Here is a 57,671-nt window from a genome sequence, read left to right as displayed (position 1 = left end):
GAGACGGTGAACTGGCCGAAGGTTCTGTATGGGAGGGAGCTATGGCGGCCAGACAGTATCATCTGGACAATCTCTGTGCAGTGGTGGACAGAAACAGACTGCAGATTTCCGGTTGTACGGAAAATGTGATGGGACATGATGATCTGGCAGAGAGATTTTCCTCCTTCGGATGGCATGTGATCTGTGTGTGCGGAAACGATTTGGATGAACTTTTGCAGGCATTTTCCCAGGCTTCACAGACAAAGGGAAAGCCGAGCGTCATCATAGCGAACACCATAAAAGGCTTCGGTTCTCCTGTTATGGAAAACAAGGCAGACTGGCATCACAAGGTACCCACCCGGGAGGAATATGACCGGATTGTCAGTGATTTCGCCGCAGGAAAGGAGGCAGCTCTTCATGAATAAGACAGCAAATAAGCAGGTAATATGCCAGGTATTAATGGAGAAAGCTAAGACAGACAAGGACATTGTGGTGCTTTGCAGTGACTCCCGCGGGTCCGCATCCATGACACCGTTTGCAGACGGGTTTCCGGAGCAGTTTGTGGAGGTGGGCATTGCGGAACAAAATCTGGTGAGCATTTCCGCTGGCCTGGCAAAGTGCGGAAAGAAGGCTTATGCAGTATCCCCTGCCTGCTTCCTGTCCACCAGAAGCTACGAGCAGGCCAAGGTGGATGTGGCATATTCCAATACGAATGTAAAACTGATCGGCATCAGCGGCGGCATCAGTTACGGCGCTCTTGGCATGAGCCATCATTCTGCCCAGGACATCGCCGCCATGTCCGCGGTCCCCAATATGAGAGTGTACATACCAAGCGACAGAAATCAGACCAAATGCCTGACAGAAGCCCTGCTAAAGGATGAAAAACCGGCCTATATCCGGGTGGGAAGAAATGCGGTGGAGGATGTCTATGAAGAGGGAAACTGTCCTTTTGAAATGGATAAGGCCACTGTGGTGAAAGAGGGAAAAGATGTGCTCATCGTGGCATGCGGCGAGATGGTAAAGCCTGCAAAGGATGCAGCAAAGATCCTGAAAAAAGAGGGGATCAGTGCAGCGGTTCTGGATATGTACTGTGTTAAGCCTTTTGACAAAGATACCCTGATCTGGATGGCTTCCGGTGTAAAGGCCGTCATAACAGCAGAAGAACACGCACCGTTCGGCGGCCTTGGAAGTATGGTGAGCCAGGCGGTGGGATGTGAATGTCCGAAAACAGTTGTAAATATGTCCCTGCCCGATGCACCTGTGATCACAGGAACATCAAAAGAAGTTTTTGATCATTATGGATTAAATGCGGAAGGGATAGCAAAAAAAGCTGGGGAGTTGGTCTGATATGGACAGATATATACTTGGAATCGACCAGAGCACACAGGGGACAAAAGCACTGCTTTTTGACTGTGGGGGAGCCTTGCTTGCCCGTGCGGATTTGCCCCACAGACAGATGATCGACAGCAGGGGATGGGTGGAGCATGACCCGGAGGAGATATACAAAAATACTGTACAGTCGGTAAAAAACGTGGTGGAGAAAGCCGGTATCGATAAAAACCTGATAGCGGGTATAGGTATCAGCAATCAGAGGGAGACTGCCCTTGCCTGGGATAGAGAGGGCAGGCCTGTATATCATGCTGTTGTCTGGCAGTGCGCCAGAGGCGAAGAAATCTGTGAAAGAATCGCAGACAGTGCAGAGATGATCAGGGAAAGGACAGGACTTAAGCTCTCCCCTTATTTTTCAGCGGCAAAGATTGCCTGGATACTGGAAAACGTGGAGGATGCCCGGGAAATGGCAGAGCAGGGAAGGCTGTGTTACGGAACCATGGACAGTTTTCTAGTATACCGGCTTACCGGTAATAGGTCATATCAGACAGATTATTCCAACGCGTCAAGAACCCAGCTTTTTAACATCAGGACACTTGCCTGGGACGAAGATATCTGTCATGTTTTTGGGATTCCGCCTGAGAATCTGCCCTGTGTGACAGATTCCAACGGCTATTATGGAGAGACGGATTTTGAAGGATTCCTGGATAAACCGGTTCCCATCCATGGGGTGCTGGGGGATTCACACGGCGCCCTTTTTGGGCAGGGATGCCTGGAGCCGGGAATGGTGAAAGCCACTTACGGCACCGGTTCCTCTGTGATGATGAATGTGGGAAATACGCCGGTATTCAGCAGCCACGGCGTGGTTTCTTCCCTGGCCTGGGGAATGGACGGGCAGGTCAATTACGTGCTGGAGGGAAATATCAACTATACCGGAGCTGTGATCAGCTGGCTGCAGAATGATCTTCAGATGATCGCCTCCGCGGCGGAGACAGAGCGCCTGGCAAGAGAAGCGGCGCCGGAGGACAGGACATATTTTGTCCCGGCGTTTACCGGCCTCGGTGCTCCGTATTGGGACAGCACTGCCACAGGAATTCTCTGCGGGATCACCAGGACTACCCGGAAAGCGGAGATGGTGCGTGCAGGACTTGACTGTATCGCATACCAGATCACTGACATATTAAAGGCAATGGAGGAGGACGCGGGAATACCTATCCGGGAACTCCGGGCAGACGGCGGCCCTACAAAAAACTCTTATCTCATGCAGTTTCAAAGTGATATGGCAGGTATACCGGTGCAGGTGCCCGAAGCGGAAGAACTGTCAGGGATCGGAGCGGCTTATGCGGCAGGGATCGGTCTTGGCATCTATGAGAAAGAGGAGCTTTTTGTGAAGATAAAGAGAACCTCCTTTACCCCCCGGATGGAGAACAGTCTTGTGGATAAAAAGTATACCGGTTGGAAAAACGCGGTGGATATGGTTCTTAAAAAATAAAGTTTACAGCCGGCAGACAGGGTGTGCTCCGTTTGGGAGGGCGCCCTTTGCTGCTGTTCAAAGCATAGACTCTGTATCTGGTTACTATTCAGTTTTTCGGCTTCATAGCAGCAAAAGCATGTACACGGACTGCAAAAACCGCATCTGTGCATTAAAAAATATTTTATTTGCCAAATGAGGCAATATCCTCTATACTGAATAATATATCTTGTAAATTTTTCCGGTTTGGTATGTGCCGGGGAAATAGTCTTTTATGTACGGAGGAAAGCGAGGAGGAACTATGCAGGCGCGTGATGAACAGGAAAGCAGCCGGGAGCTTGAAGAGGAGAAAAGGCTGGAGAGCATAATACCTGCAATGCTGGAGACTTGCAGACAGTTAAAGGCAGCCAGAGAACTGGTCAAAGAATGTCTTATAGAAGAGTTTCATGTGAAGGAAGAATTCGCGGATGGGATTTTGAAGGATTACCGTGTTTCTGAAGAGGAGAGCACGGAGAAATGAATACATATAAAAAACCAATGCTGGAAAGAGTCTGGGTGGTCTGCGGACTTGCTGTCTTATGTAATGCACTCTGGGGCAGCGCTTTTCCAAGTATAAAGATCGGATACAGACTTTTTGAGATACCCGGAGACAGCCCGGCTTCCCAGATTTTATTTGCAGGCATGCGCTTTGCCCTGGCAGGACTGCTGGCTGTGGGGTTTGGAAGTATCCTTCAGAGAAAGGTACTGATACCAAAGAGAAAGTCATGGGGAAATATTGTGAAGCTCTCCATGTTTCAGACGATTTTACAATATGTGTTTTTCTATTTGGGGCTGGCTCATACGACAGGTGTGAAAGGCTCCATTATAACGGCATCCAATACCTTTTTAAGTATATTGGTTGCAAGTCTTGTCTTCCGTCAGGAGAAACTGACCGGCCGGAAGATCGCCGCGTGTATTGTAGGCTTCGCCGGAGTGGTGCTGGTGAACCTGAACGGCAGCGGCATGGGAGCAGGCATGAAAATAAATGGCGAAGGATTTCTTATGGTATCCGTGACTGCCTATGCTTTCGCGTCCAGCCTTCTCAAAATATATTCACGTGATGAGGACCCTGTGGTATTGAGCGGATATCAGTTTATGATAGGTGGTCTTGTCATGATGGTCTGTGGCTTCTTGCTGGGCGGGCGTATCCATACCGTTTCCCCAAAGGGGGTGGCCATGCTGATATATCTGGCACTTATTTCCTCAGTGGCATTTTCAGTCTGGGGTATTTTGCTGAAGTATCATCCGGTATCCAGAATTGCCATTTTTGGATTTACCAATCCTGTGTTTGGGGTGGTTTTATCTTCGGTTTTTCTGCACGAGCAGAATCAGGCGGAGGGATGGAAGATCGTGACAGCACTTTTGCTGGTATGTACCGGTATCCTACTACTGAATTACCAGAAGGCGGAGAAGAGGGAAGTGAATACATCTGTCAATTGAATTTGCAGGGGAAGTTAACCCTTGAGACGATACAGGCACATCTGCGTGCGGCAAAATATGCTGTATGCAGATGTGCCTGTTGTGACTGCCGAAACATAAGTTCAGGTACTTTCCCGGGTTTCCTTCCGGTACTGGCGGGCACTTTTATTATAGTATTTTCGGAAGGCTGCGGAGAAATGCTCCACAGATGAGTACCCCAGCTCCTCCGCAATGGAGGATATGCTGCGGTCTGAATAGGTGAGCAGAATAGAGGCAGCCGACATGCGGGCATCTCCTTTTTTTTGCAGAAATGTTTTGCCGTATATGTCCTGCATAAGCCGCTCGGTCTGTCTGCACCCAAGTCCAAGTCTCCCGGAAAGTTGTTCCAGTGTGAGGACAGGGTAGTCATACAGAAAAGATTCCTCTATGATAAAGTCCTGGGCCTCAGCCGGTGTTGCGGGACTGAAATGATGAAGGGCTTTTGCTCCCCCCTGATAATTCCGTATCATCTGTACGATAAGCTGCCGCAGGAGCGTTTCCACGCAGACCGTATAGCCTGTTTTCTGTTCTTTCAGTTCCTGGAAAAGCTGCTCCATCGTGTTATGGATCTGGCAGTTGTCCTGTCCGATCCAGAACGTTTTTTCTGTGAACAGATGGTCCAGTCCGTCCGTTTTTTTATCTCCGGAAGAAGTGCGGCGTACTCTTAAATAAATGCAGTAGTCTGCCATGGGATTGCCCTGGACGGATATCTGGGCGTGGGCTACATGGGGGCCTGCCATATAAAGGGTGTTAGGGGTGATCTCGTATGTCTTTTCCCCTACCTTTATGTATCCGCAGCCGGAGGCTACATAGTGGATCTCATAACTGTTATCCCCATGGCTGTGGCTGGGAATGATGCGGTGCAGGTCTTCATATGCGATATTGAGTGTACGGAATTGGGTGCTGCCTATGGTAAAGTTAATATCCAGATTATTGTATTGGATAAACATTTGATCACTCCTAAGTGAAATCCTGTTACTTTTTTGCTGACAGAATCGTTATAAAGCTTCTATAAAATGGACAGGATACTGTTCCCAGTATATTTTAAAGACACGGTCCTTCTGCCCGTCAAAATTAAGCTGATACATGCGGAAGGTTACAGGAAAATCCTTGGGCTGCCACTGCTCCTCGTAGGAATACTGATAAGTCATGCCGATTTTTTTCATGACCTCCCCGCTTCTGGGATTATTCACATCGTGGGTGGCAGTGATGAAAGGTAGGCCGGAAGCCTTCAGCTTTTCCACCACAGCGAGGCTGGCTTCTGTTATGATCCCTTTATGCCAGAAATCCTTTCGCAGTCCATAGCCGAAATCATGACTGTCATCACTGCTTACATTGACATATCCGATTGGAACGTTATCTGTTTTTAAGCAGACAGCATACCGGTATCCCGACGGTTGTCGGTAGGTGTCCAGATATTGCTTCTGCAGATATTCTTCGGCTTCCTCCTGCGTTCTTGGCGGGAACATGGGGAGAAATGTGTTTACCTCCTTGTCGCTGAGGATACGGAAAAGTGCCGGGGCATCATCAGGGGTAAATCTTCTGAGAATAAGCCGTTGGGTTTCCAATGCAGGCGTGTTTTCTGTAGAAGGGAGATCATGGTTTTTTAGGGGACTGACAGCGGTCCGGGCAATGGCAGTATTGTAGCTGCCCTCATATGGGCTGTCTGAGGTATTAGAAATCTGCATGAGGTCCTCCTTTTCTGTGATCTGCAGTTACAGAACGAAATAGTAACAAAATTATAGCACGAATGGAGAAAAAATGATATAGATATTGAATATACATCCAATACCGATTATTATGTATATAGTACGAAATTTGCTGAGACAGCCTAAGGAGGATTATGAGAAAAAAACGTAGAAAAGCGGACCTGGTACTGAGATTTTTCCAGGGTTCAAAAAAGTATTTTTTAGTGGCAGTGCTGGCCTCGCTGGTCACAACCGGATTAAATTCCCTTACACCACAGATATTTAGGTTTACCGTGGACTCTGTGCTGGGCGGGGATAAATATAAATATTTATCAGAGCATCTGTGGATCATGGCTCTGATGCTGGTAGGAGTGGCACTTTTTTCCGGAGCGGCACTTTTTTTGAGCCGTGCTTATACTGCCAAAGCGGGAGAGAATTTTGCCAAGAACATGAGGGATGCGCTGTTTTCCCATGTGCAGAGGCTTCCTATGGAATGGCACGATAGACATCAGACAGGTGATATTATTCAGCGCTGCACCTCAGATGTGGAGGTGATCCGCAACTTTGTAGTCACGCAGCTTTTGGAGGTGTTCCGTACGGTATTTCTGGTAACGGTCTCCTTTGCAATGATGTTTTCCATGAATGTGAAGCTGTCCGTTATAGTTCTGTTTTTCGTGCCGTTAGTTGCGCTGTACTCCACGATTTTTTACCGTCTGATCGCAGGGCGTTTTACAACGGCCGACGAAGCGGAAGGGGAATTATCCACTGTGGTGCAGGAGAATGCCACAGGTGTCCGGGTGGTGCGGGCTTTCGGCAGGGAAAAGTTTGAGATGGAACGTTTTTATGAGAAAAATAACGCATTTGCGGAGTTGTGGATCAAGCTTGGCACCTTGTCTGGGCTTTACTGGGGAATCGGGGATCTGATCACCGGTCTGCAGGTGGTTGCGGTGATCGTTCTTGGGGCAGCGGAGGCTGTACACGGGAATATTTCCGTGGGAGAATTTATTGCGTTTGCCTCTTATAATACGACTTTAGTATGGCCTATCCGCGGACTTGGACGAATCCTCTCGGACATGAGTAAGGCGGGTGTTTCTTTTGAACGTGTGGATTATATCATACGGGCTGAGGAGGAAGAGTACCAGGACAAAAAAGAGTATAAAAAACAGGAAGAACCTCAGAGCTATGACATTGCATTTTCTCATGTGAACTATGGATATAAGGATGGGAAAGAGGTGCTTTCAGATGTCTCCTTCTCTATCCCCCAGGGCAGTACACTGGGAATCCTGGGCGGTACCGGCAGCGGCAAGTCCACGATCATGCAGCTCCTCAACCGGTTATATGAGCTGGAGAAAGGACAGGGAGATATCACGCTGGGAGGAAAAAATATCAGGGAAATTCCACTGGAATGGATCAGAAAGAATGTGGGAATGGTGCTCCAGGAACCATTTCTCTATTCCAGGACCATAAAAGAAAATATCGCTGCGTCTGTGCCGGAGGCCACCTTTGAGGAAATCAGGCAGGCGGCTAAAGTGGCCTGTATTGATGAGGCGATCATGAATTTTCCGGATGGGTATGAAACGCTGGTGGGTGAGAGAGGAGTAACGTTGTCAGGAGGCCAGAGACAGAGGATCGCCATAGCCAGAATGCTGCTTCAGAAAGCACCTGTTATGATATTTGACGACTCTCTTTCAGCAGTGGATTCCCAGACAGATTCCAAGATCAGGAAAGCGCTTCTGGAGAACAGAAGAGATGCCACTGTGATCCTCATCTCCCACAGGGTGACCACATTGATGAGCGCAGATAAGATCATGGTGCTGAACCAGGGAAGAATTGAAGAGATGGGGACACATCAGGAGCTGATCAAACAACAGGGAATCTACAGAAAGATTTATGACATTCAGATGAGCCAGGACGACAGAATGCAGATGGAGGTGTAAAATGGCGGCATACGAAGAACAGGATTATAACAAACCCTTCAGCTTTAAAACATGGGCTAAAATGCTGCCCTTTTTTAAGCCTTATACGAAATTTTTTGCTGTTACCATTGGCCTGAATCTGATCCTGGCGGGAATTGATGTGCTGGTTCCGCTGTTTCAGAGCTATGCCATAGACAACTTTATCGCGCTGAACACATTAAAAGGGCTGAATATTTTTGCTTTGGTCTATGTGGCCATGATCGTGACCCAGACAGTATCCGTGTATATATCCGTTCACGCAGCCACGACCATCGAGATGAATGTGGGAAAGGATCTGAAGAAAGCACAGTTTGAGCATCTCCAGACCTTATCATTTTCTTATTACAATACAACTCCGGTGGGATATATCCATGCCAGGGTCATGAGTGATACACTCAAGATAGCGGGTATGATCGCGTGGGGGCTGGTGGATATGTTCTGGGCATTTATCTATGTGATCAGCGTATTTGTGATCATGTTTCTGCTCAATTGGAAGCTGGCTTTGATCATCATGCTGATCGTGCCGTGTATTGCGGTTCTGACCGTTTATTTCCAGAATAAGATTCTTCACTGGAACAGAAGAGTGCGGAAGGTCAACTCCCAGATCACCAGCGCGTACAATGAAGGGATCACCGGTGTAAGGACATCAAAGAGCATGGTGATAGAGGAGGACAATCAGAATAACTTCCGCGGGATCACTAAGAATATGCACCAGGCAGCAACAAAGTCTGCCATGCTTAACGCCATATATATTCCGACTATTTTATTTTTCAGTTCTGTGGCGGCAGCCATTGTACTGGCACAAGGCGGATACATGGTGCAGAGCCAGATAATGCAGCTGGGAACTCTGTCAGTGTTTATCTCCTACGCAGTGGTTATTTTTGAGCCCATACAGCAGCTTGCCCGTCTTCTGGCAGATCTGATATCCTGCCAGGCCAGTATTGAGAGGGTTATGGATCTGCTGGAGCAGCAGCCCAATGTGACAGACACCCCGGAAGTAATAGAAAAATATGGGGATATGTTTGAGGCAAAGAAGGAAAACTGGGAGAGGATAGAGGGGGACATTGTCTTCGAGGATGTCTCTTTCCGGTATCCGGACGGAAAGGAATACGTGCTGGAACATTTTAATCTGCATGTGCCGGCGGGAATGAACGTGGCCATCGTGGGGGAGACCGGGGCGGGAAAATCTACTCTGGTGAACCTGCTGGGCAGGTTTTTTGAACCCACGAAAGGGCGTATCCTTATCGACGGAAAAGATTACCGGGAGCGCTCCCAGCTCTGGCTTCACAGCCAGATCGGATATGTGCTGCAGAATCCCCACCTTTTTTCAGGCACGCTTTATGACAATATCCGATACGGACGTCTGGAGGCCACAGACGAGGAGGTCAGGGAGGCGGCCAGGAAGGTTTCGGCAGATATTGTGGCAGGAAAACTGGAGAAAGGGTATGAGAGCAATGTGGGGGAGAGCGGTGGCAGGCTTTCCACAGGTGAAAAGCAGCTTATATCTTTTGCCAGGGCGATTCTGGCAAATCCAAGTATCTTTGTTCTGGATGAGGCCACATCCTCCATTGATACCCAGACGGAACAGCTCATACAGGAGGCCACAGACCAGCTTTTGAAAGGCCATACCTCTTTTGTCATTGCCCACAGGCTTTCCACCATCCGGCAGGCAGATTTGATCCTGGTGGTGAAGGATGGAAAGATCATAGAAGAGGGAAGCCACAGAGAACTGCTGAGACAGAAAGGGTATTACTATGATTTGTATTCCAGGCAGTTTGAGGAGGAATCTGCCATGCAGATTTTGGCCGGAGAAAATGGAATTTAGGAAGGAAATAAAAATCCCGCAGGCTTGTAAGGTAAAGCCTGCGGGATTTGATTTATGACTTTTCTGCAAACAGAACACTGCGGTTGCGCCCGTTTTGTTTTGCCTGGTAGAGTGCTCTGTCAGCCTCCAAAATGGCAGTTTCCAGAAGTCCGGGTTTCCATTCTCCGCGAAAGGAGATGCCCACACTGACTGTCACGGAAGTGTCACCGCCATGGGGGATAGGGATTTTCGCAGACGCGATGGACGTGCGGATCTGCTCCGCTTTTTCCATTATGGCTTCTGAGGAGATTCCGGTGGTTACCAGAATAAACTCTTCACCCCCGTACCTGACTGCGTGAAAATTTTCATCTTCCGCGCAGGAGGACAAGACGGAGGCAATAGCCTTGAGGCATTCATCTCCCTGCTGATGGCCGTAGCGGTCATTATACTGTTTGAAAAAGTCAATGTCCAGCAGCAGGACAGCCAGGGAACCCATGTGGATCCCGTACTTTTCCAGGGGTGTTTTCACGGATTCTTCCAGATAGCGCCTGTTTCCAAGCGCAGTGAGGGTATCGGTCATGGACAGCAGGTCCAGCTTTTCGTTGGCGGCCTGCAGCTCCAGATTCTTCTGGTCAATGACAATCTTATCGTATATGCCAGTCAGCCGCGCCTGGTACATACGGTATGAATAGACAATGGACAACAGGCAGATAAAAATGCTGTTTACCAATGTACTGAACACATTTTCCTGTCCATACGGGGTCCTGAGCACCAGTATGTTGGTCAGGATACAGGTGAAAATAAACAGAATGCTTAAAATATATGGCGACAGTATAAGAAAAGCAGCCATCATAGGAAGAAAGGAACAGTATACAACAATACTCAGATCACCCAGCGCATCCAGATAGGAGATGCTGCAGACCCAGAGAGACAACAGAATGCCGAAAACTGCACAGAGCTTGAAGTGCAGTCTCCAGTTATTTTTGGCCCGTCTGTGTAAGGATAGGAGCACCAGCAGTCCCACCGCCATTACAGCATAGGCTATCACATAACGGAGTCTGCGAAAGCTGTAGAAGATACTGCCGGGACGAAGGGTAAAGACTAGGATCAAAAATAGCTGCATGACCAGCATAACATAGGCAATGACTCGCTCTGACTTGTAATTTAAAGAGACCATTCCCAATTCCAGCTGGTCCCTGTATTTTTCTTCATAAGGAAAATGAATAAGAGAATATAATTTATCTTTTAGCATGGAAAATCCCCTATGTAAATAAACCATTAGATACTCTCACATTATATAATAGAATGTGATGAAAAGCAAAAGAAAGCACAAAAAAATTGCAGTGAGCTGCTGCGGGCCGGTCACAGAGTGTACAGCAGCCAGCAGAGTGCTGAAGGACGGAATTCATAAGACCAAAATCCATAAGGAAAGTCATTGCCAACAGAAACGGAGGTAATGGCTTTTTTTATATATTAACATTTTATTATAGTGGGGAAGTATTACGGCCGTGGACTTTTCTGCTTCACCGTATTATTTCTGAAATGCGACATCCTAACTAATGAAAATTTATGAACTAAAACTTTTTTCCATTATCAGATAGACTTTAGTTTAACGCGAAAAGGCTTTAAAGTCAATATATCAAAAAAAATAATAGATTTTTTTGTCGGATATAGCACATGAAGGGCGGCAGAAAGGCCCTGTCATGAGAGTAATAAGAAATAAAGCCTTTTCACGGTGGAAACTGTCGATTATGAGTGGTCAAAAAAGTGGTATGAATCTGTGAACAGGATTCAACAGATCAAGGAGGTCAAAATGCCCAGAAAAGGTGAAAACATCAGAAAAAGGAAAGACGGCCGTTGGGAGGCACGCTATATGAAAGGTCGTGATGTGGACGGGAAAATCAGGTATGGTTACCTGTATGGCAAGTCGTATAAGGAGGTAAAGGACAAGAAAATAAAAATCATTTCAGAATACCCGTCTTTTCTTGCATATGGAAATCAGCCGTCTGTACTGCTAGAGGATGACAGGATACGTACCGTCAGCGTTCAGTGGAGGAACCATATCCGCTATACCATCAAAGTAAGTACCTATTCAAATTACGGTGAGATCCTGGACAACCATATACTGCCGGTTTTAGGGGATACACCTATCAGAAAATTTACAAATCGTATCCTTTTGAACTTTGTCCAGCGGGAGCTGGAAAAAGGAATGTCCTACGGAAGTATCCACGTGATCATGGGCGTGCTGAAGAATCTGCTTCATTATGGGCAGGAGCTGGGGTGCTTTCCCGCTGAACTTCTGAAATTTCCGCGGATTCCCGCCGGCGGAAAGGAGATAAGGATCATGAGCAAGGAGGATTTCAGAAAGCTGGATGCTTTTCTGAGTGAGGGCCTGGACCCGTTTACATTTGGTATCCTTCTGTGTATGTATACAGGCATACGTGTGGGAGAGCTGTGTGGATTGAAATGGGAAGACTTAGACTTCAGCCACCGTAAAATCTACATCCGCCGGACAGTTACGCGTGTGAAGAATCTGGATGTGACTTTCTCAGAGGGAAAAGGGGTATCCCCCAGGACTCGCCTTAATATCGGCACACCTAAAACATCCACCTCCATCCGTGAAATCCCTCTTCCGGACCGTCTGCTTTCTCTCGGAACGGCTTTGAAGAAAAATGGCAGCTGTTTTCTCCTGACAGGAACGGAGAACTGCGTGGAACCCCGTACGGTTCAGAGAAGATACGCGTCTCTTCTGAAAAAATGCCAGATACCCCACATAAAAATACATTCCCTCCGCCATCAGTTCTCCTGCCGCTGGATAGAGCAGGGCTTTGACACAAAATCCCTGTCGGAGATTCTGGGGCATACGTCTGTAAAAACAACGCTTGACCTTTATGTCCACATACAGGCTGAGACAAAGAGGGAATATATGAACCAGCTCACAACACCTTGAAATCAAATGATTGGTGGTCTGTAAAATGGTCAGAAGCCGCAGTATGGGCTTCTGGCCTGTCTTTTTTTATTTCGGTCGTATTTCAGAAAAAATATGTCTATTTTACGGAAAAAAATGAAAACAGGATACTGCATTAAAACAATGAAATACAAACTCCGCTGTCCGCATCCGGAATGGCTGGAAAGAACAGAGGAACATTACCGTAAGGTGCTGATCTTCTATTATCATCTCCTTTTGGATCATGAAGAACTATGGGAGCAGAATCTGCTTCAGATACAGGGAAACCTGGAACATCTGACGATTGCAGGCAGAGATGGAAGACAGCCGGAACATCCCATTCCATATGATAAAGTACCGGTTTATTTTCGTCGTTCAGCCATCAACAAAGCCTCCGGGAATTTGAAAAGCCTCCTTACAAAATATAAACATACAGGGAAGACACCGGATTTTACTATACCGGAATCCATCAATGCCTCTGTGACTTATTTTAAAGGCATGTATAAAAATATGCAGGAGGACAGGATCGATCTCAAGGTATGGGACGGAGAAAAGTGGCACTGGATGGACAGCAGATTAAAAGGGCAGGCGGTTCCTGAGGGAAGTCTGCTGCTTTCCCCATCCGTAGTTTTCAAAAATAAAGAGTATTGGCTTCATGTTCCGGTCAAGCTGCAGACATCGGATGCCAGAAATGCCAAGGAACGGATGAGGGATAAAGAGAATATATGCAGCGTTCAATTTACCAATACTGATATTTTTGCCATGTGCTGTATTTTGGATGCAGATGGGAGACAAAAGGCAGTATATTCCTGCCGGGGAGGCGATGCATACAGTGCAGAGTGTAAAGCGATCAAGGAAAAAATCGCGAAGTCCAGGATCTATACCGACAATGATGACACGCCGCAGCCAAACCGAAGATATTATATGCATCTGAAAAATCTTTCCGAACATTATGCCCACCAAGTGAGCAGGGAAACGGTTGACCTTTGTATACAGGAACAGGCAAAAGTAATTGTTCTTCCGGCTTATGATGAGGCATTCACAAAAATGGTCAGATACCGTTCCGGAATATATTCTCCGCTTCAGTTGGAGTGCAGGATCAGAAAATTTTTAAAGTATAAGGCATGGTGTGAGGGGATTGTGGTTTTGGAGCTAAGTGCAGAGGGAACCAGCAGCAGATGTTTTAACTGCGGCGGGAAGGTAAAGAAAAAAGGAAAGATGTTTATATGTGAAAACGGACATCAGGGAAGCAGATTTTTGAACAGTGCCAGAAATCTGGGGCTGAAATGTCTGCAGGATTTTGCCGATAAGAGAAAATCAGATAAGGCATAAGTGTGAGTATTCACTCTTATCATAAATGCCGGGAAACCGGCAGGAGGCCATATGCCAGTGACGTGTGGTTTCCGGTTGAATATCGCCGTCCGGCCCCTTAGGGAGTCGGTAAAGAATTGCCGTTTTCGGCAGAGAATATTCAAAGTAATAAAAGAAAAAGGCAGGAGGGAAGACCATGGGGCTGATGATCTTTGTATTGGTAGTTCTGATGATGTTGCTTTTATCCGCTGTGATTTTTGCCCTTGCAAAAATCAGTTCAGGTGACAGAAAGAGGGAAGATACAGAACAGGAAATATTTATACAGAGAGCTGGAAAATAAACCAGAGAAACCGATAAAAAATACGGAAATATATGAGGGAGATTATGAGGAAATGAGTATTTATGTCACGCAGTCTTCAATTGCATCATGGGATGAATTTGTAGAAGAGATCAAGCCGATTTTTAAATCAAAGCGTATGACCAATATGGGACCGGTATATAAAAAAATGCAGCAGCAGCTGATCCGCTATTTGGACGTGCCGGAACTGTCACTTTTTGTAAATGGGCACATGGCATTGGAGATGGCAATACAAACTATGGATTTTCCAAAAGGGTCTGAGGTTATTACCACTCCATATACCTTTGTCTCAACCGCACATGCCATAGCTCGGAATGGACTGGTGCCGGTATTTTGTGATATCAGCCCGGATGATTACACGATGGATGTAAGCAAAATTGAAGGTTTGATCACAGATAAAACAGCAGCAATCGTGCCTGTCCATGTATATGGAAATATATGCAACGTGGAGGCAATCCAGGAGATTGCTGACAGACATGGACTGAAAGTGATTTACGACGGCGCCCATGCTTTCGGTGTGAAATACAAAGGGGTCGGAATTGGAAATTACGGCGATATGACGATGTTCAGTTTCCATGCCACGAAGGTTTTCAATACCATTGAGGGCGGAGCTGTGGCTTTCAGGGATAAGAGCTATGGTATCCGCTTGCATGAGCTGAAGAATTTCGGTATCCATGGAGAAGATGATGTTGCCGACATCGGTGGAAATGCAAAACTGGATGAGTTCCGGTCAGCTATGGGCATTTGCAATCTGCGTCATGTGGATGAGAACATTGCCGGCAGAAAACAGGCAGCAGAGCGATATGATGCAAATCTCAGAGATGTGCCGGGACTGCGCCTCATGAAACTGAGAGATGGCGTGACACCTAATTATTCTTATTATCCGGTGTTTGTTGATGCCAATACGTTTGGTAAGACAAGGGATGATATCTACAGCTATTTGAAAGAAAATGATATTTTTGCCAGAAGGTATTTTTATCCCGCGATAAATGATATGGAATGCTATAAAAAGAATTACAGTGTACTGCCTACACCTGTTGCGCATGAGGTGTCTTTGAACATCCTGACACTGCCAATGTATGCGGATTTGGAACTGGAAGATGTGGACAGGATCTGTGAGCTGATCCTAAAAGCGTAAGGAGAACATACATATGGTAGATATCAATGAATTATCATTTTCCCAGAAAGCAGAGATCGCAGATTATATCAAACGGGATAATCTAACAATTGTAAACCATAAACTGAAGCCTGCTGAGGTGAAAGACTCCTTTTATACCCGCTATGGAAAACGATGTATAGATATTGTTTTTTCACTCCTGGCGCTTACTGTCACAGCGCCTATTAATTTAGTGCTTGCCGTGATCACTTTTTTTGATGTGGGATGTCCGGTTCTGTTCCATCAAAAGAGGATCGGTATAGAGGGCAGGAAGTTCACCATATACAAATTCAGAAATATGACAAATGAAACGGATGCGAATGGTGAACTTCTCCCACCCTCCCAGAGGGTGACAAAGTGGGGAAAAATTGCAAGAAAGACGTCCCTGGATGAACTGCTTAATTTTGTCTCTGTTTTAAAAGGCGATATGAGCATCATAGGTCCAAGGCCGCTGCTTGATTATTATTTTGAGCGTCTCAGCGACAGGCATAAAACCATATACAAAGTACGTCCGGGCCTTGAATGCCCTACTCCCCAGCATGTGGATCACTGTTTAAGCTGGCAGGAGCGGCTGGACAACTATGTATGGTATGCGGAAAACTGCAGCTTTATGCTGGATGTGAGATTATTATTCCGGATGGTGGCTATTGCTTTGGACCGCAGGAGTACGTCCAGCCGTTCCCAGGCAAAAACCGGTGGTCTGATGGGATATGACACGGATGGAAATGTGATTTACACAAAGGCTGTGCCGGATAGATTTGTGGACGAGTTTCTGACAACCCATGGATATAAAAGCATAGATGAGGCAGTTGCAGACAGATACAGCGAAAGGAATTGTGCATGATGAGAAAATATTTAAGGAGAGAGATATGCAAATGAGACGTAAGGCTGCATTGGTTTTAGCAGGAGGTCTGCCGCAGATAAGGCTGATCAAAGAATTACAGAACAGGAGTTATTATGTGATCTTAGCCGATTATACAGAACATCCCATTGCAGAACCTTTTGCCGATAAATTTTACAGAGAGAGCACCTTAGACGTGGAGGCAATTCGGAAAATTGCTGTTAAAGAACAAGTGGAGATGATCATCACCTGCTGTACCGACCAGGCACTGGAGACTGCTGCAAGACTTTCCGGGGAGTTGGATCTGCCTTGTTATATTGGGGCAGATACAGGACTTGCTGTCACCAACAAACAGTATATGAAAGAAATATTTGAGAAAAACGGAATCCCTACGGCCAGACATATGACTGTAAATTCTATGGAGTTTCACTGTGATCTTCCGTATCCTCTTGTTGTCAAACCGGCTGACTGCAACAGTTCTAAAGGTGTTGTGAAAGTGCTGAATGATTCCCAATTAAAAAAAGCAGTGGGAGATGCGCTGAAATTAAGCAGAACCGGCACCGCAGTTATTGAAGAGTTTATAGAAGGAAATGAGGTCTCTGTGGATTTGTTTGTATGCGGTAAAAAGGCAAAAATAATCTGCTGTTCTTTCAGTGAGAAAATACGGGACAGGCAAAAGTTCGTTATCTATAAAGGTCAGTATCCGGCCAGGCTCAAGGATTCGGTCATGAAGCAGATTGAAGACGCAGCACAGAAAATTACCGATGTATTCCATCTGAACAATTGTCCCATGCTGATACAATTACTGCAAAAACAGGACCATATCTACATTGTAGAATTCAGCGCCAGAACAGGCGGATGTGTCAAGTATCATATGATAGAGGCGGCATCCGGTATAGATGTAATAAAACTGACGGTGGATGCCTTTGAAGGAAAAGAGGTGGATGTAAGGCCTTCTTTCTATCCGGGAGTTGTGGTAAATGAGTTCATTTACTGTAGTGAAGGCGTATTCGATCACATGGAAAATGTTGGGGAATGTCTGGATAACGGCCTGCTGGAAGCGGCTTTTGTATTGAAGAATCCGGGTGTGGAATTTGAGCATGTGGAGAGCAGCGCGGACAGGATCGCCGCCATTACTTTTGTTGCGGATTCCTATGAAGAATATGTAAAAAAACATAATCAGGCAATTTCAAGGATAAAGGTGATATCAGCCGATGGACGGGATATCATGAGGCACGATTTGCTGCCTGAACTGGATTAGGAGGTTGTTATGAGTGCAACGGATATATTTCTTGAGAGGATTCGGAACGCCTTTGCAGATGAAATTCCGGATAGAGTATACAAAAGGGCGAAAGAATCCTTATTGGATTACATAGGAGTGACACTTGCAGGTGCAGAGGCAATAAGTGATAAGCTTCAGGCGTATTTACAGTTTGCGGAGCCGGAGGCTGGGGCATTTACCGCTGTTGGCGTGAAGCAGAAAATGGGACTGAAGGATGCTGTCTTTCTTAATGGTTTAAACGGACATGCACTGGATTTTGATGATGGAACCAATACGGGAATCATACATCTGGGTTCCCCTATATTTTCTGTATTGCTGCCTTTAGCACAAAAATATGATATTACATATAAAAAATTTTTGAAAGCTGCTGTCATAGGATACGAAACCTCCTTTACCATGGCAGTGTCCATACAGCCCGGACATAAGGAAATGGGATACCATGCGACGGGGACCTGTGGAGTGCTGGGCATTGCGCTGGCGGTAGCTCATATGCTGGATTTTACGGAGGAACAGACAAGGAATGCATTTTCGGCCGCATGTGTATCTGCGTCAGGAATGCTGAAAGTGTTGGATGACGGGGCTGAATTGAAGCCGTATAATGTGGCAAAATCAGCGCTGTTGGGTTTAACATCTGTTCAGATGGCACAGGCAGGATTTACAGGGCATCCGGATCCCCTGGGCGGTTTCCGCGGATTTTTAAAAATGATGATAAGAGATGAGAAGATAGAACTCAAAAACCCTCTTCTGCACGGAACCTACGCTGTAGAGAAAACCTACACCAAACCATATGCAGCCTGCCGCTACTGTCATCCGGCCATTGAAGCTGCCATCAGTATGAGAGCAGAGTATGGGTTCAGGATCTCTGACATTTCAGCGGTAGAGGTGAAAACATATTACTGGGCTGTGGATAAGCATGACCATACAGTGATTCCGGGGCCGGCATCCGCTAAGATGAGCATACCCTACGGGGTTGCGGCAGGTCTGGTGTACGGAAAGGCCGGATTGAGGGAATATGATCCTGCCCATGTAAAAGAGCGGGAAGTATTGGATCTGGCTGCAAAGGTTACCGTGCGATCGGACGAGGCGCTTACCGCTCAGTTTCCGGAGAAGACATCCGCGGTCCTTAAATTGAGTACATATTCAGGGAAAGAGTATACAAAAAGAGTTGATTTTCCCAAAGGGGAACCGGAGAATCCTCTTTCCGACAGGGAGTTTGCGGATCGGTTTCTGGAGCTGGCTGTCTATGGAGGAATGACAGAGACAGAGGCCGGAAAAATCTTGGATGCTGTAGAAAACATGAATGGAAGTATGGAAGGGTTGTTTGAATACCTTTCATATCATAAGAATGGAGAATAGGTAAAATGCAGGAAAAGGTAAAACTCATCCTTGGGACTATGACGTTCGGGGAACAGATATTTGGCAGAGATACAGAGGATATGGTCAGGTGCTTTTTAGACCACGGGTACCGGGAGCTGGACACTGCTTATGTCTATAACAATGGAGAGTGTGAAAGACTGCTGGGTACAGCCCTGGAACATATAGATCGCAGCAGATTTGAAATTGCCACAAAGGTCAATCCAAGGATCACAGGCCATCTAGATGGACAAGCTGTACTGACACAATTTTATGAGTCACTGGAGAGACTGAAGCTGGATAAGGCGGATACGTTGTATCTCCACTTTCCGGATCCTGATACGCCGGTGGAATCCGCACTGGAGGCATGTGCGCAGCTTTATGAGGAAGGAAAATTTTCTGAATTAGGATTAAGCAACTTTCCCGCATGGCTTGTAGGGGAAGTTTACCACATCTGTGATACCCATGGCTGGATGCTTCCAAAAGTATATGAAGGACTTTATAATCCGCTGAGCCGGTTTGCGGAGCGGGAACTGGACTGTGCCCTGGATCACTATGGAATGCGTTTTTACGCATATAACCCACTGGCAGGCGGGATGCTGACAAACAAATATTCCGGAAAAGACAAATCTCTCAAGGAAGGACGTTTTACAAACCGCCCCAACTATCAACAGAGGTATTGGAAAAATTCTTATTTCCGTGCGGCAGACCATATCAGAGAGGCATGTGCGGATCATGATATCAATATCATTGAGGCATCCTACAGATGGCTGGCCTATCACTCCATGCTGAAAGCCAGGAGAGGTGACGGCATTATCATCGGAGCGTCCAGGCTTTCACAACTGGAGCAGAATATGGCGGCCCTGGAAAAAGGGAAGCTTCCCGATGAGATCGTCCAGGCTGTTTGGGAGGCATGGGAGATAAGCAGGGCAGATGCACCTGAATATTTTAAATATTACATTCCGGAGAAGAGCCGGGGAAATTAAAAGGAGATACAGAGAGAATGATCGATCAGGAAAGATTTTTAAATGTACTGCGGACAGCCGGCGTTGAATTCTTCACAGGTGTGCCGGATTCCTATCTGAACGGTTTCTGCAACTGCCTGATGAAGAATGTGGCGGCTGAAAGACATATGATAGCAGCCAATGAGGGAAATGCCGTCGGCATTGCCGCAGGGTATTATTTCAGTACAGATACGGTGCCGCTGGTTTATATGCAGAATTCCGGACTGGGAAATGCACTGAATCCGCTTCTTTCATTGGTGGATAAAAATGTTTATAGTGTGCCCATGATCCTTTTGATCGGGTGGCGGGGAGAACCGGGAAGCGGTGACTGGCCGCAGCATCAGACACAGGGAGAGGTTACACTCAAGATCCTGGATATGCTGGGGATTCCCTATGTGATCGCCCAAGATGAGGATGACAGTCTGGAAGAGCAGGTAAGGGAATGTGTGGAGAATGCCAAAAGGGAAAAGCGCCCTGCTGCCATCGTTGGGCGAAAAGGCGTATTCGCCGGAGGGAAGAAGCCTAATATAACGGACACAGAATATCCCCTGTATCGGGAGGAAGCGATAGAAATCATCCTGGATACTCTGCCGGAAAATACCATTTATACGGCAACTACAGGCAGGGCTTCCAGAGAGCTGTATTTCTTGAGAGAGAGAAGAAAGGAAGGGCATCAGAACGATTTCCTGAATGTTGGTTCCATGGGACATGCATCTTCTGTTGCTCTTGGGATCGCCGCAGCCAATAAGAAGAGACTGGTTGTCTGTCTGGATGGAGATGCCGCGGCAATGATGCACATGGGGGCTTTCACCATGGCAAGTAAGACGGATGTCCCCAACCTTCTCCACATTATTTTGAACAATGGTGCCCATGAATCCGTAGGCGGCCAGCCGTCCGCCGGCTACCGGGTTGATTTTACAAAAATTGCCCAAGGGTCCGGATATAAGACCGTGGAAGGTCCGGTGGGTTCAAGGGAAGCACTTAGAGAAGTACTTGGGATACTGAAGCACGGACAACAGGCGGCATTGATAGATGTCAGAATTCGTAAAGGATTAAAAGGAGAACTGCCGGCCCTGAAAATATCACATGAAAAACTGATCCGGGAACTGATGGATGAATTATCAAAGGGTAACAACAGATGATCAAATAAAAGGAGGACTATGGAATGAAAGAAACAAGAGAGTTTTTAAAGAGTATGGGACTGCCTGAGGGAGATGCTTATGACCTTCCTACATCGGAAAAAAGATTTGCAGACGGTGCACAATACCGGTTTGAAGTGCCGGGGATCCAGGGTCCTAAAGTGATGGAGGCATTACTGGAGGCCATGGATAAATACGGGATCAGCCTGCATCGCGTGACCCAGACAAAAGGGATCATGATGCTGACAGACAATGAAATTATAGAGATGGTCCGTCTTGCAAAAGAGGCACAGACAGATTTGCTTCTGGCCATTGGGCCCAGGGCAACTACGGATACCAGCGCATCTGTCAATACACCGGAGGGAGTCCGCATGGGATACCGCCTGCGGGGACAAGAACAGATCGTACGCGCGGTAGAAGATGTAAAACGTGCTGCAGCGTTCGGCTGCCGGTCTTTCCTGGTATATGATGAGGGTTGTCTGTGGCTGCTGAATGAGATGCGGAAAGAGGGAGCTATCCCAAAAGACTGCCGCTTTAAGATCTCCGCCCACGCCGGTCATGGAAATCCTTGTTCAGCCAGGCTGTTGGAGATGATTGGCGCAGATTCCATAAATCCGGTGCGTGATATTCAGCTTCAGATGCTGGCAGCTATGCGTCAGGCAGTGGATGTGCCCATTGACATACATACAGAGAATCCAAAGTCCACAGGTGGTTTTGTACGGCACTATGAGGTACCGGAGATGATCCGCATAGCCGCGCCTATTTATCTGAAGACCGGCGGATCCGTGGCACAGACACACAGTTGGGAATCCTCTGCGGATGATGCACAGAAGCGTGCCAGACAGGTATCCCTTGTTAAGAGAATGATTGACAATTATTATCCGGAAGCAATCTGTTCGGAGAAAGGCTCAATAAGGTAACGAGAGATGAGACACCATAAATATAATCCCGATTTTGAATTCATAGTAAAGCCTGAGGAGTTTTCAAAATACTCAGATAAAGATATTCTGCAGTATTGTCTTGGGGCAACTATGTATATGCCGGGTACCAAGGATTTTTCTCAAAAGATATTAAACCACGAAATGCCGGGTCTTACCTCCATGGTCTTCTGTTTTGAGGATGCCTGTCCGGAAGGACAGGTGGAAGAAGCGGAAAAAAATGTCATTCATGTTCTGGATGTCCTGAGCACAGCGCTTGATAGCGGTGAACTGACATATGAGGATCTGCCTTTGATATTCTGCCGCGTGAGAAGTCAGGAACAGTTTATCCGTTTCGCAGAACAACTTACCAAGCATCATGTAAAGGCATTGACGGGAATCAATTTTCCTAAGTTCAATGCTCATAACGGCAATGTCTATATGTTCTACCTGAAACATCTCAATGAGAAATTCGGAGAGATTTTATACGGAATGCCTATCATAGAAGACCCGGAGGCTGCATTCAAGGATACAAGGATGACAGAACTCATAAGTATCAAGGAGATTCTGGACAAGTATAAAGATATTGTCCTGCAGGTTCGCGTGGGCGCAACAGATTTCTCCTCTTATTTCGGAGTGAGAAGAGGAGTGGATTACTCCATATATGACATACTGACAGTCAGGGAAATCCTGTCCGATATCATTAATGTCTTCGGGAGAAATAATGACTATGTTATATCAGGTCCTGTGTGGGAATATTTCCGGGCAAGCAAAAATATGATGTTCGACGAACTTCCAAGCTACGATATTGAGGATTGTCTGCTGAAGCGTATTCCCATAGTCAATACAGAGATTGACGGACTTCTAAGGGAAGTCATTCTGGATAAAGCCAATGGTTTTGTGGGAAGGACTGTTATCCATCCCACCCATATCAAGTATGTGAATGCGATGCAGGCAGTAACAGAGGAGGAATACCGGGACGCAGTCAATATTCTCAGCAGCGAAAAGGGCGGGGTGTTCAAAGGAGAGAACGGAAACAAGATGAATGAGGTGAAGCCTCATACCAATTGGGCCACCAAGATATATATGAGAGCACGTGCGTATGGGGTAATAGAAAATGAGAACAGTTATATCAGACTTTTTTCACCGGATGAGACACAATGAGATGAGGGAACAGATATGAAAATGCTGACTACACCCATTTCCGAGGAGACAGCAGAGGATTTACATATTGGGGATATGGTATTGCTGTCAGGGAGGATTTACTGCGGGAGGGACGCTGTCCTTCCCAAGATCTGTAAACTGATCGAGGAGAATACACTGTGGGAATATGGGATCGATCTGCGTGGAAGTGTTATTTTCCACACGGCAGTAAGCCCCGCCGGTGTGGGCCCCACATCCAGTAATAAGCTGGAAATCGAGAGCAGTTTTCCGGCTCTTTCAAGAGCTGGTGTTAAGCTGCATCTCGGAAAGGGAGCAATCGGAAAAAATACGGTTTCAGTGCTTGATACATGCAATTCCGTATATGCTGTGATTCCTCCAGTGACGGCACTGCTGGAGGAAAACACCATAAGCAGGCGCCTTGTGGCATTTCCCCATCTGGGAATGGAAGCCTTCTATGAGCTTAAGGTAAAAGAGTTTCCGGCTATTATAGGGGCAGCGCATAACAGGAGCATTTATTAAGGGAGGAAAAGGCATTATGAATTACGATGAAACAATTGTGAATAAAGTCAGTGAAACCCTTGTACGTGCAGGTTCCGTATTTCTTCCGGATAAAAAGGAAGCCTATGAAAGAGCGATTGCAGCAGAAAAGAATGAGAGGGCAAAGTGGGCCTTGGAGATTATTTTGAAAAACGCGCTGGCGGCTGAAAAAAACAGCAGTCCACTTTGTGACGATACCGGAATTCCCCATCTGCTTTTAGAGGCAGGGCGCCGGGAAGCGGTTACGGGACAAATGTTGGAATCCATTAGGGAGGGAATACGGCAGGGACTGAGAAAACTGCCGGGTCGCCCCATGGCAGTTAAAGGTGATGCTTATCACAGGATAGACCAGTCCCTTGGCATGGATGAGGACCCGGGTGCTCTTGAGGCGTCCCCCATACTGATAAGAAGTACAGAGGAGGATACGGTCAGGCTGCATGTGCTGATGTTCGGCGGGGGGCCTGCGATCAGGGGAAAGACTTACCGGATATTTCATAGACACAGTGTGCAGACTGTGCTGGATGAGATCGTTTCATGGGCAGCAGATGCCGCTGTGTTGCTGGGCTGCACGCCATGTACGCTTGCAGTTGGAGTGGGACGCTCACACTATGAGGCCTCATCTATGATGCTGCAGGCGCTTGTTGATGGAACCTATGACAGACAAAGCCATATGGAGAGAGAGATCACAGAGAGGGTAAATCAGGCCGGTACCGGACCTATGGGATTTGGCGGCAGCACAACAGTATTGGCCACTTTTATGAAGGTGGGTCCACAGAGAGCCAGCGGAGTGAGAGTGGTCTGCCTGAGGCCGTGCTGCTGCTTTGAACCGAGAAGAGCTTCGGTGGAACTCTGAAATTGTTACAGAAAGGAGGAGCGGTGTGAAAATACAAAGGACAAAAAACGCCACGAGGAATATATTTTTTGGGATCATGTACCGTATGGTTGCAACGCTGTGTCCTTTTGCAATGCGCACAATTTTATTGTATGTTCTCGGCGTGGAATATTTGGGACTGAACAGTTTGTTTACATCCTTGCTGAGTTTTTTATCCTTGGCGGAATTAGGTGTGGGAAATGCAATGGTCTATGCTATGTATAAGCCCATTGCAGAGGATGACACGGAATCAATCTGTGCCTTATTAAATTTATACAAACAGTTGTACAGAATTATCGGTACCATCATATTGTCAGCAGGTCTTCTGTTATTTCCTTTTGTTGGATATCTTGTGAAGGGATCTCATCCCTCAGATGTGAATTTATATATTTTGTATCTGATATATCTGTTTAATACAGTGATAAGCTATTATTTGTTTGGATATAAGCAGTCGATTTTAATGGCATTCCAAAGGAATGATATCATCAGTAAGCGCGCAATGATCGCGCGGATGATCATGTACCTCAGCCAGACTGCTCTTTTATTTGCTCTTAAAAACTATTATTGGTATATTTTGATGCTGCCGCTCTTTACCATTGCCACAAATTTTGCAAACAGCATTATTGTGGACAGGATTTATCCACAGTATTCGTGCAGAGGAAGCGTATCAAAGGAAACAAAGAACAATATAAAGCGGAATGTGCTTGCACTGATAGGCGGCAAATTAAGTGATATTGTACTGAATTCATCAGACAATCTTGTATTGTCTATGTTTATCGGGCTGTCCATGGTCGCCATGTATGATAATTACTATTATGTATTCAATGCTGTGACCGGTTTCATGCTTGTTATCTATAATTCCCTGACTGCCGGGCTTGGCAACAGCATAGAGACAGAGACCATGGAAAAGAATTACCGTGACTTTCAAATCCTGTCCTTTATCAATGCCTGGGTGATCACCTGGTGTTCTGCGTGTATTATGTGTTTGATGCAGCCGTTTATGAAGATTTGGGTTGGGGAGTCTCTTATGTTTCCCAATGCTGTAGTTGTATTGTTTGCTGTTTATTTTTATATTTATCAGAGTGAGAAGATAGTTCTTACTTATAAAGATGCGGCTGGGCTTTGGTGGAAGGACCGGTTCAGACCATATGTGGTTATGTCCGTAAACCTGGTATTCAATATTGCATCAGTTAAGATCATTGGAGTTTACGGGGTTATTCTCTCAACTATATTTAGTTTGCTCATATCTGTGCCATGGTCAGGACTGGTGCTCCATAAATACTTATTTGGGGTTAAGATCAAGGAATACGCAGCTGTTTCATTGAAATATCTGGGAACTGCAGTTACTGCCTGCGCAGCTACGTATGCGGCATGCAGTTTTGTGAAGGGAGGAAGCTATATACAGTTGATTTTAAGAGGCATCCTATGCTGTATTATACCAAATGTGATATTCCCGCTGTTTAATTACAGAAATTCTGCTATGGGTGCAACCGTAATGAAGGTAAGGAGAATATTGGGAAGTGCAGGTCTGTATCGGTGACAATATGAAGAAAAAGTTGATATTAAAATTTGATAAAATGCAGGTGTCAGTCATTCTCATTTTGTTGGTGACATGTTCCATGTGGTTTTTTGACGGAATAGTGGACAGCAACGTTCTTATTTTAACCATTCTCTCAGCCGGTGTGATTCTTCTTGGTTTCCCGAAAATAAGGATAGAAAAATATTCTCTTATACTGGTCTGTTATCTGGCGGGTATTTTGTTAAGCTTGTTTATCAACGGAGCATCTCTTCGGCAGGTATATCAGAGTGTGATAGTGGCACTGCTGATTTTACAGGCCATGTTAATGCAGTGCGGTCTCTGGGAATTGTCACATGGAATTAAGTGTATTGTATTAATAGGAGAACTGAATGCCGTGTTTGTAGTATTGCAGTTTCTGTTAAAAGACAGTTTTAATTCTATCTATTACCGTTTCTTATCAGCAGGTGCATTAGATATTGCAAAAACATATTATTCAAGAGGATATTACTTTGGAGTGAATTACAGGCCTCATGAAACTGCAGGGGCGATCAGCTTTGGAATTGTTGCGATTCTCTTGTGGGGGATTCTGCAAAGAAAGAAGCGGGGAAAACGGTTTGGACAGAGACGAAATTATATAGCAGCAGGTGTTATGATGGCGGCATTGCTTCTGACCGGAAAAAAAGGGATTATGGCCTGCCTGTTGATATCATGCATCTTAGTATTGCTTTTATTATTCGGCTCAAAAAAACAATGGCTCAAAGCCGGGAAAATGTTTCTTGGCATTTTTCTGGTGCTTTTAGTGATGGGATTTTATATAAGCACCCATCCCAATAATGCACTGGTCTATAGATTTGCGGTTTTTTTTCAGAATTTTTCATCGGGAGAACAGTTTGATTCCGGAAGAAGTGTCCTCTATGGTGAGGCGCTTCTGTTGTGGCACAGGAATATTTTCTGGGGAGTCGGATGGAGGCATTTTGCGGATCTGTCAGTAAGTGTCTTTGGACATCCAAAAACCCATGAAGTAAATTTGGATTATCTCCAGTTTTTGTGTGAAACAGGAATCACGGGATTTACTTTGATGATGATACCTATCCTGGTGATGGTCCGCAGAGCAGTATTTGTAGGACGGATGACGGTGAGGAGAACAAGAGAGGATGCTATACAGTGGATTGTGTTTTTTGCAGTATTTGTCCAGCTTTTTACCATGATCTATGGGTTTATAGAGGATCCGTTTTATGATGTGATGTTTTTTTCGGTATACATTTTTTCCTGTATTATCATTAATAATGCATACAGGAAAATCAGAAGAAAAAAAGGGATGGGCTGATTGGTTTTGAATCGCGATTTCCTGTGTCGGAAGGAGCAGACAGTGAACAGTAAAGGAAAAATATTTTATTTGTTAGGAAAGAGCGCATCGGGAAAAGATACGGTTTATGACCGGCTGCTCCAGGATGCCTCGCTATGCTTAAAACCTGTCGTTATATACACAACACGACCAATACGTACCGGAGAGATAGATGGGGTTACATATCATTTTCGCAATATACCGTTTTATAAACAATGTGAGAATGATATACACTTGATAGAAAGCCGTGTCTATGAAACAATGTTGGGTCCCTGGTACTATTTTACAATTGATGACGGACAGATTGATTTGGAAAAAAGCAGTTATTTAATGATAGGAACCCTTGAATCATATGAGAAGATGCTGAGGTATTATGGCAGCGGCAATATGGTGCCTCTGTATTTGGAAATCAGCGGCGCGGAACGTCTTCAGAGAGCACTTGACAGAGAAAAAATGCAGAGGGAACCTCATATCGATGAGATATGCAGGCGGTATCTGGCCGATGAAAAAGACTTTTCTGAGAGTAACCTTACTGCTCTCGGAATAAAAGTGAGATTTACCAATGAAAATCTGGAGAAATGTGTGGAGGAGATAAAAACATACTGCAGTCAGTTTCTGCGCGGAGTTTGAGCTTCGGACAGTGTACGATACAGGGATAGTGAGGAACGTGAGGATTACAGTTTGGTGTCAATACCTTTTGAAAATGTCACTTCTGTAAAAGGGCTTTTGCCATTTTACGAAGCAGACTGTTGTTTCTCAAAGTCTGCTGGCCGGTGAACCGGTTCATTTTGTTATGCGCGTAAAGAGCCGGTTTGGCAAGACACTGTGGCTGCAGATCAATGCAACCTGTGTGGACCGGCAGAATGGCTGTCCTGTTTATCTTGCTATTTTTATAGATATAACAGACGTGACAGAACTGCGGAAGATGCAGAAGCGGCTGACAGAGCAGACCGAAGCCTTGAAAGACGCTCTGTCGGTGGCGTAACATGCCAATCGGGCAAAGGCGGACTTCCTTTCCAGGATGAGCCATGAGATCCGTACGCCTATGAATGCCATTATCGGTATGACAACCATTGCGGCAGCTTACATTGATGACAGAAAAAGGGTGGCGGACTGCCTGGAAAAGGTGATCGAGTCTGTCACCTCCATTATTTATCCTCAGGCTGTGGCAAAAGGACTTAATTTTACAGTGCCGCTTTCCGGCGTTACCGATACTCTGCTCATAGGAGATTCCATGAGGCTGAATCAGGTGCTGCTGAATCTCCTATCCAATGCCCTGAAATTTACGCCGGAGAACGGGAGTGTTCTTCTGGAGATCCGTCAGCTCCAGCGCACGGACAGAAGGGTCCGCCTTCGTTTTACAGTGAGTGATACGGGGATCGGTATGAGTGAGGAGTTTATGGAGCGCATATTTAATCCCTTTGAACAGGAAAGTGCGGCTGTGGGAAGAAAATTTGGCGGAACAGGGCTGGGAATGCCCATCACTAAGAATCTGGTGACTCTGATGGGCGGTATCATCTCAGTCAAAAGTGAACTGGAAAAAGGGAGTACGTTTATTGTGGAGCTGGATTTTGACCTGTCTGTGTCAGACGGTGCCCCACAGGTGCAGTAACAGCCTGTTTTGGAATCTCTGAAGGTGCTTATTTCCGATGACGACCGTGACAGCTGTATCCACGCGTCCCTTCTTCTTGAAAAAATGGGTATCCGGGCTGACTGGGTGATGACGGGAGGGCAGTGTGTTGAGAAGGTAAGGAAAGCGCATGAGGTTGGGGAAGACTACGATGTCTGCATTATTGACTGGAAAATGCCGGATATGGACGGCATACAGGCGACCCGCCGTATACGTGACCTGGTAGGACCGGATACGCTGATCATCATTATCACTGCCTATGACTGGAGCGCCATTGATCCAGAGCACGGGAGGCGGGGGCAAATGCCTTTCTTGCAAAGCCTATTTTTGCCTCCACGCTTTATAATACCCTGTTGTCCGTCACCGGGATTGAGAAGGCGGTCATAATACCGGGAGAAAATTCTGACATACACAGACCAAATCTGAAGGGAAACTGTGTCCTGGTAGTGGAGGACAATGAGATCAACAGGGAAATTGCCATGGAGCTGCTGAAAATGACCAATATCACAGTGGATTATGCGGAGGACGGAAAAGAGACGGTGGATAAGTTTATGAAGAACGGAGACCGCTATAATCTGAACCTTATGGATGTGCAGATGCCGGTGATGGACGGATATGAGGCCACGGAGCTGATACGGAAATCTTCACATCCAAGGGCAGGAACCATTCCCATTATTGCCATGACTGCAGACGCTTTCCGTGAGGATGTAGTGCGGGCAGCCAGGGCAGGCATGGACGGACATCTGGCAAAACCCATTGACCAGGATCTGCTCTATCAGAAACTGACGGAGATTTTAAGAGGCAGCAGGATTTCATAAAAGTATTATAAATAAAAAGTGGGAAAATACCGGAAATGGTATTCCCACTTTTTTGCGAGTCTTTTTCTTGGGCAGACAGCAGAACAAGCAAACTTTTAATACACTTGAAGTTCATTGATGTATTTATCAATATTCTTAAGCTTATCCTCATTGGAACATCCGATTTTGTTGTTGATGTCAGCACACAACATCTCCGCAAGGAATTCCACACCCACATAAGAGTTAAAAAAGGTACTGCTGTTGAGGCCTACAGTGAAGACAATATCTGCGTATTGAGCCAGCAGCGCGCTTTGCTTGTCCGTGATGACCACAATGCCTGCGCCGGCGTCCTCTGCCATCTGGACAGCCATTTTGTCCAGTTTGGAATATCTGGGAAAGCTGTAGACAATGACACAGTCCTCTTTTCCGATGTCACTTAAATGGTCAATGACATTGGCATTGGAATCATTGGTAGGATATACATCCGGCAGCATGTGCTTTAAGAGAAAATAAGTATAGGCCCCCACACCGGAGTTGGCTCTTGAAGCAATGACGAATTTTTTCCGGCTTTTGATGATCAGATCAGCAGCTCTGTCAAAGGTTTCTCTGGAGTTGTTTTTCAACACAGAGGAAATGTTAGCCTCTGTGTTTACCAGGAATTCTTCCATAAAATTGGCCTCCCCACGCTCCATACTCATTTTCAGCCGCTCATAGGGAACGGTGATATTGCTGGACATGCTGTAGACCTTGTCTTTGTAGCTGTTCCGCAGATTCCGCTGAAAATCCATGAAACCGGAAAACCCCAGTGCCCTGGAAAAGCGGATGACAGAAGATTCACTGACATTAAGCTTCATGGCAATATCAGTGGAGGTCATAAAACAGGCCTCCTCTACGTTATCTATGATAAATTCTGCAATAACCTTGCCTGTCTTTGTAAGCTTGGTACTTTTGAGTAATTCTTTTATTTCATTCATGCAATTCCCCCAATTACATCCCTTTCCCAAGGGATTTTGTTAAATAATCAGATTTTTCAGAAAATTACGGGCTTCCTTTGTGTATGTTAAAATTGTAACATATATTATAAAAATTAGAATGGACAATTTAACTAAAAAAACTGTATTATTTTTTGTGAATCTGTCTTATTGCACAAATACTTGATGTGTGTTAAAGTAAAGCCATAGAAGAAATGAAGAAAATAAATCTTTTTATTTTAATAATGAAAAATATTATTCATAAATGTATCGGCAGCACGGTTACTTATTTCAGTAATTACATCATAGTATTTCATAAGTGTATCTCTTTGGAATTTCATAACCAGACGGTTTTGAAATAAATAAATCACCCAGTTATTCCGCGGCCTGGGATGTTTCCATAATAAGCGGAACAAAAAATATCAGGAGGATATGATTATGAGAGTAGGATGCGTGAAGGAAATCAAAAACAATGAGTATCGTGTGGGTTTAACCCCGGATAATGTTGTCTCCTATGTCAATGCCGACCATGAAGTTTATATTGAAAAAGACGCGGGTATTGGCTCTGGTTTTACCACAGATGAGTATGAAAAAGCAGGGGCCGTGATCCTTGACTCTGCGAAAGAAGTCTGGGATAGATCAGAAATGATGATAAAAGTAAAAGAGCCGCTGGAAGAGGAGTACAAATATTTCCGCGAGGGGCTGATCCTTTACACATACCTGCATCTTGCTGCTGACCGCCCCCTTACGGATGCTCTGCTGACATCAAAAGTAAAGGGTGTTGCATATGAAACCCTGATCGAGAGAAACGGCAGTCTGCCACTGCTGGCACCTATGAGCCAGATAGCAGGACGCCTGAGTATTCAGGAAGGCGCAAAATATCTGGAGAAACCTTTCGGCGGTTCCGGAGTTCTGCTCTCCGGCGTACCTGGCACGCCAAAGGCCAATGTTGTCATTTTGGGAGGCGGCAACGTTGGTACCAATGCCTGTAAAATTGCTGTGGGAATGGGAGCGAATGTGACGATCACAGATATCAGCCTGAGCCGGCTTGCGTATCTGGATGACATTTTTGGTGCCAGGATCCAGACACTGTACAGCACAGACGCTGCCATTGAGAATGCAGTGGCTAATGCGGACTTGGTCATCGGTTCTGTGCTGATCCCGGGAAAGGCAGCCCCCAAGATTATGAAGAAGGCATACCTGAAGAAAATGAGACCGGGAAGTGTGATCGTGGACGTTGCCGTGGACCAGGGCGGATGCTGTGAGACGACAAAAGTGACTTATCACGATGATCCGACTTTTGTTGTAGACGGTGTTGTGCACTATTGTGTGGGAAATATGCCGGGTGCGGTACCAAGGACCTCCACCATCGCCCTGACCAATGCAACTTTAAAATACGGTCTTGAGATTGCACAGAAGGGCCTTGAGACAGCATGCAAAGAAAATAACGTTGTGTATTCTGCTATTAATACGTATAATGGATTCAGTACATGCAAAAATGTATCGTTAAGTTATAATATGGAAAATACAGATGTTACAACCTTGTTCTGATACTATCACTTATATTACATAAAGTATTTACAGCGCGGCAATAGGTTAAAGACAGATGTCGGTTTTCGTACCTTTGCCGCGCTCTTTTTATCACTGGATATACGATTGGAGGTAGATTTATGGATAGTATTCTGCATTTGCTGGAAAAAGTACAGGCAGTCGTCTGGGGACCGCCTACTATGATTTTATTGATCGGGACAGGTTTATATTTTACGTTAAGACTGAAATGTCTGCAGGTTGTGCATCTTCCGAGAGCGCTGCGGTATATTTTTGAAAAAGAGGAGGGCGAAGGAGATGTCTCCGCATTTGGCTCCCTCTGTACTGCGTTGGCGGCCACCATTGGAACCGGCAGTATTGTGGGTGTTGCCACTGCGCTGCGGGTGGGTGGCCCGGGTGCGCTTTTCTGGATGTGGGTCTCCGCCTTTGTGGGGATGGCTACAAAATACGCCGAAGGTCTTCTGGCGGTAAAATACCGCACAGTTGATGAAAACGGCCAGATAGCCGGCGGCCCTATGTATTATATCCAAAATGGTATGGGAAAGAGATGGATCTGGCTTGCGAAGATGTTTGCCTTTTTTGGTATCATTACAGCCCTTCTGGGCTGCGGAACCTTTCCTCAGGTAAATGCCATCACAGAGTCCGCAAGTGAGGCTTTCCATCTTCCAGTTGCAGCTATAGGGGTTGTGGTGACTATAGCAGTGGCTGCGGTTGTCCTGGGAGGACTAAAATCAATCTCCCGTGTGGCGGAGCTGGTGGTTCCGGTTATGGCGGCTGCTTACGTGATAGGGTCATTCGCGGTACTTTTTGTGAATGCCTCCGCGATTCCGCAGGCCTTTGCAGTTATCTTTGAATCGGCTTTTACACCTCATGCTGTACTGGGCGGCGCCGGCGGAACCATTATGATCTCTGTGATGACTGCCATGCGAACAGGATTTGCAAGGGGCATTTACACCAATGAGGCAGGTCTTGGAAGCTCCCCCATTGTTGTGGCGGCGGCAAAGACGAAATCCTGTGTGCGCCAGGGACTTATTTCCATGACAAGTGTGTTCTTTACCACGATCATTATCTGTACCATGACAGGTATTGTGGTGATCACTTCCGGTCTGTTGGAGACATCAGAGCTGGACGGGGGCCTGCTTTCAAACGCGGCCTTTAATGCCAGCCTTCCGGGGGATATCGGGATGTACATGGTCACCATCGGTCTTATTTTTTTCTCCTTTACCACCATCATCGGCTGGTGTTATTACGGGGAGCGCTGTCTGGTATACCTGTTCAACAGCGTGAAATACATACTTCCTTATAAAATGGTTTATATTGCGTGTATCGCGGTGGCTCCGTTTTTATCCCTGAAACCTATCTGGCTTCTGGCGGATATCACCAATGCCTGTATGGCTTTTCCAAATCTTATCGGACTTCTGGGGCTGAGTTCTGTGGTGATCGCAGAGACGAAAGCTTTTTTCAAGGAAGAAAGGGAGAAGGACAAAGAGAAGGAACGCGGGATTGCCCCCACATGATATGTATATACCGCACCCGAGTGCTTTGGGTGCGGTATAATTTTGTTGTCTGTCCGGTCAAGGATTGATTTTTGCAGAGGGATTCATCCCAGAGATTCCCTGCAGATTTCTGCATTTGCAATTTTGGGTGCCGGCAGCAGTTTTGACAGGATCACACCCGTAAGTATGAAACCGGCTCCAAGATAATCTGTCCAGTCCAAGATCTCATGTAAGATAAGAAAGGATAGGACAGCAGAAAATACAGGTTCCAGGGAAAAAATCAGTCCGATCTTCTCCGCTGTGGTATATTTTTGAGCCACGGACTGTGCGATAAAGCCATAGGCGCTGCAGAACAGCCCCAGACACAGAACGGCTGCCCACTGTACAGGAGATGACGGAAGTGCTGGTTTTTCAAATAACATCATACAGATGACAGCACATGCGGCAATGACTCCAAACTGGATCATGCTCAGAAGGAGAGTGTCCGATGTTTTTACTGTTCTTTCAAGAAGAAGAATGTAAACAGCGTAAAAGAACGCGCCTGCAAGACAATAAAAGGACCCGCCTGTGAGGGAAAGTCCGCTTTTGGCCGTTAGAAGATACAGCCCTGATCCGGCCAGGGCAATGCTGAACAATACCAGTCTGTGAGGGAGCTTCTTCCGGATAAGGCTCTCCAAAATGGGAATAAAGATAACAGTGGTGCTGGCTAAAAACCCTGCTGTGGAGGCTGTGGTGCGGTTGACCCCATAAACCATACCGAAAAAGGTTAGAAATAAAAGAATTCCCATCAGAATCCCTTTCACCATGTCTGAACGTTTGGCAAGGCGGTATTTGGGAAAGAAGATCAGCGTCATAAAAAGAAAGGCAATGCCAAAGCGCAGCGCGATCAGATTAAATGGGGCAATGCTCCCCAGTCCTATTTTCATCAGCAGATAAGATGAACCCCACACGAAAGAGACGCTGACCATCAGAAGCTCGGCTTTTTTGCTGTTCATATTGTTTCCCGCCTTTCCTGCACGTACAGATCGGCAATGGAGTAAAGTGCTGCTTCACCGGCAATCAGAACCCTGTCCCCGGAAAAACGGCAGTACAAAATTCCGCTTCTTTCGGAAGCCTGCAGTGCACGGAAATCTTGTTTTTTCAGTTTTTCTGCCCATAGAGGTATTACATGACAGTGCCCCGAACCGCATACAGGGTCTTCGCTAACCTTTAATTTTGGTGCAAAGGAACGTGTCACACAGTCAAACATTTTCCCCTCTGCAGTGATGTGAAGCAGCAGTCCGGGCAGTTGTTTTATGTATTCCATGTTGGGCGCTGCTTTCCGAACATATTCTTCCCGTTCCATGACACAGACCAGGTCCCGCCCAAGCCACGCCTCATCAGGCATAAATCCTATTGCTTCGGCCATTGCTTCTGTGACCGGTACCGGACTTAAAGGAAAAGAGGGCAGATTCAGTTCATACTGCCGGCCTTTTTTTCTAACAGTCAATTCTCCGCTTTTTGTCTGAAAGGATATCTGATTTAGGTCTCTGACTATAAAACGCATCAGCACATAGGCAGCAGCCAGCGTGGCATGACCGCACAGACCGATTTCACCTCCCGGAGTAAACCAGCGCAGTTCATAAATAATATCTCTTCTGACTATAAAAGCTGTTTCAGACAGATTATTTTCCCCTGCAATATTCTGCATCAGGTCATCTGGGAGCCACTGGTCTAAAAGGCAGACGGCAGCAGGATTTCCTTTAAAAACAGTATCCGTAAAAGCATCCACAACATAGCATTTCATATTCGTTCCATCTCCTTGTCTTTGGTTTGATTTTAGTATATACTGGATTTTAAAATAAGGGAAATAAATAGATATTATATAAATATGCAGAAAGGTTATTTGAGAATGCAGCGATATATAGCACTTCAAAAGATAGTTGAGTTGGGAAGCTTTACAAAGGCAGCCAATTTGCTGGGGTATACACAGCCTGCCATGAGTCAGATGATATCGTCATTAGAAAAAGAATTGTCCGTAAAACTTCTGTATCGTTCCCGTTATGGTGTCCATCTGACGCTGGAAGGGGAAAAGCTGTATCCGTTCATCCAGAGGACAGTGGCACAGTACCAGGCCATGCAGGAGATGGTTAAGGAAATCAAAGGGCTGGAGTCCGGTGTGATTAAGATCGGTACATTTTCCAGTGTATCGGCTCATTGGCTTCCGAAGCTGATCAAAAAATTTCAGATTCAGTATCCGAATGTGCAATTCATACTTCATCAGGGGGACTATACTACAATTCCCGAGTGGGTACGTATCGGGGAGGTTGATTTTGGATTTGTCAACCCGGATGCCGTTACAGGGATAAAGACCCATCTGATCAAGGAAGATACGCTTATGGCCGTGCTTCCCACAGAGCATCCCCTTAGAAAACAGAGTTATGTCACTATGCAGGATCTGGCAAAAGAGCCGTTTTTGCTTTTGGAGGAAGGGGCATTCAGTGAGACGATGACAGCGTTCCATGCCGAACATATAGAGCCGGATATCAAGCTGCGCGTCCATGATGATTACTCCATTTTATCCATGATCGAGGAGGGGCTGGGGGTGAGTGTGATTCCGGAACTGATCTTGCGCAAGTCCAGCCACCAGGTGGCTGTGCTGCCCATTAAGCCTGTTGTGAAGAGAAAGATAGGGATAATTACACAAGATAAAAATACCATTCCCATTGCAAGTAAAGTTTTTATTAGATTTTTATTGGATAATGTGGATATTTTGCCTTGATGTATTGTAGGTGGAGGTTATTTTAATGAAAAGCACTGGTTTGACGCGCAGATACTGTTCTCTGATGGGAAAACGGCTGTTCATAAGAACAGCCGCACCATACAATTGAATAGAAAACAGAACACAAAGCCTAAAACCGTTGGAATAAGAAATGCCAAAAATGTCCATTTCAAGCTGTGGGTTTCTTTTTTTATGGTTAAAAGAGTTGTGGCACAGGGCCAGTGCATCAAAGTAAATAAAAGCATAGAGACAGCAGTGAAACAGGTCCAGCCGTTTTGGACAAGTAACGTATGCAGGCTTGCAAGACTGCCGGAATCGGTCAGTGTCCCCTGCGCTGTATAAGCCATGATCATGATAGGCACCACAATCTCATTGGCCGGCAGTCCGAGGATGAAAGCCAGCAGGATGATTCCATCCAGTCCCATAAGCTGTCCGGCAGGTTCCAGAAATCCGGCAAAATGCAGCAGAAGGGAAGTGCCGCCCACATTAACATTTGCAAGTACCCATATAATAAGCCCAGCAGGAGCCGCAGCGATCAGTGCCCGCCAAAGTACGTGAAGGGTGCGGTCCATAACAGAACGCACCAGTACCCTGAAAAACTGGGGGCGCCGGTAAGGCGGAAGCTCCAAGGTAAAAGAGGAAGGAACCCCTTTCAATACTGTTTTGGACAGAAGCCAGGATGAGAAAAATGTCATAAAAATGCCCAGTAGTATGGTGGCTGCCAGCAGAAGGGCAAGAGATAAGGAAGTAAAAAGCCCGGTGCCTGCAGCAAAAAACATAGTGAGTACAGCTAAAATCGTCGGAAACCTTCCATTACAAGGAACAAGGCTGTTCGTCAGTATGGCGATCAGACGTTCCCTGGGAGAGTCAATGATGCGGCACCCGGTAACGCCTGCCGCATTGCATCCAAAGCCCATGCACATGGTGGGGCAATATATGGATATAAAAATCAAGCAAAGCCCTCCTGTCAAGATACACCCTGTGCACAAAAGGAGCATAACTTTCTTCTGGATGCGGTAGAATAAGTAAAAACAGAAGAAAGGAAGCAGGAAAATGAAAAGAGATATCCAGAAAATCTTAAAAGAGTATGAAAAACATTTACAGTATCAGGAACGCAGTCAAAAGACAATCGAGAAATACATCCGTGATCTGCGTGCTTTTTTTATATTTCTGAACGGAAAGAAAATAGAAAAAGAAGCAGTGCTGAAGTGGAAAGAAACGCTGAGAGAAACTCATGCGCCTGCCAGTATCAATTCCATGCTGGCTGCTGTGAACGGATATCTGGAATTTACAGGTGTGCCGCAGATGAAGGTGAAACCCCTGAAAATGCAGAGGGAAATTTTCTCAAAACCGGAAAAAGAACTGACCCGTGAGGAGTATGTACGTCTTGTAAAAACGGCAGAGCAAAAAGGGAACCGTAGACTTTCTCTTTTACTGCAGTCTATCTGCGCCACGGGGATCCGTGTATCGGAACTGCAGTATATCACCAAAGAAGCCCTGTGCACCGGGCAGGCTGCTGTAACGTGCAAGGGAAAAAACCGCGTTGTATTTCTGCATCGTGACTTATGTCGTGCGCTCCGGAATTACTGCAGGGAGACAGGCATTGTGAGCGGCCCTGTATTCCGCACAAAAAGCGGCAGGCCCCTGGATCGGAACAATATATGGAGAGATATGAAGTCCTTATGTGGAAGTGCAGGGGTGGAACCGAAAAAGGTATTTCCACATAATCTGCGCCATCTGTTTGCAAAGGCCTATTATATGCTGGAGAAGGATCTGGTAAAACTGGCGGATCTATTGGGACATGCAAATATTTCCACAACGCGTATCTATACAATGGAGAGCGGAAAAGAGCATTTGAGACAGCTTGAAAGGATGGAACTTGTTATTACCACGTGAAATGACTGCATAATGGTGATTATGCCATCATGCATTTGGAATCCTCAATGAATTTTACATAGTGATATTCTAACATATCTGATACGGAAATACAAATTTTTGATCTGCCGGCCTATTTTCTGTCGGTTTTAGACGCCTGAGGGATAAGAGAACATGGAAAAAAGACCGGGGCCTTTATTTTCCACACACCGGTCTGGTTTTCATGTTTTTTCCAAACAGTAATACTGCCTTTCTGAAGGGAGAACAGGCATCCATGCAGAATCGCCTGCGGTGATGGGGCTTTTGCCTGACTGTCGGACGTTTTCTTACGGTCAGCGCAGTAAAATGTGCAGACCTACGGAATCGTTATGAAATTTTACAGCATAATCACCATTATGTACTCAATCCATCAATGAACCGATTACATATAAAATCGATAGTACATAGGAGGATTGAGAAATGAGAGGCGGAGATTTTTTTATTCATGTGGAAAACATCAGAGATCATACTCCGGAAGGGTGGATCATGAATCCCAATTATTGTGAAATACTTAGATTTCATGATTTGGGGGATATGCTGCTGAAAATAAACCGGATTTTAACATATCTGGAAATAAGCGGTGAAAAGTCTGCGGAGCTGCCGGAATATCATTCCCTGCAGGACTGCGGTTTTGGAAAGAATGCAGTGTGCTTTTATCTGCTTCAGGTGCTGTATACACAGCATAATAGCTGGCAGGGGCAGCTCAGGGGAGCGGACGGCAGACAGACGTATTTCAGAAGTGCGCTGGAAGCGCTGTGCGTGATGAATGAGGGAATCTTGGAGAACGCGGACAGATAGCGGGAAAAGACGAATTAGTCATGGCAGTATCGCAAACTTGTAATGGAAAATCAAACAGGATAGCTTACAATGTAAATATCAGCAGAAGCGGATGTTACAGCAGCTATGCATAGTTTGAAAGGAGATTGACAATGCGGTTTACAGACGGATTATGGGAGTCGAGAAACGGGTATAAGCTTCACAGGGCCCATTCCCTGTGGGAATGGAGAGCAGAGGATAAACAGGTTCATTTCATGGTACCCTGTACTGAGATCCGTTCGCTCAGAGATACGATATCCGGGCCGGTCCTCCATTTTACCATCACTGCCCCGAGAAAGGATATACTGGCTGTGAAAGTATACCATTTTACAGGCAAAAAGGAGCGCGGTCCTGTTTTTGACCTGGATGTTTCCTATATTGACACCCAGGTATGTGAGACAGAGCAGGAGATCCTTATAACAAATGGTAAGATGAAGGCAGTGGTGAGTAAAACAGGAGATTTTGGGATCGCCTTCTATTATGACGGGCGTTTTCTGACAAAATGCGGGGAAAAAGGTACGGCCTATGTCACAGACGCAGAATATGAGGCGGATAAACTGTGTGATTATAACGGAAGAAACGGGAGAGACAGCCGAAACGAAAATTATATCCGGGAAATGCTGAGTCTTGACGTGGGGGAATACATTTACGGTCTGGGCGAGCGTTTTACTTCCTGTATCAGAAACGGACAGTCAGTTGACTGCTGGAACCGTGACGGCGGTTCCAACGGAAATCAGGCATATAAGAATATTCCTTTTTATCTGTCCAGTAAAAGCTACGGTATCTTTGTAAACACTCCTGCCAGGGTGGGGTTTGAGGTGGCAAATGTAAGTGTACGCCACGTGGAGATCGCGGTACAGGAGGAAGAACTGGAGTACATGGTGATAGGGGGCAGTGAACCAAAAGAGGTTCTGTCAAATTACACAGCTCTCACCGGAAGGACACCCATTCCCCCTGCCTGGACCTATGGTCTGTGGATCTCTACAAGCTGGATGCCTGACTCAGATGCGCAGATCACACTGGATACTATTGATAAAATGAAAGAATATGAGATTCCGCTGTCCGTATTTCATTTTGACGCCCGCTGGATGGATGATTATAAATGCTGTGATTTTGTCTGGTCAAAACGGTACGGGGATGCCAAGAAACTGCTGGATGCCATCCATGAGAGAGGCGTAAAGGTCTGTGTCTGGATCAATCCGTATATAAGCCAGGAGTCTTATCTGTTTCAGGAAGGGAAAGACAAAGGATATTTTCTAAAGACAAAGGACGGGGATGTGTGGCAGTCAGATAACTGGATGTCAGGGATCGCAATTGTGGACTTTACAAATCCTGAGGCGGTACGTTGGTATCAGGATAAACTGGGTGCCATACTGGATATGGGCGTAGATGCTCTTAAGACGGATTTCGGAGAGCGGATCCCTAAGAATGTGGTCTATTTTGATGGTTCGGACCCTGCGAAGATGCATAATTATTACCCATATCTCTATAATCAGGCGGTATACGAACTGATTCGGGAGAAAAAGGGGGAGGGATGCGTATTTTCCAGGTCAGCTACAGCGGGAACCCAAAAATTCCCCTTTAACTGGGGCGGAGATAATGAGGCTTCGTATATCTCCATGGCAGAAAGCCTGAGAGGCGGCCTGTCACTGTGCCAGTCAGGATATGGGTATTGGGCCCACGATATCAGTGGATTCTGTAAGACCGCAACACCGGACTTGTATAAACGTTGGGTGCAGTTTGGAATGCTCTCCACGCACAGCAGGCTTCACGGGGAGCAGAGTTACCGGGCGCCCTGGTATTTTGATGAGGAGTCCTGCCGGGTATTGAAAGAATTTACCAATCTGAAATGCAGGCTAATGCCTTATCTGTACAGCAAGAGTGTTCAGGTTTTGGAGGAGGGAGTTCCTCTGATGCGAGCCATGATGCTGGAATTCCCCAAGTGTCCCACCTGTCTGCATCTGGAGAGGCAGTATATGCTGGGGAGTGATCTTCTGGTGGCCCCCATTTTCAATGAAAGCGGTGAGGCGGAATTTTACCTGCCGGGGAAAGGCCAGTGGACCAATTATCTGGACGGTGAAATCCTGGGAGGCGGTAAGTGGTATAACAAAGCGTATGATTATTTCCATATGCCGCTGTTTGTCCGTCCGGGAAGCATACTCCCTGTTGGGGCAAAGGCGGACACACCGGTTTATGAATATGCGGATGGGATCACATTTAAATTGTATGAAATTCCCGAAACTTTTGAAAAGGACTGCAGAGTCTATAATACTTCCGGGGAGATGGTCCTGAAACTGAATGTGAATCGTAGAGGAGAAAAAATAAAACTGGAACTGCAGGGACAGAGGAAAAATGTCTTTGTACAGCTCATAAATGTCACTGACATTAGAAGTGACAGGGAAATACAGAAAGTAAGTGTTGAAAATGGTATTCAGTTCGAGATGCGGGAAGATACCATGGAGTTTGTATTGGAATAAGAACCGTAGCGGTTCCTGATAAAAGACGGTTAGATAAGCGTATGATAGGATGGAGCGTTTCTTGCCGGTTGCCGTAAACAGTTGATCTAAGGATTATGATCGACTGTTTACGGCTTTTTTAATACAAATATTTCGGAATTTATTTCTGGAAAGTCAGTACCAGGTTACAGGATTCCAGAGGAATATAGTGCTTTGTGGCCGCTAAAGTGAGGCCGGAATCACTGTACAGATTTTCCTGTATCATGAGGAATGTGTTTTTTTCGGAGAGTCTGTATTTTTGGGCTGTGAAGTTTCCTGTGTCAGACCCCCTCAGATTCAGGGTGGAGGAGACCGCATGGCGGTAAATATCCTGGTTCAGAAAGCGGGTCAGGCTGTCCATATCTGTAAAGTCGATATTGAACTGTGTAACGGTTTCAATGGGAATAAAACTGAGGGAATAAGCAAATGTGCTGCCTGCCTGATCTTTGTACCAGCGGTCTGTGATGGCCACCACAGGGGTTTTCCGACCGATCATATCACTGATAAAGTCCGTGGGAGGTTCCAGACGGTACTCCGTCTCAGTCTCTGTAACGGTCTGACCGCATTGGAATACAGGGTTACATAGATTGGTTGAGTTTTTGGCAGGAGATTTCTTTATTCCCTGTACAAAGTTTCCCTTCCCCTGTACATTATGGATCAGTCCGTCTTCCCTGAGCAGGGCAAGTGCCTGTCGGAGCGTCATACGGCTCACACCCATTTCTTTAGACAAGTCTGGTTCGCTGGGCAGCTGGGAACCCTTGGGATATTCCCCATTTATAATCTGTGCATAGAGCTGGTCATAGACCTTTACATGCTTTAGTTTTCTGGATTTTTCTTCGGACATGCCTGTTTTAGGGATATTTTTGTCCAGTGGTTCATTCATATCATTATCCTCCGTCCGGAAATAAGTCACTATCGAAATAAGATATGTTAAGTATACAACTTTTTGTTATATTAGTCAATTTGAAAACATGTCTAATATTTGACGGATAAATGTAAGCGCTGTCATGGGTGGGTTGTAATATATGTACAAAAATAAACGAGAAATATTGTTTATATTGTGCATAGTAATTTGATTGACGGGAAGTTATACAAGTGGTAATATACATGTATAGAAAAAATATACAGGTACAAACAAGGAGGAAGTAAGTATGAATTACGCAGAAGAGGGCGTGCAGTATCATTTGAATATAAGAAAAGGGGACGTGGGAAGATATGTGCTTCTTCCGGGAGATCCCAAGAGATGCCAGAAAATCGCGGCATATTTTGATAACCCTGTATTGGTGGCAGACAGCAGAGAGTATGTGACATATACAGGTTACCTGGACGGAGAAAAAGTAAGTGTCACATCAACAGGGATCGGCGGGCCGTCAGCATCTATTGCCATGGAGGAACTTGTGAAGAGCGGAGCAGATACATTTATCCGTGTGGGTACATGCGGTGGAATGGATGTAGATGTGAAGGGCGGAGATATTGTAGTTGCCACAGGAGCTATCCGTATGGAAGGCACCAGCAAAGAGTACGCCCCCATTGAATATCCGGCAGTTGCTGACTTCCATGTGGCAAATGCCCTCGTAAAAGCAGCCGAGAACTGTGGATATCAGTATCACGCAGGTGTTGTAGAGTGCAAGGACGCGTTTTACGGACAGCATGAGCCGGAGACCAAGCCGGTCAGCTATGAGCTGATGAACAAATGGGAGGCGTGGCTCAGACTTGGCTGTAAGGCGTCGGAGATGGAATCTGCCGCACTGTTTGTTGTGGCCAATTATCTGAGAGTGCGCTGCGGTTCCAATTTCCTGGTGGTGGCCAATCAGGAACGTGAGAAACAGGGGCTGTCCAATCCGGTGGTACACGATACGGACGCTGCGATCAAGGTGGCTGTGGAAGCGCTGAGAATATTGATCAGAGAAGATAAAAAGTAATTGTACAGTCAGGTCTCCCGAGGGGAAGAGGGGAGCGGCTGAAATACGGCGGAGGAGGTTTTAAGGTGGAGCAGTATGTGATTGAAATGGAACATATCACCAAGGAGTTCGGCAGTTTCAAGGCAAATGATGATATTACGCTGAGGCTGAAAAAAGGTGAGATACACGCGTTGCTGGGAGAGAACGGCGCAGGAAAGTCCACTCTGATGAGTGTACTGTTCGGGCTGTACCAGCCGGAACAGGGAATGATCAAGATGAACGGGAAACCTGTGACGATCAATAACCCCAATGATGCCAACGCGCTGGGGATCGGAATGGTGCATCAGCATTTTAAACTGGTACATAATTTTACGGTATTGGAGAGTATCGTACTTGGTCATGAGTCTGTAAAGCATCATTTTCTGAAAATGGATGAGGCCAGAAAAAAGGTAGTGGAATTAAGCGAGCGGTACAAGTTTAAAATTGACCCTGACGCCCTGATCAGCGATATTACAGTGGGCATGCAGCAGAGAGTGGAAATTTTAAAAATGCTCTACTGCGACAACGAGGTACTTATCTTTGATGAACCCACCGCCGTGCTGACGCCGCAGGAAATTGATGAACTCATGAAGGTTATGAAACAATTGGTATCGGAAGGAAAATCCATCCTGTTTATCACTCACAAACTGGCAGAGATCAAGGCAGTTGCAGACCGCTGTACTGTACTCAGAAAAGGACGGTATATCGGAACCATTGATGTGGCGAAAGCCAGTAAAGAAGAAATGTCTGAGATGATGGTGGGGCGTAAGGTGGACTTTGTTGTGGAGAAAAAGGAAATGAAGCCTTTGGGAACCGCCCTTTCTGTCCGGGATATGACCATGCGTTCCAAACGTACAGGCAAAAACGTTGTGGATCATGTATCCTTTGATGTAAAGAAGGGCGAGATCGTCTGTATTGCAGGGATTGACGGCAATGGTCAGTCAGAACTTGTCTATGGGATCACCGGACTCATGGGAATTGACCAGGGACAGGTATTCCTGAATGATAAGGATATTACAAAAGAGAGTATCCGCAGAAAATGTCTGGACGGTATGGCTCATATTCCTGAAGACAGACACAAGCACGGAATGGTTCTGGACTATACACTGAAAGAAAACCTAATCCTCCAGAACTACTACACCCCGCAGTTTGACAAGCACGGATTTTTGAGATTCGATGAGATTGACAGATACGCGGAGAAGCTCATAGAGCGCTATGATATCAGAAGTGCTCACGGAGCGGATTCTATTGCCAGAGGCATGTCAGGCGGTAATCAGCAGAAGGCTGTCATTGCAAGGGAGCTGGACAGAAATCCGGAAATCGTGATCGCGGTCCAGCCGGTCCGTGGACTTGATGTGGGGGCTATTGAGTATATACACAGACAGATCATAGCACAGAGGGATGCCGGGAAAGCGGTTCTCTTAGTATCTTTTGAGCTGGATGAGGTCATGAATGTCAGTGACAGGATACTTGTCATGTATGAAGGAAAGATTGTTGCGGATGTGAAGCCAAAGGATGTGACCATTCAGGAACTGGGGCTTTATATGGCCGGAACAGGAAAGGGGAATGCAGCATGTTAAAACAAAAGAATAAGAGGGGGAACGAGGGAGTGGAAAGTTTTCTTTCCTCTGTACTGGCTGTGGCGGCGGGGCTGCTGTTCGGACTTTTTATCCTTCTGATCACCAACTCCAATGAAATGTTTTCCGGTTTTCTCACAATCTTAGAGGGCGGATTTGTGGACGGCATGAGCGGGATTTCCCAGACACTTTATCTGGCAACCCCCATTGTGATGACCGGACTTTCCGTAGGCTTTGCCTGGAAGACAGGGCTGTTTAACATAGGAGCATCCGGACAGTTTACCGTGGGTGCTTATGTGGCAGTTCTGATTGGCGTCAAGTGCACCGGACTTCCGGGTAGTATCCATTGGCTTATAGCCATTCTGGGCGCAGCCGCCGCTGGGGCGGTGTGGGGGCTGGTGCCGGGATTTTTAAAGGCGGTGGCAAATGTAAATGAAGTGATCTCCTCTATCATGATGAATTATATCGGCCTTTACCTGACAAATCTGCTGATAACAAAGACAGTCTATGACCAGACAGGGAACCAGAGTGTTCCGGTGGCGAAGACGGCATATCTGCCCAAGGCAGGCCTGGATAAGCTTTTTCCTGAGGCGAATCTGAATATCGGAATCCTCATCGCAGTCTTGTTCGTGGTGGGAATGTACATATTGATCAATAAGACCGCGTTCGGCTATGAACTGAAAGCCTGCGGCAAGAACCCGGATGCCAGCCGTTATGCGGGCATCAATGCCAAAAAGAATATCATATTGTCCATGGTTATTGCAGGCGCACTTTCAGGTGTAGGCGGGGCACTGTTATACCTGTCTGATTTCGGAAAGCATATGCAGGTATTAGATGTGATCGCGTCCCAGGGATTTTCAGGGATTTCCGTTGCGCTTTTGGGATTGTCCAATCCTTTTGGGATCCTGTTGGCCAGTCTGTTCATTGCGCATATCACCATCGGCGGCTATAATCTCCAGCTTCTCAGCTTTACTCCGGAACTGATAGATATTATCATTTCGGCGATCATATATTTTGGGGCATTTTCCCTGCTGTTTAAGACATTTATCCGCAAATGGACAAAGAGATCAAAAAGGGAGGAGACAGCATTATGAACATTATCTATTTTTTAATACAGCAGACCATGTTTTTTTCTATTCCCCTTTTGATCGTGGCATTGGGCGGAATGTTCTCTGAACGCAGCGGTGTTATCAATATCGCCCTGGAAGGTATTATGGTCATGGGAGCGTTTATCAGTATTGGCTTTATCAATGTATTTCAGGACCGTTTGAGCGGACAGGGATTGTTTCTGCTGGCTTTCTTAGTGGCAGCAGCAGCCGGGGCTGTATTCTCCCTGCTCCATGCCTTTGCCTCTGTCAATCTGAAGGCAGACCAGACGATCAGCGGTACAGCTCTGAATATGTTTGCACCGGCCTTTGCTCTTTTTATGGCAAGGATGGTGCAGGGAAAATCCCAGGTTCCTTTTACAGATACCTTCCATATAGAGAAAGTGCCTGTCCTGGGAGACATTCCGGTCATCGGACCTATGTTTTTCCGTAACTGTTATCTCTCCACCTATATTGGTATTTTTATTTTTATTGCAGCCTCTGTTTTGATCAGCAGGACCAGATTTGGACTTCGGCTGCGCGCCTGCGGGGAACATCCCCAGGCAGCGGATTCGGTAGGCATCAATGTATATAAGATCAGATATGCGGGTGTCCTGATTTCAGGTGTCCTTGCAGGTGTGGGGGGATTGATCTTTGTGATTCCCACCTCCACCAATTTTAATGCAAGTGTAGCGGGATACGGATTCCTGGCGCTGGCAGTGCTGATCTTTGGACAGTGGAGAACAAAGGGAATTCTTGGCGCGGCATTTTTCTTCGGTGTTTTAAAGACACTTGCCAGTGCTTATTCCGGGATCCCGGTTATCAAGGACCTGCCGATTCCCAATGAGATCTATAAAATGCTGCCGTATGTGGTGACACTGATCGTACTTGCCTTTTCTTCCGGCAAATCCAAAGCTCCGAAGGCAGAAGGTATTCCGTATGATAAAGGAAGCAGATAGGAGGATATAATAGAATGATGAAAAAAGTGATAAGTCTGTTACTGGCGTCAGTTCTTAGTGTATCCCTGGTCGGATGCGGGCTGGGCGCAAAGCAGGCGGCAAAGGTCAGCAGCGGAAAAGGCGCGGAATTGGCCCTGAGCACAGACGTGGGAAGTATAGATGACCGCTCTTTTAATCAAGGTTCCTGGGAAGGACTTGCAAGATATTCGGAGGAATTCGGTATCACCCATAAGTATTATCAGCCCACGGAGAAATCGGATGAGGCATTCACCACCTCTATCAATCTGGCGGCAAAAGGCGGCGCGAAAGTGGTGGTGTGTCCGGGATATCTGTACGAGATCCCCATCCATACCATGCAGCAGAAGCACCCGGAAGTGAAGTTCATAATTCTGGATGGGACACCGCATTCCGCGGATTCCCCGGAACCAGATATAGGGGAGAATACAGCATCAATCTATTTTGCGGAGGAGCAGGCAGGATTTCTGGCAGGCTACGCGGCGGTCTATGAAGGCTATACAAAGCTTGGATTTATGGGCGGGATCGCAGTTCCGGCGGTTATCCGGTATGGATATGGCTTTATCCAGGGAGCTGATTACGCAGCAAGAGAAAAGGGTATGGCTCCGGGCAGTATTGATATGAAATATACATATGTGGGTAACTTCGAGGCATCCCCGGAGAACATGGCAAAAGCGGCGTCCTGGTATAATGAGGGGACAGAGGTGATCTTCTCCTGCGGTGGTCCTGTGGGAAACTCTGTCATGAAGGCCGCTGAAAATGCAGGGAAAAAGGTGATCGGCGTGGATGTGGACCAGAGTGCAGAGTCAGAGACGGTCATTACCTCCGCCATGAAAAATCTGAGCAAAGCAGTCTATGACTATCTGACAGATTTTTATAACGGGGAATTTAAAGGAGGAGAGAGCATTACGCTGGACGCCTCAGAGGATGGAGTACAGCTTCCCATGGATACTTCCAGATTTACTGTATTTACACAGGAGCAGTATGATACCATATATGAAAAGATAGCGGATAATGAGATCACCATTTTAAAAGATGAGGGGATCACTGACGCGACAGAAATAGAAGCTGAGTATGTGAATGTGAAACTGATTTAAGAGCAGAATAAAGGAGACTGATTATGGAGAAATTCAAGCGTATCTTTGTGGTGGTGCTGGATTCACTGGGGGTAGGCGCCATGCCGGATGCGGAACAGTTTGGAGATGCAGGTGCCAACACATTGGGACATATTGCGGATTACAGGTACAAAAAAGGGAAGACTCTTCAGATCCCCAACCTGGAGAAAATGGGGATAGGGAATATCCTTCCCCTTAATGGGGTTGGCAGCACGCCGTCTCCTCTTGCTTATTATTCTGCCATGAGGGAGGCCAGCAGCGGGAAGGATACTATGACGGGACACTGGGAGATGATGGGGCTTCACACCACAAGGCCTTTTAAGACTTTTACAGAGCATGGCTTTCCGGAAGAACTGATCCATGAGCTGGAAAAGCGCACCGGGAGAAAAATCATCGGAAATAAAAGCGCCAGCGGCACAGAAATCCTGGAGGAGCTGGGGGAGGAAGAAGTAGAAAAAGGACATCTGATTGTCTATACTTCTGCGGATTCCGTCCTGCAGATCTGCGGAAATGAAGAGACTATGGGTCTTGAGACTCTGTATCATTACTGCGAGATTGCCAGGGAACTGACCATGAGGGAGGAATGGATGGTGGGAAGAGTCATTGCGCGCCCTTATGTGGGAAGAAAAAAAGGGGAGTTTAAGCGCACATCGAACCGTCATGACTATGCAGTGAAGCCTTTTCAGAAAACAGTTCTGGATGCGCTGAAAGAGGCGTCTTATGATGTGATCTCCATTGGGAAGATCAAGGATATCTTTGACGGAGAGGGCATTACCCAGGCATATAAATCAAAAAGTTCCCTCCACGGGATGGAACAGACCATAGAAATGGCAGGGAAAGAGTTTCACGGACTCTGCTTTGTGAATCTGGTGGATTTTGATGCCCTGTGGGGACACAGAAGGGACGCAGAGGGATACGCCCGTGAGCTGGAACAGTTTGATGAAAAACTGGGTGTACTGATTGGAAGTCTGGGAGAAGAGGATCTGCTGATCCTGACTGCGGATCACGGAAATGACCCGACATATACCGGGACAGACCACACACGGGAAAAAGTACCATTTCTGGCATATTCGCCGGCGTTTACACGCGGGGGAGAGCTGGAAGAGAGCAGTGATTTCGGAAGGATCGGGGCAACTGTGGCGGATAATTTCCAGGTGAAGAGGCCGGAGGGAACTATAGGGATTTCTTGTCTGGACAAACTGACAGTATCGGAATAATATATAAGAAGATAACAGGATAACGATAACAGAACGTAACTGTTCAGTACCCTTACAGTTACGTGCAAAAATCCATGCAAATCGCCTTTGGCGATGGGATTTATGCCTGGCTGCTGAACGTTTTCTTACGGTCAGCGCAGTAAATGCGCAGACCTACTGAATAGTTACAACATAACAACAATAACGGAATAACAATAACAGAACAGCGATCACAGAATCAAGATAACCGCTGTCATTTCAAGGAGGATATTAAGATGGAACAGAGAGAAATATTAAGTAAAGTTGACCATACACTGCTGGCTCAGACAGCTACCTGGGAGGAAATCAAGGTTATATGCGATGATGCGGTAGCCTATCAGACGGCATCTGTCTGCATTCCGCCATCTTATGTGAAACAGGCAGCAGAGTACCTGGGAGACAAAATGCCGGTATGTACAGTCATCGGTTTTCCAAACGGATATAATACCACTGCCGTGAAGGTTTTTGAAACTGAGGACGCTGTGAGGAACGGGGCAGAGGAAATTGACATGGTCATCAACCTGGGATGGGTGAAGGAAGGCCGGTATGATCTGGTCAGAGAAGAGATCCAGGCAGTTAAGAAAGCCTGCAATGGAAAACTGCTGAAGGTCATCATTGAGACTTGCCTGCTCACAGAGGAAGAGAAGATCCAGATGTGCAGAACAGTCACAGAATCAGATGCGGAGTATATCAAGACATCTACAGGCTTTTCAACCCATGGGGCAACATTTGAAGATGTGAAGCTTATGAGAGAATACACGGGAAATGACAAGAAAGTAAAAGCAGCCGGCGGGATATCCTCCTTTGCCGATGGGGAAGAGTTTGTAAAGCTGGGTGCGGACCGTCTTGGGACCAGCCGTCTGGTAAAAGCGGCGAAGGCACAGCGATAGAAACAGTAAAGCAACAAGTAGTCAAAAGGCTAATCAGACTTGTATAGGAGTAACATTATGATTCCAGTAAAAGAATTGATCAAACAGGCGATTGAGGCAATGGAGAGTGCTTACACACCTTATTCTCATTTTAAGGTGGGAGCAGCGCTCCATACACCGGAGGGGAAAATATATAAGGGGTGCAATATTGAAAATGCATCTTATACTCCCACCAACTGCGCAGAGAGAACAGCTTTTTTTAAAGCGGTCAGCGAAGGGGAGAGAGAGTTCGACGCCATCTGTATCGTGGGCGGAAAAAACGGTATTCTTACGGAATACACAGCGCCCTGCGGCGTATGCCGGCAGGTGATGATGGAATTCTGCAGCCCGGAGAGCTTTCAGATCATCCTGGCTACGGATACGGAGCATTATGAGATTTATACATTAAAGGAACTTCTGCCTATGGGATTCGGGCCGGGAAATCTGGCGTGACAGAGAATTGGGAAGACAGAGACAGGGGGTTATGTTAAAGCAGTCCGGCTAAAATGTCACATTTTGCCGGGCTTCTTTGTTGTTGTTTCCAGATTTCCCACAAATTTCGGCGCGCAGTCTGATAAAAGCAATTCTGAGACATACTCTGATACTGTAATATATGAAATATGGAAAAAGATATTGACTTGCAGCCGGCTTCGGGCTTTATAATATAAACATATTCCTGGAAATGAAAAGCTCATCAGACAGAATATGGAAGCATAAAAAATAGTGGGTTTATGTCTGACAAAGGAGCTGGAGACAGGGAATCGGAGTAATTGCATAAAAGTACAAAGAAAGTGGAGGAAAGTGTTATGGAGTGTTTTAACAGCAAAAATTTATTTTGGACAAGAGAGCCAAAGCAGTCAAAAGTAACGAATGAAAGGATAGAAATTTACACAGAACCGGGAACGGATCTGTGGCAGCGCACATATTACGGATTCCGCAATGACAATGCGCCTGTACTGCAGATGAAGACAAAAGAGAAGTATTTTTCTTTTGTTGTGAAAACCACATTTGAAAGTAAAAGAAGATTTGATCAGTGCGGGGTAGCAGCATACCTTGACAGCGACAACTGGATGAAAGCTTCTATAGAATATGAAAATGAAGAATTACAACGTCTGGGAAGCGTAGTCACAAACCACGGATATTCTGACTGGGCCACAACAGATATCCCTGCGTCTGTCAAAGAAATGTGGTATCGTTTCAGCAGACGTGAGTCGGATTTTTGTTTTGAATGCAGTACAGACGGGGTGAATTATAAGCAGATGCGTATCTGTCATTTCTGGGAGGGTGCAGATGAGATCTCTTTCGGCGTGTACGCCTGCAGCCCTGAGGAATCATCTTTTAAAGCTGTGTTTACAGATATGGAGCTTATGGAATGTGCGTGGAAGGCACATGAATAAGAGAGAGCCTTTCTTTTAGAGAAATATCAGAGGTTCGCTGTTCAGCAGATATCATACCGTACAAGCAGAGCAACATAAATTGTCTATGAAGAAGTTATACATAGCTTTTTATGTATGATGTGAAAAGGGGTATTATATGGAAGAGAAAACTGCGGACTATGTTGTGGAGTTGAGATTTTCCGACGAAGTAACACTGAAAGAGCTGCTGTTGGAGCTGCTGATTGAAAAAATAGGTGCGCCGACAGTTGATAACAGTCGTCAGTGGTATTGTTCTGAAAGGGGAATCTATTGAGTAACAATATGCTGCCTGAAAAGAAACGGTATTCGGCGGCTCTCTATATGCGCCTTTCAAAAGACGATGAAGGCGAAGGTGAGAGTGCCAGTATTACCACGCAGAGAAAAATGCTCAGAGCTTATGCGGCGGAGAATCATTACTACGTATATGATGAGTATGTGGATGACGGCATTTCGGGCACCACCTTTGAGCGTCCCGATTTCAGGCGTATGATCCGGGATATAGAAAACAGTAAAGTCAATATGGTGATCACCAAAGATCTGTCTCGTCTGGGGCGTGACTATATTCTGACCGGACAGTATACGGAGATTTATTTTCCATCGAAGAAGGTGCGGTATATTGCCATCAATGATGGATATGATTCTGACAGCCCCTACACGGATATCGCTCCCTTTAAAAACATTATCAATGAGATGTACGCCAGGGATATCAGCAAAAAAATACGCTCCTCTTTTATGACTCATATGGAGGAGGGGGATTTTGTCAGTGCATTTGCACCTTACGGCTATATGCGGGACCCTGTGGATAAACATCATCTGGTAGCGGATGAAGAGCCGGCAGAGATCGTAAGGGAGATATTTGGGAAAGCCGCCAAAGGCATTTTGCCTGTTGATATTTCCAGGGAACTGAACCGGCGGCAGGTTCCTACTCCTCTGGAATACCGCCAAAAGAAAAAGCCTTCGGAAAGTACGGTGGATTTTGGGAAACGGAGAGGGTGGACCTCATCGACCATCACGAAAATGCTGCACAATATAGTATATCTGGGACATATGGCGCAGGGAAAGACTACAAAAATATCTTTTAAAAGCGGGACAACAGTCAAAAATCCAAAAGAGGATTGGTATGTAGTTAAAAATACACATGAACCCTTAGTCAGCCGGGAGGTTTTTGCCATGGCAGGCCGCAGGAGCAGGCAGCGCACCTGCGCCCAAAAAGGTGAATTTAAAAATATATTTTCAGGAATTGCAAAATGTGCGGACTGCGGCAGGAACATGTCCGCTGTGGGGACCAGGAAAAAAGGCTCTTCTGCGAATCTCGCATGTGGTGCTTATAAACTATACGGAACAAAAGAGTGTACAAATCATTTTATGGATTATGACACCCTCTGCAGTATTATATTATCCGCTATCCGGGAGTCGGTTTCTATTTCCGGACAGGAAGAGTATGAAATTTTGGAACGTGCGGAGAAATATCTGGAAAAACAAAATGCCAAAACGGACAGAAAAAAACAGATTTCTCTCCTGGAAAGGCGCTGCCGTGAACTGGACAGACTGATTGAAAAGCTCTATGAGGATCACGTGGAGGGCGTGCTGGGGGAAGAGAGGATGAAGAAACTGCTCAGCAGATATGAGGGAGAAAACCATGAGATTTCCGTGAAGATAAAAAGTCTGAAGACAAATGTCAGCAATGAAAGAAAAGAGGATACGATAGAACAACTGAAAAAGGTACTGCGTGGTTTCACCGAGCCGGAGAAACTGTCCCGTGAACTGCTTTTTCACTTTATTGACCGTATTGAAATCGGTCAGGGAAGTTACCGGGAAACGGAGTTTGGACGTATAAAAAAACAGTCTGTGAGAATTTATTTCAGATTCAGAAAAATCATATCCTGATATCAACCATGCACATGGTGAGCGCCTGTTTTCCGCATGCACAACATTTCTGGAAACAGTGGTCCAGATTAAAGGCCACACGGGGAAGATATCCATAATCCTCCAGCAGAGTAAAAAGCGGGAAGAAAATAGCCATGGGAGGGAGCATTACACTTACCACCCAGGCAGCAACCCGGTATACTCCGTAGATCAAAATCTGACAGAGGATTTCAGGAAGTCCAATCATGAGAAGTCCATGGTAAAACTGCGGCTCCAGCCAAAAAAGTCCCTTGTTCAGCAGGTCGGAGGGCACATTTGCCCCCACAATGGTGATCCAGAAAATGCAGAGCAGGAAGAGAAGCATAATGGGAAAACCGGTGCATTTACTGGTGAAAATTTTATCCAGCTTCCTGTCCTTTCTGGCATAATCCGGGTTTTCCAAAGTGACGCAGGCTTTGCAGATACCTGCGGCCTGTTGGACATAGGTGCCGCAGTATTCCGCAGACGCGCAGCATATCTCTGCATTTCTGCCATAAATATCAGGAACAGGGGTAACAGCCGCTGTGTTGGAAAGGGCATCTTCTATTCCCCCGAATATCCGTTCAAGGCCCTTTCGGCTTCTGGCTGCTATTCCGATTACAGGGATCTTAAGTTCTTTCTGGAGCCTGGGAAAGTCTATTCGGATATGCTTTTTCCTGGCTTCATCCATGAGATTTACGCATAGAAGCACATGGGGAGTGACAGCACAGATCTGGAGCACCAGATTGAGATTCCGCTCCAGACAAGTGGCGTCGCAGACTGCCACCACCACATCGGGGTGACTTTGCAGGATATAATCACGGGAAATCTCCTCCTCACTGGAACGGCAGGAGAGAGAGTAGCATCCCGGCAAATCTACAAAACGGTATTCCTTTCCCCGGCAAATACGGGTACCGGCGGCACATTCCACTGTCTTTCCGCACCAGTTCCCTGTATGCTGATGCATACCTGTCAGTGCGTTGAACACAGTGCTTTTACCTACATTGGGATTACCGATCAATGCTATATTACGGAGGGGAACCTCCCTTTTCTTTTCTTTCTTCAGAACTATTCACCTCTTGATCCATATGACAGAAGCATGTCACAGCACACTTCCATCTTTAATTTTTTTTAACAAGAATAAGAGAAGCCTCTTCTTTTCTGAGAGCCAGGACAGCGCCCCGGATGAGAAAAGCTTTTGGACTTCCAAAGGCACTCACTCCAACGCAGGTAACTTTTGTGTTTTCAATCAGACCTAAATCCATAAGGCGTTTGATGGTCTGCTGCTGCGCCGGACTGGCATTGTCCGTCAGTATGGATTTGACAATCCCTGTTTCATCCAGAGACAGGGTAAAAAGCGGAGTAAGAGACATTTTTTCCTCCATTTCCGACCGGGATTTCCGGACGGGAGAATCTATTGTATAGTATGCAGGGGAGAGGAAAGACGTTCAAAGGAGAAGGTTTGATGAATAAAACAAAAATATCGCCTTATATATGAATAAAACTTGATTATTCATATATAAGGGTGTATCATAGTCATAATCAGGAGGTGGAATTATGTTCCTAATTCAGAATGACAAGATATTTACGGCTGTCATAGGTGATATAAAAAATTCAAGAAATCTGGAAAAGAGAAATGAGGTTCAAGTACAGTTGAGAAACGTACTTGAAGAAATCAATGAAAAGTATGAAGCCGATATTTCAGCGAAATTTCTCATAACATTAGGCGATGAATTTCAGGGATTATTATATAATGCCAAAGGTGTTTTAAAAATTATCAGTGAAATACAAATGCGGTTATACCCTGTTGAACTGCGCTTTGGAATCGGAATAGGTAAAATAACGACTGATATCAATACGGAGATGGCACTGGGGGCTGACGGACCAGGTTATTATAATGCAAGAATGGCCATCAATTTATTAAAGGAAAATGAGAACAGGAATAAAACTCTGCCGTCTAATATTTATTTGGTGACAGATGAGGTAAATAAAAGTACGGAAATCATGCTAAATACTATTTTTGAGCTGATCAGTGCAGTTGAACGGTCATGGACAGAAAGGCAGAGAGAGATAATATGGGATATGCTAAAACACCAGGATGGACAAAAAAATACAGCATACAGAATGGGGATAACGCAGTCCAGTGTTCAGAAAGCTTTAGCGGCGGGGAATTACTATGTATATGAAAGAGCATTGAAAAATATTGGAAATATATTAGAGGAAATGACATGATAAAATATGTATTTGCTTCATTCTTAACGATTCATATATTGGCAGATTTTTATTTTTAAACGGGAAAAATGGCACAAAGGAAACGATTATATTTTAGATGGACATTGTACCATGTAATAATATATGCAGTGACTTCCATGCTATGGTTTTATCTATTCCTGCCAGGATTGGACTGGAAATACATAGCATTCTTCTGCATATCACATGCATTGATCGATGTATTGAAGTTTTTTATTTTCAAATCCAATGGTAAAAGGATAAATGATTTTTTACTGAATAAATGTGTTGTTTTTATGATCGATCAGGTTCTACATCTGATAGTAATTGTCATCATTACATATTTTGTGGGAGATGGGGATATTAGAAGTCTGTATCGTGTAAATATTCAAGAGATTTTTCGGGTATTTCAAATATCTGAATCGGCAGTATTGATATGGACTGTAAAGCTATTACTGATACATAAACCCACGAATATTTTGATTTCCAGTATACTTGATTTGTATAAACCATCAGGAAAGAGTAAACCAACTGGAAATGACAAAAATGCAGGAAGATTTATTGGAACACTTGAAAGAGTTATTATGACAATTTTTATTTCTATAAATCAATATTCAGCGGTTGGGTTGGTGTTGACGGCAAAATCTATTGCTCGTTACGATAAGATTTCAAAGGAACAGGATTTTGCCGAATATTATCTTATGGGTACATTATTGAGTACAATATGTGCTGTCTGTATATCAATTGCATTATAACAATCATCCCCTAAATTTCCTGAAAGAACTAAGAAAAAATTTCACAGTTCTGCAAAAAGCACAGTTCTATGGACAGTAACATGCTCCGCAATGCACAGATATGAAGCATTCTGCGCCATATGGCACTGTCTGCCTCAGTATTTTCATATACAGGCGCATAAAAACACCTTGCGGGGCAGTGGTCGTAAGTAATAACGTAGATTTGCCTATTGTAAACTTTATAATAAAAATAAGTTGACAATAGGCTGCCGATTGATTATACTTTTTCTATGTAAAAAACAGAACAGAGACCAAAAAGCATCTGAGGACGTTCTGAAATCACGGAGGGAAAGTATATGGAAACAGCAATGCCAAATAAAAAGAAAAAAATAAGCACCAGACAGATGACGATCATCGCGCTGATGACAGCGGTAACCTGCATTTTAGGTCCCCTGTCCATACCGCTGCCGTTCAGCCCTGTGCCAATCAGCTTTACGAATCTGGCCATCTATTTCAGTGTTTTTGTACTCGGTACCTATTCAGCTACAGTAAGTTATCTGGTATATCTGCTCATTGGAATGGTGGGGCTGCCGGTGTTCTCCGGATTTTCCGGAGGGTTTGGAAAACTGGCAGGACCTACAGGGGGATATCTGGTCGGCTTTATTTTCATGGCGTTGATC

51 protein-coding genes and 5 pseudogenes (2 of these 56 only partly in view) are annotated in these 57,671 nt (G+C 45.7%); 45 read left to right on the top strand and 11 right to left on the bottom strand.

Going from position 1 to position 57,671, the window contains the following annotated elements; genetic code table 11:
• From BLCOC_RS21120 to BLCOC_RS21100, 5 genes are all read left to right on the top strand, one after another.
• Nucleotides 1-404: the end of a transketolase gene (locus BLCOC_RS21120; protein ID WP_029468082.1), read on the top strand. 427 nt of this gene lie to the left of the window's left edge; 404 of the gene's 831 nt are visible here — the last part of the coding sequence; its start codon lies beyond the left edge, outside the window; its stop codon occupies nucleotides 402-404.
• Complete coding sequence (locus tag BLCOC_RS21115) at nucleotides 397-1,326, top strand: transketolase family protein (RefSeq protein WP_115623282.1); 930 nt, start codon at nucleotides 397-399, stop codon at nucleotides 1,324-1,326. The genes BLCOC_RS21120 and BLCOC_RS21115 overlap by 8 nt, the downstream gene beginning before the upstream one ends.
• 1 nt (nucleotide 1,327) lies before the next feature.
• Complete coding sequence (locus BLCOC_RS21110) at nucleotides 1,328-2,800, top strand: FGGY-family carbohydrate kinase (RefSeq protein WP_029468084.1); 1,473 nt, start codon at nucleotides 1,328-1,330, stop codon at nucleotides 2,798-2,800.
• Nucleotides 2,801-3,080: 280 nt separating this feature from the next.
• Entirely contained in the window at nucleotides 3,081-3,299 is a 219-nt protein-coding gene (locus BLCOC_RS21105; RefSeq protein WP_029468085.1) for a hypothetical protein, read from the top strand.
• Nucleotides 3,296-4,258 carry a DMT family transporter gene (locus BLCOC_RS21100; protein WP_115623281.1) on the top strand — a complete coding sequence of 321 codons (963 nt, stop codon included), beginning with the start codon at nucleotides 3,296-3,298 and terminating at the stop codon, nucleotides 4,256-4,258. The genes BLCOC_RS21105 and BLCOC_RS21100 overlap by 4 nt, the downstream gene beginning before the upstream one ends.
• Before the next feature lie 101 nt (nucleotides 4,259-4,359).
• Here the strand turns inward: BLCOC_RS21100 and BLCOC_RS21095 are convergent, their stop codons facing one another.
• Complete coding sequence (locus tag BLCOC_RS21095; protein WP_029468087.1) at nucleotides 4,360-5,226, bottom strand: AraC family transcriptional regulator; 867 nt, start codon at nucleotides 5,224-5,226, stop codon at nucleotides 4,360-4,362.
• Nucleotides 5,227-5,274: 48 nt separating this feature from the next.
• On the bottom strand, nucleotides 5,275-5,964 hold the full coding sequence (locus tag BLCOC_RS21090) for a GNAT family N-acetyltransferase (protein WP_242998987.1): 690 nt from the start codon (nucleotides 5,962-5,964) through the stop codon (nucleotides 5,275-5,277).
• A gap of 155 nt (nucleotides 5,965-6,119) precedes the next feature.
• On the opposite strand from BLCOC_RS21090, the gene BLCOC_RS21085 reads away from it, so the two are divergent.
• On the top strand, nucleotides 6,120-7,901 hold the full coding sequence (locus BLCOC_RS21085; protein WP_115623280.1) for an ABC transporter ATP-binding protein: 1,782 nt from the start codon (nucleotides 6,120-6,122) through the stop codon (nucleotides 7,899-7,901).
• 1 nt (nucleotide 7,902) lies between these two features.
• Nucleotides 7,903-9,744, top strand: a complete 1,842-nt coding sequence (locus tag BLCOC_RS21080; RefSeq protein ID WP_115623279.1) for an ABC transporter ATP-binding protein — start codon at nucleotides 7,903-7,905, stop codon at nucleotides 9,742-9,744.
• A 52-nt stretch (nucleotides 9,745-9,796) separates the two neighbouring features.
• Here BLCOC_RS21080 and BLCOC_RS21075 read toward each other — a convergent pair whose 3' ends face one another.
• Nucleotides 9,797-10,975, bottom strand: a complete 1,179-nt coding sequence (locus BLCOC_RS21075; protein WP_165907185.1) for a GGDEF domain-containing protein — start codon at nucleotides 10,973-10,975, stop codon at nucleotides 9,797-9,799.
• Nucleotides 10,976-11,536: 561 nt separating this feature from the next.
• Here BLCOC_RS21075 and BLCOC_RS21070 point away from each other — a divergent pair.
• The 17 genes and pseudogenes from BLCOC_RS21070 to BLCOC_RS27660 form a co-directional block, all read left to right on the top strand.
• Nucleotides 11,537-12,673 (top strand): site-specific integrase, encoded by a 1,137-nt coding sequence (locus BLCOC_RS21070; RefSeq protein WP_115623277.1) that lies wholly within the window; start codon nucleotides 11,537-11,539, stop codon nucleotides 12,671-12,673.
• 141 nt (nucleotides 12,674-12,814) lie between these two features.
• On the top strand, nucleotides 12,815-14,002 hold the full coding sequence (locus tag BLCOC_RS21065) for a zinc ribbon domain-containing protein (RefSeq protein WP_115625460.1): 1,188 nt from the start codon (nucleotides 12,815-12,817) through the stop codon (nucleotides 14,000-14,002).
• Nucleotides 14,003-14,177: 175 nt separating this feature from the next.
• Nucleotides 14,178-14,321 carry a hypothetical protein gene (locus BLCOC_RS21060; protein ID WP_165907184.1) on the top strand — a complete coding sequence of 48 codons (144 nt, stop codon included), beginning with the start codon at nucleotides 14,178-14,180 and terminating at the stop codon, nucleotides 14,319-14,321.
• Nucleotides 14,322-14,373: 52 nt separating this feature from the next.
• Nucleotides 14,374-15,477 (top strand): DegT/DnrJ/EryC1/StrS family aminotransferase, encoded by a 1,104-nt coding sequence (locus BLCOC_RS21055; protein WP_115623276.1) that lies wholly within the window; start codon nucleotides 14,374-14,376, stop codon nucleotides 15,475-15,477.
• A 13-nt stretch (nucleotides 15,478-15,490) separates the two neighbouring features.
• Nucleotides 15,491-16,339 carry a sugar transferase gene (locus tag BLCOC_RS21050; protein WP_115623275.1) on the top strand — a complete coding sequence of 283 codons (849 nt, stop codon included), beginning with the start codon at nucleotides 15,491-15,493 and terminating at the stop codon, nucleotides 16,337-16,339.
• Between the two features lie 25 nt (nucleotides 16,340-16,364).
• Nucleotides 16,365-17,597, top strand: coding sequence for an ATP-grasp domain-containing protein (locus tag BLCOC_RS21045; protein WP_242998986.1), 1,233 nt, complete (start codon nucleotides 16,365-16,367; stop codon nucleotides 17,595-17,597).
• Nucleotides 17,598-17,606: 9 nt separating this feature from the next.
• The gene (locus BLCOC_RS21040) at nucleotides 17,607-18,974 is read left to right on the top strand and encodes an MmgE/PrpD family protein (protein ID WP_115623274.1); all 1,368 of its coding nucleotides are present in this window, start codon (nucleotides 17,607-17,609) and stop codon (nucleotides 18,972-18,974) included.
• A gap of 5 nt (nucleotides 18,975-18,979) precedes the next feature.
• Complete coding sequence (locus tag BLCOC_RS21035) at nucleotides 18,980-19,957, top strand: aldo/keto reductase family protein (RefSeq protein ID WP_115623273.1); 978 nt, start codon at nucleotides 18,980-18,982, stop codon at nucleotides 19,955-19,957.
• A 17-nt stretch (nucleotides 19,958-19,974) separates the two neighbouring features.
• Nucleotides 19,975-21,117, top strand: a complete 1,143-nt coding sequence (gene aepY / locus BLCOC_RS21030; RefSeq protein ID WP_115623272.1) for a phosphonopyruvate decarboxylase — start codon at nucleotides 19,975-19,977, stop codon at nucleotides 21,115-21,117.
• Between the two features lie 23 nt (nucleotides 21,118-21,140).
• The gene (locus tag BLCOC_RS21025; protein ID WP_115623271.1) at nucleotides 21,141-22,034 is read left to right on the top strand and encodes a peptidase; all 894 of its coding nucleotides are present in this window, start codon (nucleotides 21,141-21,143) and stop codon (nucleotides 22,032-22,034) included.
• A 6-nt stretch (nucleotides 22,035-22,040) separates the two neighbouring features.
• The gene (locus BLCOC_RS21020) at nucleotides 22,041-23,195 is read left to right on the top strand and encodes an HpcH/HpaI aldolase/citrate lyase family protein (protein ID WP_115623270.1); all 1,155 of its coding nucleotides are present in this window, start codon (nucleotides 22,041-22,043) and stop codon (nucleotides 23,193-23,195) included.
• Between the two features lie 15 nt (nucleotides 23,196-23,210).
• Nucleotides 23,211-23,714 (top strand): fumarate hydratase C-terminal domain-containing protein, encoded by a 504-nt coding sequence (locus BLCOC_RS21015; RefSeq protein WP_115623269.1) that lies wholly within the window; start codon nucleotides 23,211-23,213, stop codon nucleotides 23,712-23,714.
• Between the two features lie 16 nt (nucleotides 23,715-23,730).
• Nucleotides 23,731-24,585, top strand: coding sequence for a fumarate hydratase (locus BLCOC_RS21010; protein ID WP_115623268.1), 855 nt, complete (start codon nucleotides 23,731-23,733; stop codon nucleotides 24,583-24,585).
• Nucleotides 24,586-24,610: 25 nt separating this feature from the next.
• The gene (locus BLCOC_RS21005) at nucleotides 24,611-26,143 is read left to right on the top strand and encodes a lipopolysaccharide biosynthesis protein (protein WP_115623267.1); all 1,533 of its coding nucleotides are present in this window, start codon (nucleotides 24,611-24,613) and stop codon (nucleotides 26,141-26,143) included.
• A 4-nt stretch (nucleotides 26,144-26,147) separates the two neighbouring features.
• On the top strand, nucleotides 26,148-27,449 hold the full coding sequence (locus BLCOC_RS21000) for an O-antigen ligase family protein (protein WP_131918303.1): 1,302 nt from the start codon (nucleotides 26,148-26,150) through the stop codon (nucleotides 27,447-27,449).
• A 42-nt stretch (nucleotides 27,450-27,491) separates the two neighbouring features.
• The gene (locus tag BLCOC_RS20995) at nucleotides 27,492-28,097 is read left to right on the top strand and encodes a guanylate kinase (protein ID WP_165907183.1); all 606 of its coding nucleotides are present in this window, start codon (nucleotides 27,492-27,494) and stop codon (nucleotides 28,095-28,097) included.
• 130 nt (nucleotides 28,098-28,227) lie between these two features.
• Nucleotides 28,228-29,915: pseudogene (locus tag BLCOC_RS27660) on the top strand (response regulator); the annotation flags it as partial.
• Nucleotides 29,916-30,010: 95 nt separating this feature from the next.
• On the opposite strand, the gene BLCOC_RS20985 reads toward BLCOC_RS27660, so the two are convergent.
• Nucleotides 30,011-30,868 carry a MurR/RpiR family transcriptional regulator gene (locus BLCOC_RS20985; protein ID WP_115623264.1) on the bottom strand — a complete coding sequence of 286 codons (858 nt, stop codon included), beginning with the start codon at nucleotides 30,866-30,868 and terminating at the stop codon, nucleotides 30,011-30,013.
• A gap of 435 nt (nucleotides 30,869-31,303) precedes the next feature.
• On the opposite strand from BLCOC_RS20985, the gene ald reads away from it, so the two are divergent.
• Nucleotides 31,304-32,416: an alanine dehydrogenase gene (gene ald / locus BLCOC_RS20980; RefSeq protein ID WP_115623263.1), complete on the top strand. Its 1,113-nt coding sequence runs from the start codon at nucleotides 31,304-31,306 to the stop codon at nucleotides 32,414-32,416.
• Nucleotides 32,417-32,535: 119 nt separating this feature from the next.
• Nucleotides 32,536-33,930 carry an alanine/glycine:cation symporter family protein gene (locus BLCOC_RS20975; RefSeq protein WP_029468119.1) on the top strand — a complete coding sequence of 465 codons (1,395 nt, stop codon included), beginning with the start codon at nucleotides 32,536-32,538 and terminating at the stop codon, nucleotides 33,928-33,930.
• An 83-nt stretch (nucleotides 33,931-34,013) separates the two neighbouring features.
• Here BLCOC_RS20975 and BLCOC_RS20970 read toward each other — a convergent pair whose 3' ends face one another.
• Both BLCOC_RS20970 and BLCOC_RS20965 read right to left on the bottom strand, forming a co-directional pair.
• Nucleotides 34,014-34,904: a DMT family transporter gene (locus BLCOC_RS20970; RefSeq protein ID WP_115623262.1), complete on the bottom strand. Its 891-nt coding sequence runs from the start codon at nucleotides 34,902-34,904 to the stop codon at nucleotides 34,014-34,016.
• Nucleotides 34,901-35,695 carry a PhzF family phenazine biosynthesis protein gene (locus tag BLCOC_RS20965; protein WP_115623261.1) on the bottom strand — a complete coding sequence of 265 codons (795 nt, stop codon included), beginning with the start codon at nucleotides 35,693-35,695 and terminating at the stop codon, nucleotides 34,901-34,903. Before BLCOC_RS20965 ends, BLCOC_RS20970 begins: the two co-directional genes overlap by 4 nt.
• A 105-nt stretch (nucleotides 35,696-35,800) precedes the next feature.
• Here BLCOC_RS20965 and BLCOC_RS20960 point away from each other — a divergent pair, with 105 nt between their 5' ends.
• A complete protein-coding gene (locus BLCOC_RS20960; RefSeq protein WP_115625458.1) occupies nucleotides 35,801-36,670 on the top strand; it encodes a LysR family transcriptional regulator in 870 nt (289 codons plus the stop codon).
• Between the two features lie 80 nt (nucleotides 36,671-36,750).
• Here BLCOC_RS20960 and BLCOC_RS20955 read toward each other — a convergent pair.
• Nucleotides 36,751-37,596: pseudogene (locus BLCOC_RS20955) on the bottom strand (nucleoside recognition domain-containing protein); the annotation flags it as partial.
• A 127-nt stretch (nucleotides 37,597-37,723) separates the two neighbouring features.
• Between BLCOC_RS20955 and BLCOC_RS20950 the strand changes: the two are divergent.
• The 3 genes from BLCOC_RS20950 (at nucleotide 37,724) to yicI (ending at nucleotide 41,877) form a co-directional block, all read left to right on the top strand.
• Nucleotides 37,724-38,566 (top strand): tyrosine-type recombinase/integrase, encoded by an 843-nt coding sequence (locus BLCOC_RS20950; protein ID WP_115623260.1) that lies wholly within the window; start codon nucleotides 37,724-37,726, stop codon nucleotides 38,564-38,566.
• A gap of 438 nt (nucleotides 38,567-39,004) precedes the next feature.
• On the top strand, nucleotides 39,005-39,382 hold the full coding sequence (locus BLCOC_RS20945) for a hypothetical protein (protein WP_115623259.1): 378 nt from the start codon (nucleotides 39,005-39,007) through the stop codon (nucleotides 39,380-39,382).
• A 131-nt stretch (nucleotides 39,383-39,513) separates the two neighbouring features.
• On the top strand, nucleotides 39,514-41,877 hold the full coding sequence (gene yicI / locus BLCOC_RS20940; protein WP_115623258.1) for an alpha-xylosidase: 2,364 nt from the start codon (nucleotides 39,514-39,516) through the stop codon (nucleotides 41,875-41,877).
• 139 nt (nucleotides 41,878-42,016) lie between these two features.
• Here the strand turns inward: yicI and BLCOC_RS20935 are convergent, their stop codons facing one another.
• Entirely contained in the window at nucleotides 42,017-42,778 is a 762-nt protein-coding gene (locus BLCOC_RS20935) for a GntR family transcriptional regulator (protein WP_018598619.1), read from the bottom strand.
• A 268-nt stretch (nucleotides 42,779-43,046) separates the two neighbouring features.
• Between BLCOC_RS20935 and udp the strand changes: the two genes are divergently transcribed.
• The 11 genes from udp to BLCOC_RS20880 all read left to right on the top strand — a co-directional run bounded on the left by udp (nucleotide 43,047) and on the right by BLCOC_RS20880 (nucleotide 54,031).
• Nucleotides 43,047-43,817 carry a uridine phosphorylase gene (gene udp, locus BLCOC_RS20930; protein ID WP_018598618.1) on the top strand — a complete coding sequence of 257 codons (771 nt, stop codon included), beginning with the start codon at nucleotides 43,047-43,049 and terminating at the stop codon, nucleotides 43,815-43,817.
• A gap of 86 nt (nucleotides 43,818-43,903) precedes the next feature.
• Nucleotides 43,904-45,415: an ABC transporter ATP-binding protein gene (locus BLCOC_RS20925; protein WP_115625457.1), complete on the top strand. Its 1,512-nt coding sequence runs from the start codon at nucleotides 43,904-43,906 to the stop codon at nucleotides 45,413-45,415.
• Entirely contained in the window at nucleotides 45,409-46,506 is a 1,098-nt protein-coding gene (locus BLCOC_RS20920) for an ABC transporter permease (protein ID WP_029468134.1), read from the top strand. Before BLCOC_RS20925 ends, BLCOC_RS20920 begins: the two co-directional genes overlap by 7 nt.
• A complete protein-coding gene (locus tag BLCOC_RS20915; protein ID WP_115623257.1) occupies nucleotides 46,503-47,456 on the top strand; it encodes an ABC transporter permease in 954 nt (317 codons plus the stop codon). Before BLCOC_RS20920 ends, BLCOC_RS20915 begins: the two co-directional genes overlap by 4 nt.
• Before the next feature lie 14 nt (nucleotides 47,457-47,470).
• Nucleotides 47,471-48,568 (top strand): BMP family ABC transporter substrate-binding protein, encoded by a 1,098-nt coding sequence (locus tag BLCOC_RS20910; protein WP_115623256.1) that lies wholly within the window; start codon nucleotides 47,471-47,473, stop codon nucleotides 48,566-48,568.
• A gap of 23 nt (nucleotides 48,569-48,591) precedes the next feature.
• Nucleotides 48,592-49,803 carry a phosphopentomutase gene (locus BLCOC_RS20905; protein WP_115623255.1) on the top strand — a complete coding sequence of 404 codons (1,212 nt, stop codon included), beginning with the start codon at nucleotides 48,592-48,594 and terminating at the stop codon, nucleotides 49,801-49,803.
• A gap of 254 nt (nucleotides 49,804-50,057) precedes the next feature.
• On the top strand, nucleotides 50,058-50,711 hold the full coding sequence (gene deoC / locus BLCOC_RS20900; RefSeq protein ID WP_029468138.1) for a deoxyribose-phosphate aldolase: 654 nt from the start codon (nucleotides 50,058-50,060) through the stop codon (nucleotides 50,709-50,711).
• A gap of 57 nt (nucleotides 50,712-50,768) precedes the next feature.
• Complete coding sequence (gene cdd, locus BLCOC_RS20895; RefSeq protein WP_018598611.1) at nucleotides 50,769-51,182, top strand: cytidine deaminase; 414 nt, start codon at nucleotides 50,769-50,771, stop codon at nucleotides 51,180-51,182.
• Between the two features lie 353 nt (nucleotides 51,183-51,535).
• Nucleotides 51,536-52,126, top strand: coding sequence for a DUF1349 domain-containing protein (locus BLCOC_RS20890; protein WP_029468139.1), 591 nt, complete (start codon nucleotides 51,536-51,538; stop codon nucleotides 52,124-52,126).
• Nucleotides 52,127-52,262: 136 nt separating this feature from the next.
• The gene (locus BLCOC_RS20885) at nucleotides 52,263-52,418 is read left to right on the top strand and encodes a hypothetical protein (RefSeq protein ID WP_165907182.1); all 156 of its coding nucleotides are present in this window, start codon (nucleotides 52,263-52,265) and stop codon (nucleotides 52,416-52,418) included.
• A complete protein-coding gene (locus tag BLCOC_RS20880) occupies nucleotides 52,415-54,031 on the top strand; it encodes a recombinase family protein (RefSeq protein ID WP_242998985.1) in 1,617 nt (538 codons plus the stop codon). The genes BLCOC_RS20885 and BLCOC_RS20880 overlap by 4 nt, the downstream gene beginning before the upstream one ends.
• A gap of 7 nt (nucleotides 54,032-54,038) precedes the next feature.
• On the opposite strand, the pseudogene BLCOC_RS27905 reads toward BLCOC_RS20880, so the two are convergent.
• The 3 genes and pseudogenes from BLCOC_RS27905 to BLCOC_RS20870 form a co-directional block, all read right to left on the bottom strand.
• Nucleotides 54,039-54,395 (bottom strand): annotated as a pseudogene (locus tag BLCOC_RS27905) (ferrous iron transporter B); the annotation flags it as partial.
• A gap of 270 nt (nucleotides 54,396-54,665) precedes the next feature.
• Nucleotides 54,666-55,016, bottom strand: a pseudogene (locus BLCOC_RS27900) (FeoB small GTPase domain-containing protein); the annotation flags it as partial.
• Between the two features lie 133 nt (nucleotides 55,017-55,149).
• Nucleotides 55,150-55,401 (bottom strand): FeoA family protein, encoded by a 252-nt coding sequence (locus BLCOC_RS20870; protein WP_165907181.1) that lies wholly within the window; start codon nucleotides 55,399-55,401, stop codon nucleotides 55,150-55,152.
• A gap of 184 nt (nucleotides 55,402-55,585) precedes the next feature.
• On the opposite strand from BLCOC_RS20870, the gene BLCOC_RS20865 reads away from it, so the two are divergent.
• The 4 genes and pseudogenes from BLCOC_RS20865 to BLCOC_RS20855 all read left to right on the top strand — a co-directional run.
• Entirely contained in the window at nucleotides 55,586-56,260 is a 675-nt protein-coding gene (locus BLCOC_RS20865; RefSeq protein ID WP_115623252.1) for a SatD family protein, read from the top strand.
• Nucleotides 56,261-56,328: 68 nt separating this feature from the next.
• Nucleotides 56,329-56,547: pseudogene (locus tag BLCOC_RS27820) on the top strand (DUF3307 domain-containing protein); the annotation flags it as partial.
• Between the two features lie 6 nt (nucleotides 56,548-56,553).
• Nucleotides 56,554-57,012 carry a hypothetical protein gene (locus BLCOC_RS20860; protein WP_242998983.1) on the top strand — a complete coding sequence of 153 codons (459 nt, stop codon included), beginning with the start codon at nucleotides 56,554-56,556 and terminating at the stop codon, nucleotides 57,010-57,012.
• A 335-nt stretch (nucleotides 57,013-57,347) separates the two neighbouring features.
• A protein-coding gene (locus BLCOC_RS20855) for a biotin transporter BioY (protein WP_115623251.1) crosses the window boundary here: on the top strand, nucleotides 57,348-57,671 show its 5' portion. It continues 240 nt past the right edge of the window; only the first 324 of its 564 coding nucleotides appear in the window; it begins with the start codon at nucleotides 57,348-57,350; its stop codon lies beyond the right edge, outside the window.

Source organism: Blautia coccoides, assembly GCF_034355335.1.
GTDB classification, from domain to species: Bacteria; Bacillota; Clostridia; order Lachnospirales; family Lachnospiraceae; genus Blautia; species Blautia producta.
The sequence above is the reverse complement of the archived record's forward strand: the minus strand, read 5'-3'. Positions and strand labels throughout refer to the sequence as shown.

Bases quoted from the DNA above. Each gene is read 5' to 3' on its own strand.
- cdd (WP_018598611.1), top strand. From the start codon at position 50,769: ATGATTCCAGTAAAAGAATTGATCAAACAGGCGATTGAGGCAATGGAG.
- BLCOC_RS21020 (WP_115623270.1), top strand. From the start codon at position 22,041: ATGAGACACCATAAATATAATCCCGATTTTGAATTCATAGTAAAGCCT.
- BLCOC_RS20945 (WP_115623259.1), top strand. From the start codon at position 39,005: ATGAGAGGCGGAGATTTTTTTATTCATGTGGAAAACATCAGAGATCAT.
- BLCOC_RS20970 (WP_115623262.1), bottom strand. From the start codon at position 34,904: ATGAACAGCAAAAAAGCCGAGCTTCTGATGGTCAGCGTCTCTTTCGTG.
- BLCOC_RS20885 (WP_165907182.1), top strand. From the start codon at position 52,263: ATGGAAGAGAAAACTGCGGACTATGTTGTGGAGTTGAGATTTTCCGAC.
- BLCOC_RS21000 (WP_131918303.1), top strand. From the start codon at position 26,148: ATGAAGAAAAAGTTGATATTAAAATTTGATAAAATGCAGGTGTCAGTC.
- BLCOC_RS21065 (WP_115625460.1), top strand. From the start codon at position 12,815: ATGAAATACAAACTCCGCTGTCCGCATCCGGAATGGCTGGAAAGAACA.
- BLCOC_RS21060 (WP_165907184.1), top strand. From the start codon at position 14,178: ATGGGGCTGATGATCTTTGTATTGGTAGTTCTGATGATGTTGCTTTTA.
- BLCOC_RS21110 (WP_029468084.1), top strand. From the start codon at position 1,328: ATGGACAGATATATACTTGGAATCGACCAGAGCACACAGGGGACAAAA.
- BLCOC_RS20975 (WP_029468119.1), top strand. From the start codon at position 32,536: ATGGATAGTATTCTGCATTTGCTGGAAAAAGTACAGGCAGTCGTCTGG.
- BLCOC_RS20950 (WP_115623260.1), top strand. From the start codon at position 37,724: ATGAAAAGAGATATCCAGAAAATCTTAAAAGAGTATGAAAAACATTTA.
- BLCOC_RS21045 (WP_242998986.1), top strand. From the start codon at position 16,365: ATGCAAATGAGACGTAAGGCTGCATTGGTTTTAGCAGGAGGTCTGCCG.
- BLCOC_RS20860 (WP_242998983.1), top strand. From the start codon at position 56,554: ATGATCGATCAGGTTCTACATCTGATAGTAATTGTCATCATTACATAT.
- BLCOC_RS20890 (WP_029468139.1), top strand. From the start codon at position 51,536: ATGGAGTGTTTTAACAGCAAAAATTTATTTTGGACAAGAGAGCCAAAG.
- BLCOC_RS21070 (WP_115623277.1), top strand. From the start codon at position 11,537: ATGCCCAGAAAAGGTGAAAACATCAGAAAAAGGAAAGACGGCCGTTGG.
- udp (WP_018598618.1), top strand. From the start codon at position 43,047: ATGAATTACGCAGAAGAGGGCGTGCAGTATCATTTGAATATAAGAAAA.
- yicI (WP_115623258.1), top strand. From the start codon at position 39,514: ATGCGGTTTACAGACGGATTATGGGAGTCGAGAAACGGGTATAAGCTT.
- BLCOC_RS20935 (WP_018598619.1), bottom strand. From the start codon at position 42,778: ATGAATGAACCACTGGACAAAAATATCCCTAAAACAGGCATGTCCGAA.
- BLCOC_RS21055 (WP_115623276.1), top strand. From the start codon at position 14,374: ATGAGTATTTATGTCACGCAGTCTTCAATTGCATCATGGGATGAATTT.
- BLCOC_RS21025 (WP_115623271.1), top strand. From the start codon at position 21,141: ATGAAAGAAACAAGAGAGTTTTTAAAGAGTATGGGACTGCCTGAGGGA.
- deoC (WP_029468138.1), top strand. From the start codon at position 50,058: ATGGAACAGAGAGAAATATTAAGTAAAGTTGACCATACACTGCTGGCT.
- BLCOC_RS20865 (WP_115623252.1), top strand. From the start codon at position 55,586: ATGTTCCTAATTCAGAATGACAAGATATTTACGGCTGTCATAGGTGAT.
- BLCOC_RS21010 (WP_115623268.1), top strand. From the start codon at position 23,731: ATGAATTACGATGAAACAATTGTGAATAAAGTCAGTGAAACCCTTGTA.
- BLCOC_RS20920 (WP_029468134.1), top strand. From the start codon at position 45,409: ATGTTAAAACAAAAGAATAAGAGGGGGAACGAGGGAGTGGAAAGTTTT.
- BLCOC_RS21035 (WP_115623273.1), top strand. From the start codon at position 18,980: ATGCAGGAAAAGGTAAAACTCATCCTTGGGACTATGACGTTCGGGGAA.
- BLCOC_RS21080 (WP_115623279.1), top strand. From the start codon at position 7,903: ATGGCGGCATACGAAGAACAGGATTATAACAAACCCTTCAGCTTTAAA.
- BLCOC_RS21075 (WP_165907185.1), bottom strand. From the start codon at position 10,975: ATGCTAAAAGATAAATTATATTCTCTTATTCATTTTCCTTATGAAGAA.
- BLCOC_RS21090 (WP_242998987.1), bottom strand. From the start codon at position 5,964: ATGCAGATTTCTAATACCTCAGACAGCCCATATGAGGGCAGCTACAAT.
- BLCOC_RS21015 (WP_115623269.1), top strand. From the start codon at position 23,211: ATGAAAATGCTGACTACACCCATTTCCGAGGAGACAGCAGAGGATTTA.
- BLCOC_RS20870 (WP_165907181.1), bottom strand. From the start codon at position 55,401: ATGTCTCTTACTCCGCTTTTTACCCTGTCTCTGGATGAAACAGGGATT.
- BLCOC_RS21115 (WP_115623282.1), top strand. From the start codon at position 397: ATGAATAAGACAGCAAATAAGCAGGTAATATGCCAGGTATTAATGGAG.
- BLCOC_RS20910 (WP_115623256.1), top strand. From the start codon at position 47,471: ATGATGAAAAAAGTGATAAGTCTGTTACTGGCGTCAGTTCTTAGTGTA.
- BLCOC_RS20960 (WP_115625458.1), top strand. From the start codon at position 35,801: ATGCAGCGATATATAGCACTTCAAAAGATAGTTGAGTTGGGAAGCTTT.
- BLCOC_RS21040 (WP_115623274.1), top strand. From the start codon at position 17,607: ATGAGTGCAACGGATATATTTCTTGAGAGGATTCGGAACGCCTTTGCA.
- BLCOC_RS20925 (WP_115625457.1), top strand. From the start codon at position 43,904: ATGGAACATATCACCAAGGAGTTCGGCAGTTTCAAGGCAAATGATGAT.
- BLCOC_RS21100 (WP_115623281.1), top strand. From the start codon at position 3,296: ATGAATACATATAAAAAACCAATGCTGGAAAGAGTCTGGGTGGTCTGC.
- BLCOC_RS21085 (WP_115623280.1), top strand. From the start codon at position 6,120: ATGAGAAAAAAACGTAGAAAAGCGGACCTGGTACTGAGATTTTTCCAG.
- BLCOC_RS20985 (WP_115623264.1), bottom strand. From the start codon at position 30,868: ATGAATGAAATAAAAGAATTACTCAAAAGTACCAAGCTTACAAAGACA.
- ald (WP_115623263.1), top strand. From the start codon at position 31,304: ATGAGAGTAGGATGCGTGAAGGAAATCAAAAACAATGAGTATCGTGTG.
- BLCOC_RS20905 (WP_115623255.1), top strand. From the start codon at position 48,592: ATGGAGAAATTCAAGCGTATCTTTGTGGTGGTGCTGGATTCACTGGGG.
- aepY (WP_115623272.1), top strand. From the start codon at position 19,975: ATGATCGATCAGGAAAGATTTTTAAATGTACTGCGGACAGCCGGCGTT.
- BLCOC_RS21050 (WP_115623275.1), top strand. From the start codon at position 15,491: ATGGTAGATATCAATGAATTATCATTTTCCCAGAAAGCAGAGATCGCA.
- BLCOC_RS21095 (WP_029468087.1), bottom strand. From the start codon at position 5,226: ATGTTTATCCAATACAATAATCTGGATATTAACTTTACCATAGGCAGC.
- BLCOC_RS20915 (WP_115623257.1), top strand. From the start codon at position 46,503: ATGAACATTATCTATTTTTTAATACAGCAGACCATGTTTTTTTCTATT.
- BLCOC_RS21105 (WP_029468085.1), top strand. From the start codon at position 3,081: ATGCAGGCGCGTGATGAACAGGAAAGCAGCCGGGAGCTTGAAGAGGAG.
- BLCOC_RS20965 (WP_115623261.1), bottom strand. From the start codon at position 35,695: ATGAAATGCTATGTTGTGGATGCTTTTACGGATACTGTTTTTAAAGGA.